At 58.0% G+C, this 57,193-nt stretch carries 52 protein-coding genes and 1 tRNA gene (2 of these 53 cut by a window edge); 8 read left to right on the forward strand and 45 right to left on the reverse strand.

Annotation, left to right across the window (positions count from 1 at the left end):
• Positions 1-891 carry the 3' portion of a delta-9 fatty acid desaturase DesA gene (gene desA / locus CER19_RS10390; protein WP_116666353.1) on the forward strand. 294 nt of this gene lie to the left of the window's left edge, so the window shows 891 of its 1,185 coding nt (coding positions 295-1,185); its start codon lies beyond the left edge, outside the window; the stop codon is at positions 889-891.
• A gap of 188 nt (positions 892-1,079) precedes the next feature.
• Positions 1,080-2,081, forward strand: coding sequence for a sensor domain-containing diguanylate cyclase (locus tag CER19_RS10395; protein WP_116666354.1), 1,002 nt, complete (start codon positions 1,080-1,082; stop codon positions 2,079-2,081).
• Positions 2,082-2,180: 99 nt separating this feature from the next.
• Here the strand turns inward: CER19_RS10395 and CER19_RS10400 are convergent, their stop codons facing one another.
• The 11 genes from CER19_RS10400 to CER19_RS10450 all read right to left on the reverse strand — a co-directional run bounded on the left by CER19_RS10400 (position 2,181) and on the right by CER19_RS10450 (position 11,003).
• Entirely contained in the window at positions 2,181-3,383 is a 1,203-nt protein-coding gene (locus CER19_RS10400; RefSeq protein WP_116666355.1) for an HDOD domain-containing protein, read from the reverse strand.
• A 213-nt stretch (positions 3,384-3,596) separates the two neighbouring features.
• A complete protein-coding gene (gene gabT, locus CER19_RS10405; protein WP_116666356.1) occupies positions 3,597-4,874 on the reverse strand; it encodes a 4-aminobutyrate--2-oxoglutarate transaminase in 1,278 nt (425 codons plus the stop codon).
• A 177-nt stretch (positions 4,875-5,051) separates the two neighbouring features.
• Positions 5,052-6,494 carry an NADP-dependent succinate-semialdehyde dehydrogenase gene (gabD, locus tag CER19_RS10410; protein WP_003187552.1) on the reverse strand — a complete coding sequence of 481 codons (1,443 nt, stop codon included), beginning with the start codon at positions 6,492-6,494 and terminating at the stop codon, positions 5,052-5,054.
• A gap of 419 nt (positions 6,495-6,913) precedes the next feature.
• Positions 6,914-7,228: a RebB family R body protein gene (locus tag CER19_RS10415; RefSeq protein ID WP_003187551.1), complete on the reverse strand. Its 315-nt coding sequence runs from the start codon at positions 7,226-7,228 to the stop codon at positions 6,914-6,916.
• Between the two features lie 50 nt (positions 7,229-7,278).
• Entirely contained in the window at positions 7,279-7,593 is a 315-nt protein-coding gene (locus CER19_RS10420) for a RebB family R body protein (protein WP_003187550.1), read from the reverse strand.
• Positions 7,594-7,673: 80 nt separating this feature from the next.
• Positions 7,674-7,985, reverse strand: a complete 312-nt coding sequence (locus CER19_RS10425; RefSeq protein WP_116666357.1) for a hypothetical protein — start codon at positions 7,983-7,985, stop codon at positions 7,674-7,676.
• Between the two features lie 40 nt (positions 7,986-8,025).
• Positions 8,026-8,652, reverse strand: coding sequence for a hypothetical protein (locus CER19_RS10430; RefSeq protein WP_003187547.1), 627 nt, complete (start codon positions 8,650-8,652; stop codon positions 8,026-8,028).
• An 82-nt stretch (positions 8,653-8,734) separates the two neighbouring features.
• A complete protein-coding gene (locus CER19_RS10435) occupies positions 8,735-9,307 on the reverse strand; it encodes a hypothetical protein (RefSeq protein WP_116666358.1) in 573 nt (190 codons plus the stop codon).
• An 18-nt stretch (positions 9,308-9,325) separates the two neighbouring features.
• Entirely contained in the window at positions 9,326-9,553 is a 228-nt protein-coding gene (locus CER19_RS10440; RefSeq protein WP_003187543.1) for a RebB family R body protein, read from the reverse strand.
• Between the two features lie 103 nt (positions 9,554-9,656).
• Positions 9,657-10,199, reverse strand: coding sequence for an RNA polymerase sigma factor (locus CER19_RS10445; protein ID WP_172415492.1), 543 nt, complete (start codon positions 10,197-10,199; stop codon positions 9,657-9,659).
• An 87-nt stretch (positions 10,200-10,286) separates the two neighbouring features.
• Entirely contained in the window at positions 10,287-11,003 is a 717-nt protein-coding gene (locus CER19_RS10450; RefSeq protein ID WP_116666359.1) for a Crp/Fnr family transcriptional regulator, read from the reverse strand.
• Positions 11,004-11,198: 195 nt separating this feature from the next.
• On the opposite strand from CER19_RS10450, the gene CER19_RS10455 reads away from it, so the two are divergent.
• Both CER19_RS10455 and CER19_RS10460 read left to right on the forward strand, forming a co-directional pair.
• Positions 11,199-11,275 (forward strand) — tRNA-Arg (locus CER19_RS10455).
• 265 nt (positions 11,276-11,540) lie between these two features.
• Positions 11,541-12,920: a HEPN domain-containing protein gene (locus CER19_RS10460; RefSeq protein ID WP_116666360.1), complete on the forward strand. Its 1,380-nt coding sequence runs from the start codon at positions 11,541-11,543 to the stop codon at positions 12,918-12,920.
• Between the two features lie 49 nt (positions 12,921-12,969).
• Here CER19_RS10460 and CER19_RS10465 read toward each other — a convergent pair whose 3' ends face one another.
• Positions 12,970-14,454 carry a hypothetical protein gene (locus CER19_RS10465; protein ID WP_056782558.1) on the reverse strand — a complete coding sequence of 495 codons (1,485 nt, stop codon included), beginning with the start codon at positions 14,452-14,454 and terminating at the stop codon, positions 12,970-12,972.
• A gap of 52 nt (positions 14,455-14,506) precedes the next feature.
• Positions 14,507-15,148, reverse strand: coding sequence for a GIY-YIG nuclease family protein (locus CER19_RS29050; RefSeq protein WP_056782557.1), 642 nt, complete (start codon positions 15,146-15,148; stop codon positions 14,507-14,509).
• A 423-nt stretch (positions 15,149-15,571) separates the two neighbouring features.
• On the opposite strand from CER19_RS29050, the gene CER19_RS10475 reads away from it, so the two are divergent.
• On the forward strand, positions 15,572-15,865 hold the full coding sequence (locus tag CER19_RS10475) for a DUF3077 domain-containing protein (RefSeq protein WP_056782556.1): 294 nt from the start codon (positions 15,572-15,574) through the stop codon (positions 15,863-15,865).
• A gap of 228 nt (positions 15,866-16,093) precedes the next feature.
• Entirely contained in the window at positions 16,094-16,846 is a 753-nt protein-coding gene (locus CER19_RS10480) for a hypothetical protein (protein ID WP_116666361.1), read from the forward strand.
• 236 nt (positions 16,847-17,082) lie between these two features.
• Here CER19_RS10480 and CER19_RS10485 read toward each other — a convergent pair whose 3' ends face one another.
• The gene (locus tag CER19_RS10485; protein WP_116666362.1) at positions 17,083-17,982 is read right to left on the reverse strand and encodes a LysR family transcriptional regulator; all 900 of its coding nucleotides are present in this window, start codon (positions 17,980-17,982) and stop codon (positions 17,083-17,085) included.
• A 116-nt stretch (positions 17,983-18,098) separates the two neighbouring features.
• Here CER19_RS10485 and CER19_RS10490 point away from each other — a divergent pair, with 116 nt between their 5' ends.
• Positions 18,099-19,130, forward strand: coding sequence for an SDR family oxidoreductase (locus CER19_RS10490; RefSeq protein WP_116666363.1), 1,032 nt, complete (start codon positions 18,099-18,101; stop codon positions 19,128-19,130).
• 43 nt (positions 19,131-19,173) lie between these two features.
• On the opposite strand, the gene CER19_RS10495 is transcribed toward CER19_RS10490, so the two are convergent.
• From CER19_RS10495 to CER19_RS10550, 12 genes are all read right to left on the reverse strand, one after another.
• Positions 19,174-19,464 carry a hypothetical protein gene (locus tag CER19_RS10495; RefSeq protein WP_116666364.1) on the reverse strand — a complete coding sequence of 97 codons (291 nt, stop codon included), beginning with the start codon at positions 19,462-19,464 and terminating at the stop codon, positions 19,174-19,176.
• Between the two features lie 9 nt (positions 19,465-19,473).
• A complete protein-coding gene (locus CER19_RS10500; RefSeq protein ID WP_116666365.1) occupies positions 19,474-20,097 on the reverse strand; it encodes a LysE family translocator in 624 nt (207 codons plus the stop codon).
• A 52-nt stretch (positions 20,098-20,149) separates the two neighbouring features.
• A complete protein-coding gene (locus CER19_RS10505) occupies positions 20,150-21,454 on the reverse strand; it encodes a SidA/IucD/PvdA family monooxygenase (RefSeq protein ID WP_116666366.1) in 1,305 nt (434 codons plus the stop codon).
• 10 nt (positions 21,455-21,464) lie between these two features.
• Entirely contained in the window at positions 21,465-21,932 is a 468-nt protein-coding gene (locus CER19_RS10510) for a GNAT family N-acetyltransferase (protein WP_116666367.1), read from the reverse strand.
• Positions 21,929-23,182: a diaminobutyrate--2-oxoglutarate transaminase gene (gene ectB / locus CER19_RS10515; protein ID WP_218568478.1), complete on the reverse strand. Its 1,254-nt coding sequence runs from the start codon at positions 23,180-23,182 to the stop codon at positions 21,929-21,931. Before ectB ends, CER19_RS10510 begins: the two co-directional genes overlap by 4 nt.
• Before the next feature lie 339 nt (positions 23,183-23,521).
• Positions 23,522-24,076, reverse strand: coding sequence for a hypothetical protein (locus CER19_RS10520; protein ID WP_116666369.1), 555 nt, complete (start codon positions 24,074-24,076; stop codon positions 23,522-23,524).
• The gene (locus CER19_RS10525) at positions 24,073-24,645 is read right to left on the reverse strand and encodes an RNA polymerase sigma factor (protein WP_116666370.1); all 573 of its coding nucleotides are present in this window, start codon (positions 24,643-24,645) and stop codon (positions 24,073-24,075) included. Before CER19_RS10525 ends, CER19_RS10520 begins: the two co-directional genes overlap by 4 nt.
• Before the next feature lie 194 nt (positions 24,646-24,839).
• The gene (locus CER19_RS10530) at positions 24,840-26,462 is read right to left on the reverse strand and encodes a VWA domain-containing protein (RefSeq protein ID WP_116666371.1); all 1,623 of its coding nucleotides are present in this window, start codon (positions 26,460-26,462) and stop codon (positions 24,840-24,842) included.
• 201 nt (positions 26,463-26,663) lie between these two features.
• On the reverse strand, positions 26,664-27,314 hold the full coding sequence (locus tag CER19_RS10535) for a DUF799 domain-containing protein (protein ID WP_116666372.1): 651 nt from the start codon (positions 27,312-27,314) through the stop codon (positions 26,664-26,666).
• A complete protein-coding gene (locus tag CER19_RS10540; protein ID WP_073524455.1) occupies positions 27,311-27,673 on the reverse strand; it encodes a DUF4810 domain-containing protein in 363 nt (120 codons plus the stop codon). The genes CER19_RS10535 and CER19_RS10540 overlap by 4 nt, the downstream gene beginning before the upstream one ends.
• Positions 27,674-27,702: 29 nt before the next feature.
• A complete protein-coding gene (locus CER19_RS10545) occupies positions 27,703-28,383 on the reverse strand; it encodes a CsgG/HfaB family protein (RefSeq protein WP_005783620.1) in 681 nt (226 codons plus the stop codon).
• Between the two features lie 503 nt (positions 28,384-28,886).
• Positions 28,887-29,579 (reverse strand): hypothetical protein, encoded by a 693-nt coding sequence (locus CER19_RS10550; RefSeq protein WP_116666373.1) that lies wholly within the window; start codon positions 29,577-29,579, stop codon positions 28,887-28,889.
• Between the two features lie 256 nt (positions 29,580-29,835).
• Between CER19_RS10550 and CER19_RS10555 the strand changes: the two genes are divergently transcribed.
• Positions 29,836-30,093 carry a hypothetical protein gene (locus CER19_RS10555; RefSeq protein ID WP_116666403.1) on the forward strand — a complete coding sequence of 86 codons (258 nt, stop codon included), beginning with the start codon at positions 29,836-29,838 and terminating at the stop codon, positions 30,091-30,093.
• Positions 30,094-30,199: 106 nt separating this feature from the next.
• On the opposite strand, the gene CER19_RS10560 is transcribed toward CER19_RS10555, so the two are convergent.
• From CER19_RS10560 to CER19_RS10650, 19 genes are all read right to left on the reverse strand, one after another.
• The gene (locus CER19_RS10560; RefSeq protein ID WP_256660411.1) at positions 30,200-30,649 is read right to left on the reverse strand and encodes a hypothetical protein; all 450 of its coding nucleotides are present in this window, start codon (positions 30,647-30,649) and stop codon (positions 30,200-30,202) included.
• 634 nt (positions 30,650-31,283) lie between these two features.
• Entirely contained in the window at positions 31,284-31,697 is a 414-nt protein-coding gene (locus CER19_RS10565) for a hypothetical protein (RefSeq protein WP_116666375.1), read from the reverse strand.
• Positions 31,698-32,096: 399 nt separating this feature from the next.
• Entirely contained in the window at positions 32,097-32,630 is a 534-nt protein-coding gene (locus tag CER19_RS10570; protein WP_256660412.1) for a transposase, read from the reverse strand.
• Between the two features lie 177 nt (positions 32,631-32,807).
• Positions 32,808-33,257: an SMI1/KNR4 family protein gene (locus CER19_RS10575; protein WP_116666404.1), complete on the reverse strand. Its 450-nt coding sequence runs from the start codon at positions 33,255-33,257 to the stop codon at positions 32,808-32,810.
• Between the two features lie 212 nt (positions 33,258-33,469).
• Entirely contained in the window at positions 33,470-33,943 is a 474-nt protein-coding gene (comJ, locus tag CER19_RS10580) for a competence protein ComJ (protein ID WP_116666376.1), read from the reverse strand.
• Positions 33,944-34,143: 200 nt separating this feature from the next.
• Entirely contained in the window at positions 34,144-34,809 is a 666-nt protein-coding gene (locus CER19_RS10585) for a hypothetical protein (RefSeq protein ID WP_116666377.1), read from the reverse strand.
• Between the two features lie 69 nt (positions 34,810-34,878).
• A complete protein-coding gene (locus CER19_RS10590) occupies positions 34,879-35,364 on the reverse strand; it encodes a pentapeptide repeat-containing protein (RefSeq protein ID WP_116666378.1) in 486 nt (161 codons plus the stop codon).
• Positions 35,361-43,277, reverse strand: a complete 7,917-nt coding sequence (locus CER19_RS10595; RefSeq protein WP_256660414.1) for a filamentous hemagglutinin N-terminal domain-containing protein — start codon at positions 43,275-43,277, stop codon at positions 35,361-35,363. Before CER19_RS10595 ends, CER19_RS10590 begins: the two co-directional genes overlap by 4 nt.
• 30 nt (positions 43,278-43,307) lie before the next feature.
• The gene (locus tag CER19_RS10600) at positions 43,308-45,029 is read right to left on the reverse strand and encodes a ShlB/FhaC/HecB family hemolysin secretion/activation protein (RefSeq protein WP_116666379.1); all 1,722 of its coding nucleotides are present in this window, start codon (positions 45,027-45,029) and stop codon (positions 43,308-43,310) included.
• 489 nt (positions 45,030-45,518) lie between these two features.
• Entirely contained in the window at positions 45,519-45,995 is a 477-nt protein-coding gene (gene pgaD / locus CER19_RS10605; protein ID WP_116666380.1) for a poly-beta-1,6-N-acetyl-D-glucosamine biosynthesis protein PgaD, read from the reverse strand.
• A 2-nt stretch (positions 45,996-45,997) separates the two neighbouring features.
• Positions 45,998-47,338 (reverse strand): poly-beta-1,6-N-acetyl-D-glucosamine synthase, encoded by a 1,341-nt coding sequence (gene pgaC, locus CER19_RS10610; RefSeq protein WP_116666381.1) that lies wholly within the window; start codon positions 47,336-47,338, stop codon positions 45,998-46,000.
• 2 nt (positions 47,339-47,340) lie between these two features.
• Entirely contained in the window at positions 47,341-49,344 is a 2,004-nt protein-coding gene (gene pgaB / locus CER19_RS10615; protein WP_116666382.1) for a poly-beta-1,6-N-acetyl-D-glucosamine N-deacetylase PgaB, read from the reverse strand.
• A gap of 12 nt (positions 49,345-49,356) precedes the next feature.
• A complete protein-coding gene (gene pgaA, locus CER19_RS10620) occupies positions 49,357-51,837 on the reverse strand; it encodes a poly-beta-1,6 N-acetyl-D-glucosamine export porin PgaA (RefSeq protein ID WP_116666383.1) in 2,481 nt (826 codons plus the stop codon).
• A gap of 320 nt (positions 51,838-52,157) precedes the next feature.
• Positions 52,158-53,654, reverse strand: a complete 1,497-nt coding sequence (locus tag CER19_RS10625) for a YdgA family protein (RefSeq protein ID WP_116666384.1) — start codon at positions 53,652-53,654, stop codon at positions 52,158-52,160.
• Positions 53,655-53,906: 252 nt separating this feature from the next.
• Positions 53,907-54,539 carry an NADH:ubiquinone oxidoreductase subunit N gene (locus tag CER19_RS10630; protein ID WP_116666385.1) on the reverse strand — a complete coding sequence of 211 codons (633 nt, stop codon included), beginning with the start codon at positions 54,537-54,539 and terminating at the stop codon, positions 53,907-53,909.
• Between the two features lie 81 nt (positions 54,540-54,620).
• A complete protein-coding gene (locus tag CER19_RS10635; RefSeq protein ID WP_116666386.1) occupies positions 54,621-56,063 on the reverse strand; it encodes an efflux transporter outer membrane subunit in 1,443 nt (480 codons plus the stop codon).
• Positions 56,060-56,950, reverse strand: coding sequence for an efflux RND transporter periplasmic adaptor subunit (locus tag CER19_RS10640; RefSeq protein WP_032878498.1), 891 nt, complete (start codon positions 56,948-56,950; stop codon positions 56,060-56,062). The genes CER19_RS10635 and CER19_RS10640 overlap by 4 nt, the downstream gene beginning before the upstream one ends.
• Entirely contained in the window at positions 56,947-57,156 is a 210-nt protein-coding gene (locus CER19_RS10645; RefSeq protein WP_003187469.1) for a DUF1656 domain-containing protein, read from the reverse strand. Before CER19_RS10645 ends, CER19_RS10640 begins: the two co-directional genes overlap by 4 nt.
• Positions 57,153-57,193, reverse strand: partial view of an FUSC family protein gene (locus CER19_RS10650; RefSeq protein ID WP_116666387.1) — the end only. 2,038 nt of this gene lie beyond the right edge of the window; the window shows 41 of its 2,079 coding nt (coding positions 2,039-2,079); its start codon lies off the right edge, out of view; it ends in the stop codon at positions 57,153-57,155. The genes CER19_RS10645 and CER19_RS10650 overlap by 4 nt, the downstream gene beginning before the upstream one ends.

Genomic DNA, 57,193 nt, shown 5'->3' on the forward strand with positions numbered 1-57,193 from the left:
GGTGCCGAGCTGTACCGCGCCGAGGCGGAAAACCCCGAGACTCTGCGCATCTACGGCAAGAACTGCCCGGATGACTGGATCGAGCGCAATCTCTACACGCGCTACCCGTTGCTGGGCGTGGCGCTTATGGGCGTGATCGACCTGCTGCTGTTCGGCACCATCGGTATCACCATCTGGGCGATCCAGATGATGTGGATCCCGTTCTGGGCCGCCGGCGTGATCAACGGCCTGGGGCATGCCGTGGGCTATCGCAACTTCGAATGCCGTGACGCCGCCACCAACCTGGTGCCGTGGGGCATCATCGTCGGCGGCGAAGAGCTGCACAACAACCACCACACCTACCCTAACTCGGCCAAGCTGTCGGTGAAGAAGTGGGAATTCGACCTCGGTTGGGCCTGGATCAAAGTGTTCAGCTTCCTGCGCCTGGCCAAGGTGCAGCGTGTAGCGCCCATCGCCCACCGCGTCGAAGGCAAGGGTAGCCTGGACATGGACACCGCCATGGCGATCCTCAACAACCGCTTCCAGATCATGGCCCAATACCGCAAGTTGGTGATTGGCCCACTGGTCAAGCAGGAGCTGGAGAAGGTCGATCATTCGGTGCGCCACCAGTTCCACCGCGCCAAGCGCCTGCTGTCGCGGGAAACCAGCTTGCTGGAAGACCGCCATCACCTGCGCATCCAGAGCATGCTGGAACACAGCCATGCCCTCACGGTGATCTACGAAAAGCGCCTGGCGCTGCAGCAGATCTGGCTCAAGACCAGTTCCAACGGCCACGACATGCTGGCCGCGATCAAGGAATGGGTGCATGAAGCCGAGGCCAGTGGCATCCAATCCCTGCGCGATTTTGCCCACCAGTTGAAGACTTACTCGTTGCGTCCTACAGCGGTGTGAGGGTGCGTTGGGAGGGTTCGCCCTCCCACACACTGGCTTTTTGGCGTCATTTTCCGGGCACCGTCAATCCACGCCGTTCACGGAACTTCACTGCAATTCCCCTCTCTCAAAGAACACTTCGCCATCATGGTGACCCCTTGTAGTGACCGCTTTTGTACCCTGCGGCGCGCCCAGAGAGAGTTGTACCGATGGTTCACGAAAAGCCCAGCCTGCCCGATGTGCCCACCGCAGAGCCGCCGCGCCCGGCCGCGGCGGCGACCCTGTTGGCGCTTATGCATGCTCAAGGTGAAGTCGAGCGGCTGAGTGAGCGTGAGCAACTGCTCAGTTCCCTGCTGGTCAGCGTGAACGCCGTGCTGTGGGCCATCGATTGGGAAACACGCCGCGTGCTGTATGTGAGCCCGGCCTACGAGCGCCTGTTTGGCCGCTCTGCCGGCCTGCTGCTGGCCGACCACCGGGAATGGCGCAACAGCGTTCACCCCGAAGACCTCGACTACGCCGAACACAGCCTGGCCCGCGTGCTGGAACAGGGCGCCGTGGAGGACCGCGAGTACCGCATCATCACCGCTGACGGGCAGATCCGCTGGTTGAGCGACAAGTGCTACATCAACCAGCAGGTGGTGCCCGGTGAAGCGCTGATCGTGGTGGGCATCGCCGAAGACATCACCGAAAAGAAGCAACTTGAGCTGGAACTGCATCGCCTCGCCCCCCCCGACGTGTTGACCCAAAGCAGCAACCGCCGACACTTCTTCGAACTCGCCAACCAGGCCTTCGACAACGCCTGCGTGCAGGGCACCCCGCTGGCGTTCCTGTTGCTGGACATCGATGACTTCAAGGACGTCAACGACACCTACGGCCACCTGGAGGGCGACCAGGTGCTGCGGCGCATCGCTGAGAGCGGTCGCGGGGTATTGCGCCGTGGCGACCTGTTCGGGCGCGTTGGCGGCGAAGAATTTGCTGCTGTGCTGCCGGGTTGCCCACCGGAGATGGCCCTGCAGGTTGCCGAGCGGTTGGGCAAGGAAATCCAGGCGTTGGTGTTCAGCTACGAGGGGCATGAATTCAATGTGACTGTCAGCCAGGGCCTGGCCGGCCTGCGCGAAGACGACTCCACCCTCGACAGCTTGTTTGCGCGAGCGGATGCGGCGATGTACGAGGCAAAACGCCAAGGCAAGAACCGCGTTATAGCCGGTTAATACCGATCAACTGTGGGAGCTGGCTTGCCTGCGATGGCGTCTTGGCTGACCCACCGCTATCGCAGGCAAGCCAGCTCCTACATGCATTCGGTGTGTGTTTCAGGTTTTGCGCACTCGGGTCAGTTCCGGCAAGCCGACCTTGAGCAGCCGCGCGGTCTTGCTGCCCGCAAGTTCTTCCAGCCCTTCGTGCTCAGTCAGCCGCGCCATTTGCACTGCGAGGTTCACCACTAGGGCTTCGCGCGAATACACCCCGCCTTCAAGTGAATAGATCCCCGCGATCAACTGCCGCAACTCCAGCGGCAAGCGCCAACGCGTGCGCAACGCCGAACCGTAGGCCGCGCCAAAGGCGTCGAGGGATTCGCCTATGGCTTCGTCATCCAGTGCGCCGCCGCCCTGGCGCCAGTCCTCCAGGCAGCGCAACAAGGCCAGGTCGCCCAAGCGGTGCAGGATGCAGGCGCTGTAGCAGCGCTGGTGATCGAGCTCCAGCATGCGCGCCAGGCGCCGGGCGTAGTCGGCGCTGTCTTGGGACAGTTGCCAGTGCCGCTCGGCGTAGGCCACCAGCCCAGGGTCGCCCAACACCACGTTGTGCTTGAGCGCCAGGCCCAGGATGAGGTTCATGCTCTGGCCGGGCACCAACTTGTGCAGGGCCTCTGGCAGGGTCTGCACCGGCGTGCCGTGGTAGCCGGCGCTGTTGGCGGCGGCGATCAGTACGGCGGTGATTTGCGGGTCGCTGTGTACCTGATCTTCCAACTGCTTGAGGTCCAGGCCTTCGGGGCCGAGGCTGCGTTGCACGGCGGCTTTCACGTCCACGCGCAAGGGCGCGCCATCGCAGACCTCGCGGCGCCGCTCAAGGAAGGCTGGCAACGTCATGCCCGGCGCCAGCGGTGGGATTTCGCAGTACACGCTTTCGCCTTCGTTGAGCAGCAGGTCTTGCAAGCGCTGGGTCAGGCTTTCCATGTTCAGCGGGCGAGTCAGGTAGGCGGTGGGCGCCAGGGGCAAGGCTTCGCGCACGCTGGCGCTGTCGTTGCGACTGCTCAGCAAGATAAATGGCAGCGAACGGCGCTTCTGGCGCACGCTGCGCAGCAGGCTCAGGCCATCCACGCCCGGCAGCTCCCAATCCGCCAGGATCAGGTCATAGGTTTTTTCGCCCAACAGCGTGGCGGCGTGCTGCCCATCGGCGCACACATCCAGCCGTGCGTCACAGCGCACATTCAACAGCACTTGCTTGAGCAGGTCCCGCGACCAAGGGTCTGCTTCGGCAATTAACACTCGGGGTACAGCGGGTAAATCAACAGCAGTCATCCAGCACGCTCCATCGGCAATGCTTGCACCTTAGACAATGCAGGCGCGTGCGTACAATGACGCAGACACAAAAAAACCGCCGAAGCGGTTTTTTGCTTTTTCTTTTTGTAGGAGCGAGCTTGCTCGCGAAGGTCGTCAACGAAAACGCGGGCACTCATTGAAACGCGGTGCCTGGGAGTTTTTCGCGAGCAAGCTCGCTCCTACAGGGGCGTGTCAGAGTTCGGAGAAGCACTCTTCGATAATCGCCAGGCCTTTGTCCAACTGCTCGTCCGGCGAGGTCAGGGGCACCAGTACGCGCAATACGTTGCCGTAGGTACCACAGGACAGCAGGATCAGGCCCTTGTCACGCGCCTTGGCCACCACGGAGGCAACTGCAGCAGCGTTTGGCTTGTGGGTGTCGCCGTCTTCGAACAGCTCGACCGCGATCATCGCGCCCAGGGCACGCACTTCGCCGATCACCGGGTACTTGGCCTGGATGGCCTTGAGGCCGGTCACCAGGCGCTCGCCCACGGCCTTGCAGCGGTCCAGCAGGTGCTCTTCTTCGAACACTTCCATCACGGCCAGGGCCGCGGCGCAGGCGATCGGGCTACCGGCATAGGTACCGCCCAGGCCGCCTGGGGCGATGGCGTCCATGTACTCGGCCTTGCCGCACACACCGGCCAGCGGGAAGCCGCCCGCGATGGATTTGGCGAAGGTGGTCAGGTCGGCGGCAACGCCCATCTGTTCCATGGCGAAGAAGGTACCGGTACGGCCAGCACCGGTTTGCACTTCGTCGGCGATCAGCAGGATGCCGTGCTTGTCGCACAGTTCGCGCAGGCGCTTCATGAAGGCTTTTGGCGCGACGTAGAAACCGCCTTCGCCCTGCACCGGTTCGATGATGATTGCAGCGATATCACGCGGCTCGGCATCGTTCTTGAAGATGCGCTCGATGCTGGCGATGGAGTCGTCGACGCTCACACCGTGCAGGTCGTTGGGGTACAGCGCACGGAACACGCCGCCCGGCATCAGGCCCATGCCGGCCGAGTAAGGCACGACCTTACCGGTGAGGCCCAGGGTCATCATGGTGCGGCCGTGGTAAGCACCGGTGAAGGCGATCACGCCGGCACGGCCCGTGGCGGCGCGGGCGATTTTCACGGCGTTTTCTACCGCTTCGGAACCGGTGGTGACCAGCAGGGTTTTCTTGGCGAAATCACCTGGCACCTTGGCGGCGACTTTTTCGCACACTTCTACGTAGGGCTCGTAGGCCAATACCTGGAAGCAGGTGTGGGTCAGCTTGTTGAGTTGCGCGGTCACGGCCGCGATGATTTTCGGGTGCACGTGGCCGGTGTTCAGCACAGCGATACCGCCGGCGAAGTCGATGAACTCGCGACCTTCAACGTCGGTCACGGTGGCGTTCTTCGCGGAGTCGGCGAAGATCGGGTGAATCTGGCCAACACCGCGCGGTACAGCGGCTTCGCGGCGTTTCATCAGGGATGCGTTGGTCTTGCTCATAAAGTCCTCATTCGCCGCTCATCGGGCGGCGTAGCTCAAGGATAGGTGGCGGGGAGGCAACTACGGCAGCATGCGATGATCGACTGCCACAGCTTTCCCGGCCACTGCGAATAACCATGTGAAACACGCAAAGGGGCAGCGCTCTCGTGCCCTCTGCGTTTACTGCAAGCCCGTGCCTTAGATACCCAGGCAGAGGTATTTGATTTCCAGGTAGTCCTCGATCCCGTACTTGGAGCCTTCACGGCCCAGGCCCGAGGCCTTGATGCCGCCAAACGGCGCCACTTCGTTGGAGATCAACCCGGTGTTGACGCCGACCATACCGTATTCCAGGGCCTCGGCCACACGGAACACACGGCCCAGGTCGCGGGCGTAGAAGTAGGAGGCCAGGCCGAACTCGGTGTCGTTGGACATGGCGATCACTTCGGCTTCGTCTTTGAAGCGGAACAGCGGCGCCAGCGGGCCGAAGGTTTCTTCCTTGGCGACGGCGGCGTTTTTCGGCACGTCGACCAGGATGGTCGGTTCGAAGAAGTTGCCTTCCATCACCTTGCCACCGGCCAACAGCTTGGCGCCTTTGCTCAGGGCATCAGCGATATGTTCCTGCACCTTGGCCACGGCTTTTTCGTCGATCAGCGGGCCGGTGGTGGTGCCGTCTTCCAGGCCGTTGCCGATCTTCAGTTTGGTCACCGCCACCTTGAGCTTTTCAGCGAACGCGTCATACACCGAATCCTGAATGTACAGGCGGTTGGCGCACACGCAGGTCTGGCCGTTGTTGCGGTACTTGGAGATGATCGCGCCTTCGACGGCCTTATCCAGGTCGGCGTCGTCGAACACGATGAACGGTGCGTTACCGCCCAACTCCAGGGAGACTTTCTTGATGTCCTTGGCGCATTCGGCCATCAGCTGGCGACCGATTTCGGTCGAGCCGGTGAAGGACAATTTACGCACGATGGGGTTGCTGGTCAGCTCGCCGCCGATGTCGCCAGCGCTGCCGGTGACCACACTGAGCACGCCTTTGGGGATACCGGCGCGGTGCGCCAGCTCAACCAGGGCCAGGGCCGAAAACGGGGTTTGCGAGGCCGGCTTGATCACCATGGTGCAACCGGCGGCCAGGGCCGGGCCGGCTTTGCGGGTGATCATCGCAGCAGGGAAGTTCCACGGGGTGATGGCTGCGGTCACGCCGATAGGCTGCTTGATCACGATCAGGCGCTTGTCGGGCTGGTGGCCGGGAATCACGTCACCGTAGATGCGCTTGGCTTCTTCAGCGAACCACTCGATAAAGGAGGCGGCGTAGACGATTTCACCCTTGGCTTCGGCCAGTGGCTTGCCTTGTTCGAGGGTCATCAGGCGGCCGAGGTCGTCCTGGTTTTCGATCAGCAGCTCAAACCAGCGGCGCAGCTTGTTGGCGCGCTCCTTGGCAGTGAGTGCGCGCCAGGCCGGCAGGGCCTTGTCGGCGGCTTCGATGGCGCGGCGGGTTTCCGCGGCGCCCATCTTCGGCACGGTGCCGAGAATCTCGCCCGTGGCCGGGTTGTTGACCTTGATGGTTTGACCATTGTCCGCATCGACCCAAGCGCCATCAATGAAGGCTTGCTGGCGGAACAACTGGGTGTCTTTAAGCTGCATGTCGGCTTTCCTTAACAGCACCGCGCGCACGCGGAGCGAATTAGAGTTGTTGAAAGGCGCCTTGTGGGCAATGTAGTTGTAGGAGCGAGCTTGCTCGCGAAAAATTCAAAGGCGTCGCGTAAAACCAGAAACGCTGCGTCATCGTTAACGATTTTCGCGAGCAAGCTCGCTCCTACATGGCATCAGCCTGGGCTGCCGTCAGGGAAATCAGTCCAGCACGCCAGCATAGGTGAAAAGCGCGCGGGAGACAGAGCGTTTGAAATCTCAAACGAATCCTAGGATCAATGGGGGTACAGGGCAATAGTCTGTTCGAAAAAAAGAACGATTATGGCGCATCTGGTTCATCTTTCGGATCAAACGCACACACGACAACAGCCCCGGAGCCTTGTGGGCGCCGGGGCTGTTGGGGGCCTTGCAGCTTAAGGTTGGAACGACTTGAGCACGGCCAGCAGGCTGGTCAAGTTGTCGGCCACGCCGCCCTGGGCGACTTTTTCGGTGGCGGCGGCACCAGCGGTGGTGTCGACACTGTAGATCTGCATCACGCCCTGGTTGGTGGCCGCCTGAGCCAGGGTGTTTTGTTGCTGTTGGGCTGAGACCGAGTTCTGGAACAGGATCGCCGTGGCCTGGCCCATGGATTGGTAAATGGTGCTCATGGCCATCGCGGGTGATTCGGCAACCACCTTGACGTTGGTCTGGGTAACGGCATCGGTGATTTGCGGGCTGACTGTACTCATGGTTGAAACTCCTGGGTTGAGAAAGAACAACATCCGTTATTGCTCAGTGCTTAAGGCTGGAACGACTTGAGCACGGTCAACAGGCTGGTGAGGTTATCCGACACGCCGCCCTGGGCGACCTTCTCGGTGGCCGCCGCACCTGCGGTGGTATCGACGCTGTAGATCTGCATCACGCCCTGGTTGGTGGCAGCCTGAGCCAGGGTGTTTTGCTGCTGTTGGGCCGACACGGCGTTCTGGAACAGAATCGCCGTGGCCTGCGCCATGGATTGATAAATAGTGCTCATCGCCATCGCTGGCGATTCGGCCACCACTTTGACGTTGGTCTGGGTGACCGCGTCGGTAATTTGCTCGTTGACTAATGGCATGATCAATTTCCTTATTTAGTACACGGTGCATTCCGTGTTCATCAATGAACGTTGCGAAACAGGCGCTGTGAAACGCGGGGTCAAGGTTTTGCAGTGGGGCCCAGCGCCGCTTCAATCTGGGTGATCAACCCTTGGATCAGTGCCTGCACTTCCTTGCGTTGCGCATCCTGGTCGGGCGCTGCGCCGTCCAGCACCTGGCGCAGGGCCGCTTCACGTTGCTGGGCAGCGGTCTTGAGCGCTTGTTCGTTGGCCTTCGATTGCTCAAGCACTTGGGTGGCGCGCTTGAGGGTTTCGTCGACGATGGCCTGGGGCGTTCCGGCGAAAATCTGCGGGTTACGCAGCATCGCTTCGAGCCGTTGGCGGTCATCGGTGGACAGGACCGAGGGTTGCATATCGACCTCCTTAGGGGCTGCCTTGGCGGCGACACGCCCGCTAAAGCCGCACCTCAACGTTGTCCTGCCAGAAACCGGCAAAGTAAAAATGCGGCGAGGAATCACAGAAGGTCGCCAACTCCGCAGGCGTTATGGCGCTGGGCTGGTTGGGGAAAATGGCAGGCGGAGGCGGTAGCAGGTTGGCCTCGTTGTAGAGGTTGCCGACTTCATAGCAGTTGGCCGCGAACTGCGAACAAAAGGACCCGCTGCCAATGTCGATGGACTCGTTGATCCGCGTCACCAGGCTGGTATCGGAAGTCCAGCGCCGAAAGGCTGAGATCATCGCGTTCCACACGCTATAGCGGCCCCGGATATCACCGCCGATCTTGTCGAAATAGAACTGCTTGGCAGCCACCGTCGCCGCCTCGCCCAACTCGGTATCCACGCAGGAAAACACCATCGCCGAGCGCGGCGGTTTTTCCAGGCTCAGGTCGGTCAGGGCCAGGCCGCTGCCGACACTTTCGATCACCATCGTGTCGCTCACCGCAATCGCCGGATGCACCACGTTCAGGTACGTCGTGTCCTGCGAGAACACCTTGGCCTTGACCAGTTGACCGGCTTTGATAAACGCCCGCGTTGCGCTGTCATCATCTTGTTTGACAGAAAAAATAATATCTCCAGGCTGCATGATGTCGCTCCTCACTCAAGAAAAGTTGCTTTCAAGTTGCTGTTGCACCGCCCCAGCAGAACGCCAGAGCGCTGTGCTCGGTTCAGGTCGCTGGCGCGGCCCGGTTGGCCAGGGTGCTCGCGTACTTGGCGATGCTCTGGTCGATCTTGTCGATGGCAACGCTCGCGGCTTCGGCTTCCATCGCCCCGGCAGCGGCGGCCACAGCGGCAGCGGCGCCCACCAGCAGGTCGGTGGCCAAGGCGCCCAAGGCGTCTTCGGCAGCGGCCGGCAGGTTGTCCTTGACGATGTTCTCGGTCATTTGCTGGAGCAGCACGGCCTGGGCCGCCAACGCGATCTTGCTGACCCCGTCGAAGTACCCCGCCGCCGCCTGCGCGACCAGCCCGGCCGCCTGGCTGATCATCATGTCGGCCGGCACCGCGATCTGCGCCGGCGCATAGGCAAAGTTCTGCGAATTGGTGAACTGCACCGCCTGCACGATCTGGCTATTGAGCGCCGCCGTGCTATCGGATGACGGCGCGCTCACCTGGTTGAGCAGGTGCTCGTTCATGCGCGCCATGATCGAGCGCGAGGCCGGTGCGGCGGGGGCCGGCGCAGGTGGATCGGCGGCGGGCGTTGCTTGGGAGGCGGCGGGTTTCTTTCTGCTGAACCACGACATAATCGATCTCCCGAGGGCTCAGCCCTTCTCGCCAATCTGCATGATCAGCGCCACGGCCTTGGAGATCACCGCGTTGGAAATCTGATTCATCGCCTGCTGGCTGTTGACCGCGTTCTGCAACGACAGGCCCGCCGCGCTGCTGGCCACCTGGTACAGCGACGCGATGGCCTGGGCCGGCGCCTCGGCCACCACCTTGACGTTGGTTTGAGTGACCGCGTCGGTGATCTGGCTGTTGACCTCTGTCATACATCTCTCCTTGATGGCATTCACCCAGGTTTGGGTGTGGATAGCGGCGGCGTGCTGCGCTCATACCACTAGAACGCCCCACGCCAACGTCTGTGAATCGCCTTCAGCGCAAGGCACTGCGCAGCAGTTGCACACGCTTGCGCACCAGCGGCAGCTTCACGTGCAACTCGGCGGCGATTTGCGGGTAAGGCAGGTCGTCGACAAAACGCATCTCGAACAAGCGCTGCTGCAACAGCGGTAACCGTGCAACATGCGCCTCGATCTGCTCCAGGCGCTCATAACATTCCACCCGCTCCAGCACCGAAGCGCAGGGCGCGGCGAGCGCGGCCAGGTGATCGTGCTCAAGGTCCACCGAATCATCGAACAGCCGCCCCTCGCGCTTGCTGCGCCGCAAGCTGTCGAGAAACACATGGTCGAGCACCAGAAACAGAAACCCCTCTGGGTCACGAATGCGCTCCGGCGAGCGCCGAAAAAACAACAGGGCCTTGATCGCCGTGGCCGCCAACCACTCCTGGCCCTGATCCAGATTGCCCTTGGCCCGCCGCAACGCCCGGCGCCTGAGCTCGCCGTGCACAGCGCGCCAACTCGCTTCGAACAAACGGTCATCGGCGGCCCATTGATCCTTGAACTGAACAGTCATCCCCATCGCCAGCACTCCTGTGCATCCTTGATGAAGGGCCAGTCTGCGAGGGCTCGACGGGGGTACGCTGTTACCTGGGGAACACTACGGCAACTAATTCAAGGCAAACGCCTTGCGCCGCAAATGCTCAAGATCGTTGATCACCATGCGCTCCAGATTGCCGCTGATCACGCCACTGCGCCGCCACACTTGCAGCTGCACATTAAGCTTGGGGCGGCTGGTATTCAGCATCGACGCCAACACCCCCTGGCTGGCGGGCAGCGACACACTGGGCAAGGCCAACGCCAGGTCGATCTCGCCCAGGTTGGCCAACAAAAACCGCGCCAAGCGCGACTCCAGCCGATGCAGGCACACCAACTCCAGCAACTCGATGGCGTGCAGCAAACGCAGCATCATCAGCATCAACAAACGCCGCAGAAACACCGGTTCCTCAAACAACACAGCAAAATGCCGGCTACCCAACTGCAACAACCGCGTGGGCCCGCTGGCAAAGGTGGAAGACTCGCGCCCATGATCCTTGATCAACGCCGTCTCCCCCACCACCTGCCCGGCCCCGGTACTGCCGATGATCTGCTCTCGACCATCGGGCCCATGCACCACCGAATAAATCCGCCCCTCCACCACCAGCGCAATGAATTCGAGGGTGTCGTCCTTGAAATACAACAGCTCACGATCATCCAGCGTGCGCTCCACCATATGAGTGGCCACGTAGCGCAAGAGATGCTCCGGCATACCTCGAAACAAATCGGAGCGAGCCAGCAGGGTTTGTCTGAGCGGGAGATCGAGCATCACGGTTCCTTTGGAATGCATGCGTTCACCTGAGGAATTGCGGCGTGGAAGCGGGTTAAAGCCACAAGAGCAAAGCAAACAAAGGGACGTGCGGCGCGGGGAGTTGTGAATGAGGGTGGCGATTAGCCATTTTTTGTCGGAAATGGACGACAGGGGGCGGGGGAAATGCCGGAATGGACGCATCAGGTCGACATGGGTATGATGTCGCCCGCACAAGCATCCGTAGCTCAGCTGGATAGAGTACTGCCCTCCGAAGGCAGGGGTCGTGGGTTCGAATCCCGCCGGGTGCACCAGATATGAATGAAAAAGCCCCAGGTCGAGAGATCTGGGGCTTTTTTGGTTTTTGGGGTTGGGGAGTGGTGTTGGGAGGGAGTTGAGCGGGGTTTTGGTTTGGGCTGTCTGGGATTGCCGCCCCCTTTTTCGCCGTGAAAATAAATCTGGCCCTCTTTTTCCTCTTTTTCCTTGTACCCCTAAGTAAGCTGTATCTCATTCTCCTCGCTAGACAAATCGCGACAAATACCGGCAGAGTGCCACTGCTTTGACAAAGGGAAATTGGAAATGTACTTAGCTGCTGACGTAGTGAGAAACGGGTTCTTTTTCAGCCCTGATAACGTTAATAAACGATATCCAGGAATACTAACCGTCTCAAATGGTGGGCGGATATCGCTTGAAATTACAACGGATGAAGACGCGTTTACGACCTTCGATGAGATGGTTATCGGTCGCTTAATTGGTCAGGTCGAGGGTGGATACTTAACACTGGAGGGGTGCGAGTACAGAAATATGAGCTTTTCGTTTCCAGGCACAACTTCGAAGTCGCTAATAGCTGCGCAACTCGCATTTGTCGGTGCAGGCTTATCCGGGCCTACGAAATTTAGATCATTACAATTTTGCGTAGACAATCTCAGCGAATGGCTTGGAAAGTCGGCTTTTAAAATTGCAATTGGCAACTCCACTGAAGATTGGAGCCTTACTTTACAGAGGCCTGAACCCGTCGAATACGAGCTATTCGATGGAACTAAACTTATCATCGGCATGAATGTCAGAGTTCCAGGAGGAACAAAATATCCAAATATGGAGCTTTACCAGCAGGCATATATCCAAGTTACTCCCGTTGAGTCTCAAAACTTTGACTTTTTTCAATCGATTTCACATCGAATCACTCGCTTTCTATCTTTCGTGATCGGCCAACCTGTAGCAATTCATTCTCTAAAAGCGAAGGTAGATGATCCAGAAGTAGACGAGATACATCAGTGGCTGGATATTTACTTCCAAAGCTTAAATAACTCCGCCCAAAAACCTCTCAAATCAAACGAAATGCTCTTAAACTTTTCAAATATCTCGTCACGCCTCGGTAATCTACTGTCTCTGTGGCTAAAGGAATATGATAACTTGAGCCCAGCCCTCCACCATTATTTCTCGGTTCAAGACGATAGCCACGCATATATCGATAGTAAGTTCCTATCAATGGCCCAAGCACTTGAAGCCTTTCATCGTAGAACATCTGACACAAGAAAATGGTCAAAAAAAGACTACAAAGAAAAAATAACATCAATTTTGAAAACATGTCCGATAGAAGAGCGCGAATGGCTAAAGCAGAAGCTTAACTACGGATATGAACTTTCTTTTGGCGAAAGATTACATTTATTAATTGATGACATAGCGGAAGTTTTTGGAGGATCCAAAAATGCGGATGCTATCGTTCAGGGCACTGTGAGAACTAGAAATTATCAAGCTCACTATGATCCTCAAGGAGCAAGAAAAGCAATCAAAGGAGTGCGTCTTGTGTCACTGATTTTTCGTCTTCGGGTCTTGTTCGCATTAAGATTGCTCATTCGCCTTGGACTAACCTCGCAGGAAGCAATAAAGTTGACCAAAGTCCCTCCGCTCGCACTCCTTCTAAGAAACGCCAATTTCATCGAGCAAAATAACGAGTAGCCCCTAAATGGGTCTAGCCTAAACGGGGCCTGACCCATTCCACTCCGGGTTAACTCCACTCCACCATTTTTTTTGCATCCTGCATCCAATGCGTATCATTGAACGATATTTCTGCTCCGTGGCATGTAAACAACAATTGATTTCCAGGCAATACATAGTCAGCGTTTAGAGAACGGTTAAAAAATCTCGTGGTCTCCGCCAATTCAATTACTCCGTCAGGATGCGAGGATGGCTGTATAGCATGGCAAAAAATGCAGGCGACGTCCTTTTCACCAAACTCGTACGACTCTACAAGCTCAAATATTTTTCTATCTCTGACGAACTCAATGTTCGGTCCATGTAGAGTCTCGTACGCAATATGAATAACCGTCCTACCATCTGCAGGCGCCTGCTCAACAGCCTTGTCTAACAAGGTCCTAACGTCTCTCGCTTTCTTATCAATTGATATCTCTGCCGTGCATTCCCATCTCGCACAAAAAACAGCACGAATAATCTCAACAAATCGATTAAGCGCTGAGTCCCCCTTCGGCATGGCTCTAAATTTGGCATCCATTGCCAGCGTGTACGAGGCATGAGCCTGCCACCGGGGATCAATAAGTGCATTTATCTGAGCAGATGGAAATTTCACTGCATGCTTCGAAAAGTGCTCCCACATTTTTGGGTAGTTTATTGGACGAAGAAAAATATCGCACTCAGGAGTATTTATATAACGAACTTTATTCTCAAGTGTCGATCGAAAAAGTTTCGCTACTAAGCCAGGCTCCTGCAAATGGACTTCTGACTTAAAATTCACATCCACAAGAACTGGCACCCCGCATTTAATCATTTCTGGCAGCAATGTATTCCACTGCACTAACCAAGCACTTCGCTCAGCCTCCGAGTAGTCCGTGACTTTCTGAAAACGCTTACACTCAACAAATAAAATCTCGCCGCCTCTAACAACTTTTAAATCAGGAGTCTTCTTACCCCCCTTAATCTCTGGAATAAACTCTACCTGCCAGCCTTGCTCAGCGTAAGCAATAGCAACAATAAGTTCAAACAAAACAGAGTCCGCATTATTATCCTTGCTATACAGCATGTTTTTCACACGCACTTCAACGCCTGCAATATTTTTTACAAGCTCTAAAGACGCTCCAATCTTCATAAAAAAAGGCTTGATGCGCGCCCATTGCGCCTCATCATAACCAAACCCACTTTCAGAACAAACTTCAGCTAAATAAATATACCAGTCGATCCATTTATCAAAAAAGGCCATACGATTATTGTATTCCATCGAATCTTTTGTATTAGATTCAACTATTGATCTTGTGACCCCTAAAAAATATCTCTCGACTTTGGACTTTCTTCGCCCCCAAACCTCTTCCGACATAAAAGACTTAAAATATCCTACCGCAGATTTAATACTTATTACCACAGGATCTTTATGCATATCACTAATTCCAGCGTAAAAGCTACGTAGCTGCTGCTCGCGTTCACGCTTAAACTTTTCTTTCTCACGCTTGAGTTTGATCGCTTTTTTACTTATTTTCGCCATAAAGTACTCCCAGCCATTCAAAGTACGAACTACCAACCCGAGCCAATACTATCTATACCTGTTCAATTTTTTGATGAACAGCAATCAGTTCAGATATGTGTTCCAGGCATCGAGCTGTAAAAAACTCCCGCGCCTGGTTAATTCGATATTTATCAAATAAACAATGTAAAGCTTTTTCAAGTTTAGAGTAGTTTGTGGTTTCAAGCTGGGAGATTACTCGAAAACGAAACGGAACCCCGGTTGTGTAAAGCTGGGCAATCCGTCTCTCCACAGGCCCGGTGGTGATTCCTATTTTGATAATTTCAACACCTTCGGACGTAAATAGATTCGTTCCTAATACGTACAAGGTGCCGACGTCTTCAGCCAACTTCTCCAGGTCTTCACCTTCGATAAAGTCTGGCTCATTTAGCTCCTGAGGCTCGGCACCTGTCTCTAATGACATTAGATGTGGTTTCTGCGACTTATCCGCGAAAATATCGCTCGCACTGCGGCATGCGATATAAATCCTGGCCAGTAAGGCGTGGTCAAGATCCTTGTAATTCCCGCTCTCTACATTGCGTACATGCGACTCGGTTCCGTAAAAGCTCGAGTATTGCGCCTTCACAATCGACCTGATCTCTTGCGGTGTGAGCCCGGCTGGATGCTTCCGAAGGATTTCACGTACCACATCGGTAAAGCTGAGGTTGGGCTGCATCAACGTTCCTTGTTTTCGAGCCAACTGAAGAAGGCATTCTATTTTGCCATCACGCGATTCAGAAGGATCCTACCTGCTTTGCGAGTTGCAGCACATAGGTGGTCGCGTTAATCTCCTTCGCGTCGCTGCTCATCAGCGACCGGGCCTGGAAACCCGTCACCGAGACGCACGTAGCGTCGTCAAACAATCAGCAGGCGCTTTTTTTATGCCTGCCGTTTGTGCTTCATGGCGGCCGTGTGCGGGAGACATTCGTGTCTGCCGAGTAGTCTCTGTCTCGGTTTCCAGCCTGCGCACGGCTGCCACCCATCGCCTGGAAACGATGTGTGGCCGTCTCAGTTGGTCATCAGAGAGGTTTCACACCATGCTTGATTACCGTAGTGCCGTCCGTATCAATACCGCCCCCATGTACGTGGGAGGTCAGTAATGAGTACCCCACCCGCAGAAGCCAAAACGATCGGCGCTCAGACTTTCGCAGATTGTGGCGAGGAAAAAAGCCATCTGAAATTGTTTCGAGTCAACGCCGGGGTTCCTATTCTGGAAGCCCTTGAACACGCAGCACACGTTCTCTACTACGCAAAAATGCTCTCGCTTGAAGCCGCCATGGATCCCAAGGCGGAGAAGTTCGCGTTTGCCTCGCACTACCTGTGTGAAATGGGCAAAGCGATCGTCGATGACCTGCTCCTGGCCATGCAGCCTGGTGGGCCGCACCCGCAGTAAGTAGTTCGCGCCCGGTGCAGTGCATCGGGCGCCTGAAACACTGAGGGTAAATAAACCCACTCCATGCATCCGTCGATACGTTCTCGCCCCCATACGTCGGTCCCGCTCTTAAATAGATCGATCCCCCTGCGGTTAGAATGCTCCAAGGCCCCCAGCGACATATCAGACCTACCCTCTCACCAGATTCGGGGGTATTTTCTCCGGTCACCCACTGGAGTAGGAAACACCATGTTCTGGCGCAGAGACAAACCGCTGAGGGTAGAGCTGCTTACACCCATCCACGTCACTGCTTCCTCAGCCCCTGCACATCACGAGACGTTAGATGACCCAGCTGCCAGGGAGGCAAAAACCAATACAGACCTGGCTTTCAAACTGATTACATTTGGAGCGCTAGCATCGCAAGCGGCACTTGTGATCTATGGCTACTCACTTCTTGTCGGCAGATTCCGGGAGTTCGGCATCGACCCAAACGAGCTATCCCTGAGTACACCCGCTCTACTTCTCCATGGGTATACAAACTCTTTCTCTGGTGTATTGGATGTAGCGGAAAAATTGCCCATTGTCGGCTCCGCTCTGTTGCCGATTACATTTGCGGTAATCGCAGCGATCTACATCACAGCTATTACGAAGAGACCTAAAGCGAACGTAGTGAGTGGCCTTGCGCCATGGATGGGCATCTTCATGTTCATGGCCTTCCTCGCTCCTGCCGCGAGTGTTCGCCAAGGCATGAGTACTGGGCTGGCAGACTTCGAAAAATATACGCAGCAGGAAGCTGCTGGAGAACTTGAAGCGGTGGACGTCGTGGTAACCGACAAAGGTGAACGCTTGGTTGGCCATCTGATTTTGGCGGATAGCAAAAGCACGTTCATACTCGTGGGAAGAACCCTGTTCAAGCTTGACGGTACGACCGGCCGCGTAATCCGTGAGACGGAGTTAAAACGACGTCCTTCCGAGATGAAAAAGCCACCCTCCAAAGCGTAAAAGCACGGACAGCAGTAAGGGCCATGTATGCCCACGTGTATGCCTAACCGACACACGGCCTAAAATACCCAGTAAATACGGGCATCTTACGGCCCAGTTCAAACGACGCCGGGACGCCAGATATGAAATGAAAAAGCCCCAGATCGAGAGAACTGGGGCTTTTTTGTAGGCGAGTTACACGCGCGACTCGATATTGCTACGAGCGGCAAAGCCTCTACATCCCGGTGGTTTGGGCCTTACGCAGGACTCGATGAATTCCTGAAATGCTGTCTATCCAGGCTAGAGATTTCGTCACGCAACACCCCCTCCAACACCCCAAAAAAAACCTGAATATGCCCCTGCTTCAACGCCTGCGGCCGCGTAACCAAATAAACCTCCATCGCCGGCAGTTCTATCTCCTGAAAAAGCTCACTCAACCCCGTCGCCAAAATACGCGGCAACACCGCCACCCCCATCCCCCGCCTCACCGATTCAAGCTGCACCGCAAACGAACTCACCCTGATCGGCGCATGGTCCAGCCCCGCAGCTTTCGCGGCGCGCATTTGCGGCAGCAGATCCAGCGGTGGCAGCAAGGCAATACTGGCGGCAGTGGCTGGCGTTAGCGCAGGAAACCGTTGCAGGTATTCGGCGGGTGCGAACACGCCGTAAGCGAGTTTGCCGAGCCCTCGGTAGATCAGGGAGGGCTCGCCCAGGTGGGCGGTGCGTATGGCGATGTCGGCTACGCCTCGTACGATTTTGTGGAAGTCGGTGGTGACCTGGAGTTCTACGGAGCAGCCTGGGTGCTGCGAGGTGAAGCGGCTGGCGGCCTCAAGTACGCTAGCTGAAAACCCTTCGCCGGCACTCACCAACACGGTGCCGCTGAGGGTTGCAGGCGTGCCGTCGACGGGGGCCTGGCGTCGCAGGCCGGATTCGGCTGCCAGGGCGACGTCTACCAGGGCTTGGCCTCGGGAGGTGAGCCGGCAGCCTTCCACGCCGCGTTCCACCAGCGGCTCGCCCAGGGCGGTTTCCAGTTGGGTGAGGCGGCGGGAGACGGTAGAGGCCGCGATGCCGAGTAACTGGCCTGCCTGTAAAAAGCTGCCGCGCCGTGAGACTGCCAACAGCAGCCGAAGATCATCCCAATTTGCCTGCAATGCCATATATCCGCGCTTCCCTGGTGTGCAGATGTGCAAAGCCATTATGCCGCAGGCGCTGTTTTTACGGCGCGGGCTCACCGGTATATCTACTGGCCTTCTCAACAAATGGAATGGCCTGTATGAACACGAACCCCAATCGCTTGCGCAGCACCTTTGTGACCGGTGCCACCGGCTTGCTGGGCAATAACCTGGTACAAGAGCTGGTCGCACGGGGTTATGCGGTGAAGGCGCTGGTCCGCTCGGCGGCCAAGGGCGCGCAGCAGTTCGGCGATGTGCAGGGTGTGGAGCAAGTGGTGGGGGACATGGCTGATGTGGATGCCTTCGCGGCGGCGTTGCAAGGCTGCGATACGGTGTTTCACTGCGCGGCGTTTTTTCGCGATAACTACAAGGGCGGCAGCCATTGGGAGGAGCTGGAAAAGATCAATGTCGTCGGTACGCGAGCCCTGCTGCACCAGGCGTATGACGCCGGTGTGCGACGGTTTGTGTATACCTCGTCGATTGCCGTGCTCGACGGTGCCCCCGGTACGCCGATCGACGAGACGTGCCTGCGGGCCGAGGCCGATGCGGACGACTACTACCGCAGTAAGATCCTGGCTGAGCGGGAGGTGTTGAGGTTTCTTGAAAGCCATCCGCAGATGCACGCCTGCATGGTCTTGCCCGGTTGGATGTGGGGGCCGGGTGACCGTGGGCCGACGTCTTCGGGGCAGTTGGTCAGGGACGTTATCAACGGCAAGTTGCCGGGGCTGATTCCTGGCACCTTTTCGCTGGTCGATGCTCGCGATGTGGCTTGGGCGCACATTGCTGCCGCCCAGAGCGGGCGACGGGGCGAGCGTTATCTAGCGGCCGGCCGCAACTTGACCATGCGCCAGCTGATGCCGGTGCTGGGGCGTATTGCCGGGGTCAAGGTACCCTCGCGCCAACTGCCGCTGCCCGCGCTGTACCTGTTGGCAGCGGTGCAAGAGGCCTACGCCTACCTGACCGGCAAGCCTATCTTGCTGAGCATGGCGACGTTGCGGCTGTTGATACGCGAGGAGCACCGTACCCGCTTTGACCACCGCAAAAGTGAAGAGGAACTGGGGCTGAGTTTTCGTGTGTTGGAGCAGACCCTCACGGACACGGTGGCCTGGTACAAGGCCCACGGCGAGTTATAAAAAAGCCCCAGGTCGACAGGCCTGGGGCTTTTTGTTTGGGCCTTCAGCACGCCCATTTGAAATCTTGAAAAGCCACCCCTGCCGGCACGGAGTAAGTCCTGCGTCGAGCGGCCTGCAACGACGCCGCATAGCTGATACCCGGCCCAAACCCATCAATCACCCGAAAAACCCCCTCAAGATGACAGTCCAGAATCAACGTCACCCCAAGATAATCCCTCACCAACTCCCCCGACAAATCGCTCAGCACCAACGCCTCCGGCGCCAGGTCAATCAACAACCAACTGCGATGCTTGAAGCGCCCTCCCACATCCTTGAGCAACGCGTTCCATTCCATGGCGAAGCCTCATCGACTGGCGATCAGCACAGGGATGGCGTTGTTCAGTGAAAACGCCACGAGGAATACGGCCAGCCCTACGTCGATCTGCCGGGTGTATTTGAGGAACAGCGCTTTGATCGGGCCCTGGCCGAAGAGCAGGGCCACTACGGAGTACCAGATGACTTCGAGCGTCGAGCACAGCAGCACCACCAGGACTTTTTCGATATCCGTGCGCGGCGATGAAAGAAAGCCGGCGTAGATACTGATCATGAAGGCGATGGTTTTCATGTTGCTGATGTTGGTGATGACGCCCACACGATAGGCCTTGGCGAAGCTGGTCGCGCCCGGGGCGGTGGTGTCGGCGGTGCCGGTGTTTTTGGCCAGTACGCTTTTGATGATGCTGTAGGCGATGTACAGCAGGTACGCCGAGCCGCATAAGGTGGCGACTTTGGAAAACGCCGGGTATTGATGCAGCAACGCCGCCAGGCCGAGCAATGAGAGGGTTGAGAAAAATACGCCGACCGTGCAGATGCCCAGGGTCGCACCGATACCGGTCGAGACCGACCCCAGCGAAGCAAAGCGGCTGACGATGATGAAGTTGGGCCCCGGGCTTATCACCGCCAGGATGTAGATCAATGCTGCTGTAAACATGGGAACTCCTTGTAGGAGGCAGCAGCCGGCGCAGGCTGCTGCCGAGGGTGGGTCAGGCCAATGCGTGCAGCGGGGCTTCGGCCTGTGCGAGTTTTTCTTCCAGGGACGCCAGGATGTGTTCGACCCGCAGAGAAATCAGGCTGAATGAACCGGCGTCTCCCAGGCCGTGGGAGCTTTCGCATAAGCCGTTGAGAAACACCGCGGGCAAGTCCTCCAGCGCTGTCAGGCTGTAATCGCGGTTGACCACCAGCGCGCCGTGGGCGTCCGCTCGAAACCGTGCGTGATAAGACGCCAGCAGTGGCGGATACAGTTCGCCATTTTCCTTGGCGGCAATGTCCTTGAAGCCGGTGGCGAGCACCAGTGCGTCCAGCGCCAGAGTCGAGTGGGTCAGTTGGTTGACCTCCTTGAGCGCTAGCTCCACCTGCCCCGATGCATTGATCTGCGCCTGCTCAATGGCGATGTTGTTAAGAATGTGGATGCGCTGTTTGCCCTGCAGCTTTTCCTCATGGATGCGTACGTAGAGGGCGTTGATCACATCTTCATCGGCCGAGCTGTAATTGGTGCCGCGCAGTTGCTTGTCCACCCGCGCCTTGGCCTCGGGCGGGAGGTTGAAGTAGTAGTCGATAAATTCCGGGAAATACACCTTGTCGCTGAATGGGCTGGTGTCCTTGAGCCGGAAGCTGAAGCTGCGGTGCAGCGAGTAGATGTCTTTGTCTGGGAACCTGGCGGTCAGGTCGAGCACAATCTCCACGGCGCTCTGGCTGGAGCCCACCACACCGATGCGCTGCACGCTGGGAGGCAGCTTATTGAGGCGCTCCAGGTAGTGATTGAGGTGGAACACCTGAGGGCCAGTCAGGCCTTCGAACACCGCCGGGATATTCGCCGTGCGTCCGGTGCCGAGCACCAGGCTGCGCCCGTAAATGACGCGCTGGTCGTTATAGGTGACCTTCCACACCTGCTCGCCTTTGAATAGCACCGGCTCGACCCGCTGCGCGAACGCAGAGGATTCGACACTGCCCAGAAAATGCCCGGCGACCCATTTGATGTACTCGGCATATTCACGCCGCAGCGGATACGTCAGCGGCAGGTTGAGGTAGTCGAACAGGCGACCGGTTTCTTTCAGGTAATTGACGAACCCATAGTGGCTGCGCGGGTTTCGCGGGGTGACCAGGTCGCGCAAAGGGTTGTTCTGGATATCCGAACCGCTGAGCAACATTTCATCCTGCCAGTCCGGCGTTTGCTTGGCGTCCAGGAAGCGATAGGTCAGCGCAGAAGCGGACTCTTCAAGGCCAATAGCCAACGCCAGGTTGGAGGGGCCAAAACCAATACCCACGATATCGAAAACAGTGTCTGACATGGAAAAGCTCCTATCCCTGGATTGGCTTCAATGGAAGATGGTAGTAGTGATATGCCGTGTTTTCGATAAACCCAAAGCGCGTGTATAAATTGCGTGCCTTGGGGTTGTCGTCTGCGCCTTCAATGAATAACTGTTTGGCGCCGGTTGTTTGTGCGAATGCCTTGGCGGCATTCAATAACGCCAGGCCAACTCCCGCTTTTCGCTTTGAGGCTTCAACATATAAGTCATTGAGTATCCACAGGCGTTCTAGCGTGACGCTTGAAAAGCTCGGGAAGAGTTGCGTAAACCCAATAACTTCATTGTTTACTTGCGCGACGATAATAATTGACTCGCCTAAAAAGAAGCGTTGTTGAATAAATGCCAAAGAGCGGGCCAGGTCGGAAGCTTCGCCGTAGAACTCGCGGTATTTATCCAGCAAGGGTGCAATGGCAGCGGCGTCATCGAGGGACGCGTGCCGGGTGATAATGGCATCGCTCATGATGTGATCACCTCGGCAAACGCTTGCTCGAGAATCTGCACGCCTTGGTTGATCTGCGCCGCAGTGATGGTAAGGGCCGGAAGAAATTTCAGCACCTGGTTATCGATGCCGGAGGTTTCAATGATCAGCCCATGTGCATAGGCGCGCGCAGCAACTTTCTGCGCCAGGCTCGCGTCCTCGAACTCGATGCCTTTGAAGAACCCGCGCCCTTTCAGGCGGTTGGGCGCTTTGGCGGCGAAACTTGCGGATAGCCTCTGCAGCGCATCATGCAGCACGCCCGCCTTGGCCTTGAGCGCCTGAGTGAAACCCGCGTCGCTCCAATAGTGGTCGATCACTGCCTTGCCGGTGACGAACGCCAGGTTGTTGCCGCGAAACGTGCCGTTGTGCTCCCCCGGCTCCCACACATCCAGATGGGGTGCTAGCAAGACCAGCGACATGGGCAAGCCGTAGCCGCTGATCGACTTGGACAACGTCACGATGTCCGGCGTGACGCCCAGGGCTTCAAAACTGAAGAAGTCGCCCGTACGCCCGCAGCCGGCCTGGATATCATCGATGATCAGCAGGATGTCATGGGCCTGGGCGATGCGCTGCACGGCGTGTACCCAGGCGGCCGAGGCACTGTTCACACCGCCCTCACCCTGCACGGTTTCCAGCACGATGGCCGCCGGTCTGTCGATGCCACTGCCGCTGCGCAACATCCTGTCCAGGTACAGCGAAGTGTCCACGCTGTCGCCGAAGTAGCCGTCATAGGGCATGAACGTGACATTGCTCAAAGTCACGCCGGCGCCGGCTCGCTTACGCGGGTTGCTGGTCAGGGCCAGGCTGCCCAGGGACATGCCATGGAAAGCATTGGTAAACGCTACGATGTTCTGGCGCCCGGTGTACTTGCGTGCCAGCTTGATCGCCGCCTCTACCGCATTGGTGCCGGTGGGGCCGGGGAACTGCACTTTGTAACGCAGGTTGCGTGGGGCCAGCACCTGCTCTTCAAACGCGGTGAGGAAGGCTTTCTTGGCGGTCGTCTTGAAATCCAGGCCGTGGGTGATGCCATTTTGCGCAATGTAGTCGAGCAGCGCGGCCTTTAGAACCGGGTTGTTATGCCCGTAGTTCAAGGCACCGGCACCGCTGAAAAAGTCAATGAACAGCTGACCTTGCTCACTGGTCAGCGTCGAACCCTCAGCGGTGTGGAACGTGTCGGTAAAGTCCCGGCAATAAGAGCGGACGTTGGACTCTTTAAGCTCGAATATATCCAGGGGTTGTTGCAGTTCAGGCACTGCCTGTGCCAATGAGTAATTCAGCGTAGCCGTCATGTCAGGTACCGTTTATCAATCCAATTGAATGGACTTCCAACAGGTAGAGCTATTTCCCAGTGGCCATGTAGCGAATGCTGAGAAGACTTTAATCCTTGAAGTCCGCATGCAACTTTTCATCCAATGAAACATGACCCGCTCTGTTGGCCAGCAGGAACAATGACGTCTTTCGCCTATTAAACTAGCAGCAATTACTCCCCGAGCAACTGAATATAAATTCATATGCTTATGACGCATTTCAAGCGGTCGGCGATGGTATCGCTGGATACCATCGCCATGGGGTCAGTGAGGCTGCAATGCCTTGAGCCGTTCCTCGAGGTTCTGTGCAGGAAAGCGTTTTTGCAACTCGGCGAGTTTTGCCGCCGCCGCCGCGTCATCGCCTGCCTTGCGCAGGCGCAATACGTCCTGCAAACCCTGCTCGAGCGGTTCCGGCACTGCGCGCTTGGCCATGTTGGCTTGGGGCAAGGCATCGCTGCTCATTTCGGCACTGAACGATTCGACGCGTGGCGGCGCGCTCATAGGCGCAGGTGCGGGCGCAGAAAACGCAGCCGGGGCAGCCAGGCGCGTGTTCGGCGCATGCTCGAACTCGCTGGTGCGCGTGACCACACCCACCAACAACGCCACACCGGCAACGCTGGCGAAAGCCATTTGCCAACGCGGTTGCTGGCACGCGCGCAACCAGCGCTGCCACAGGTTGGGCGAAGGTTTTGGTGCCTCGCGGTGGGCAGTGGCCAAAATGAACGCGTCCAGTGACGCCGGTGGCTCGCCGCTGCTGTGTTGACGAAAGTGCTGGATCAGCCCGTCGTCGGTGTCCGGAGCATGTTTGGAGTCGTTCATACGGGTACCTCCTCGGCCAGCAGGCGCCGCAATTTTTGCAGGGCGTAGCGCAGGCGGCTTTTTACGGTTTCCAGCGGGGCGCCGGTGAGGGCGGCGATTTGCGGCACTTCGAGGTCGCCATGCAGGCGTAACAAAAACACTTCGCGCTGATCTTCGGGCAGTTCTTGCAGGGCCGCGTCGAGGCGCGCCTGGTCGCGGCTGAGGGTCAGTTGCTGCTCGGGACCGTCGCTGTCGTCGGCCTGGGCGTGCAGCTGTTCATCGTAGCTGTCATGCAATGGGTTGTGGATGCCGTGCTTGCGCCAGTGGTCGATCAGGCGGTTGCGGGCGATCTGGAACAACCAGGTACGAAAACTCGCCCGGCCTTGTGGCTGGGTGGTGCTGCGGATCAGGCTGAGCCAGGTGTCCTGGTAGATTTCTTCGGCCAGTTCGGCTTTGTTGCACAGGGACACGAGGAAGCGGTACAGGCCCTGGCGGTGGCGCGTGTACAAGGCTTCGAAGGCGGCAGTGTCACCGGTTCGATAGCGGGCCAGCAGCGATTCGTCGCTGGGTGAGTCATCTGGAACGGCCATGGGGTGGGCGAACTCCTTTTGGTCAGCCGAAGCAGGGTTACTGTAGGAGCGAGCTTGCTCGCGAAGAACGTCAACGATAACGCGTGCTTCCTGGATAAACGCGGTGCCTGTGAGTTTTTCGCGAGCAAGCTCGCTCCTACAAAAAGCTTTAGCAGCAAGCCCTCTCCCACATTTGATCTCGGTTGTGAGCGAGATCAGGGTTTGAGGCTTTGGGCCAACTCCACCAATTGCACGAATTCGTTGCGCAGCCCGAAGGGGTCATCGCCGCGGGCCGAGCGTGCCAATTTGGCGGTGTCTTGCAAACTCATGGTGCCAGTGTAGCGGCCATCGCCCTTGAGCTGTTGGGCGAAGGCGGCCACGGCAGACGCGAAGCGCAGGTCGTCGCTGGCCGGGGTAGCCTGGTTGGCGATGGGGCGTTCGATCAACTGGCTGTTACCGCCCGCAGCGGGCTTGTAGCGCACCCGTAGCATCGCCAGCTCATCGGATTGGCCTTCGGTCGCAGGCGCGGCGGCGTAACGCAGAGGCTCCAACCAGCCCTTCTCGCCCTTGGGCACGATTTCATACAGCGCGGTCACCGTGTGCCCTGCGCCAATCTCACCGGCATCGACCTTGTCGTTGTTGAAATCCTCACGCTTCAAGGCGCGGTTTTCATAGCCCAGCAGGCGGTACTCGCTGACCTGGGCCGGGTTGAATTCCACCTGCAGTTTCACATCCCGCGCCACCACCGCCAGGGTCGAGCTGAGTTGCTCCACCAGCACCTTGCGCGCTTCGCGCAGGTTGTCGATGTAGGCGTAGTTACCGTCGCCCGCGTCGGCCAGTTGTTCCATCAGGTGTTCGTTGTAGTTGTCCACGCCAAAGCCGAGGGTGGTCAGCGATACGCCGCTTTTGCGCTGGTCCACGGCCATTTGCTTGAGGCTGTCGAAGTCGCTGATACCCACGTTGAAGTCGCCGTCGGTGGCCAGCAGGATGCGGTTGATGCCTTGGTCGATAAACCCTTCGCGGGCCATCTGGTAGGCCAGTTCGATGCCGGACGCGCCTGCGGTGGAACCGCCGGCGGTGAGTTGGTCGATGGCGTTGCGGATCTTGGCTTTTTCATGCCCGGAGGTGGGTTTGAGCACCACGCGGGATTCACCGGCGTAGACCACCAGTGACACACGGTCCTGATTACGCAGTTGATCCACCAGTAACTTCAGCGTGCTCTTGACCAGCGGCAAGCCTTCGCGGCGGTCCATGGAGCCGGACACGTCCACCAGGAACACCAGGTTGGCGGGTGCCAGTTCTGCCACGGTTTTATCGGAAGCCTTGATGCCAATGCGCAGCAGTTTTGTGCGCGGGTTCCACGGCGTGGCGGCGACTTCGGTGGTGACGCCAAAAGGTGAGCCATCGGTGGGCAGTGCGTAATTGTAGGGGAAGTAGTTGACCATTTCCTCCAACCGCACCGCGCCTTCGGGCGGCAGGCGGCCTTGGTTGAGGAAGCGCCGTACGTTGGCGTAGCTGCCCGTGTCGACATCCACACTGAAGGTGGAGACCGGGGTTTCGGCGACGCGATGCACGGGGTTGTCGGGCAGGTTGGCGTATTGCTCGCGGGGTTCGCTGTGGTCATTCATCATCGCCATTTCTCGCACCGTCATCGGTGCCGGCATGGCCATGCGTTTGGCCATCGCGCCCTCAACCGGCGCGCTGTACAGCTCGGCGACGGGCGGTGCCGGTTTGGCCACCTCGGGCGAGGAAGACAGCCCACACCCGGCCAGCGCTACCAGCAGGGTAACGGTGAAGCCTTGGGCAGCGGGACGCAGGTAAAGCAGAGGGCGGGACATGGGGCTGAACCTCGTGAATGAATGAGCCGTTCACAAGGTCAGACGCGAGGTAGGTTGGGTTCGGGTTAAACCCTCGAAATTCACCCCGATCAATGTGGGAGCTGGCTTGCCTGCGATAGCGGTGTGTCAGCCAGCCTTTCCAGCACTGGCCGACCGCTATCGCAGGCAAGCCAGCTCCCACATTTGTATGGCGGTGTTCTCTTAGTCCGTGCCGTATTTCGGGTTACGCGGGCCGTACAAGATGCCGGTGCGTTGCCCTGCCGACAGCAACCGCGCACTGGTGATACCGGCAATCGGGTGCGCCGCATCGGTAGAGCTATTGATCACCTGCTTGACCGCCGCCGTGATCAACATGCCCACCAGGCCGCCACCGTTGTTGTTGCCCTCCTCGCTCGACGCCCGCGCCGAACCGGTCCACAAGGTGGTGCCGGTGCGCAGGTCCACCAGTTTGGCCGAGGCCGTCACCGAGGTGTCGCTGGAGATCAGCATGTACTGGGTGCCGTACTCGCTGATGGTGATGTACAGCGCCGCGTCCGCACCAAAGATGTCATGCAGCTTGGCCGGCTGTACGGCCTGGATATCGTTGGCGGTGGTCAGGCCGTTCTGGCGGAAGGTCTCGTCCACCAGGGCAATTGGCAACACGTAGTAGCCGGCTTCGGCCAGCGGATAGGTGACTTGCGACACCAGGCTGTAGGACGCCTGCACTTCCGGCGATTCATTGATCGGCGGCAGTACCAGGATCGACTTGGGCCGCGCCTGTTTGTACGCCGAATAATCAACCGTCTTGGGTGCGGCGCAACCGCCGAGCAACACCAGGGCCAGCAAGGCGCCGGTGAGTTTTAACAGGCTCATTTGGTGGCGACTCCGGCTTTGGCGTTTTTCAACAGAAAGTCCATGTACGCAGCGGACTCGGGGAACAGCGCCTTCTCGGTGCGAAACTCCTGCACCATCTGGTCATCCTTGCCCATGTTCATGTACAGCATGCCCAGGTGCGCGTGGTAACCCGGCGGCGCCTTGCGGCCACTGGCGTTGATCTTCTGCAGATCGCGCTCCAATGCTTCCACCTGCGCTTCCTTGGGCTCGCCCTTGAAGTACTCGTAAACCTGCGGCTGGTAGCTCTCCCATTGATACAGGGGCTGGGGCGCCGTCTGGCACCCGGTGACCGCCGCGATTGCTGCCAGCGTCAGCGCTAACTTCACTGCCTTGCTCATCCGTGTACTGCTCCTTGTGGTGTGGCTGATCAGTTACGCGGGTTCCAGGCGCCGGCGTTGATGCCGTCGACCAGGCGGTTGATCGCTTCGCGCATGGCCAGGTCCAGCACCTTGCCATTGAGGGTGGAGTCATAGCTGGCGGTGCCGCCGAAGCCGATCACTTCACGGTTGGACAGCGCGTACTCACCGGCGCCCTGGGTGGAATACACCACTTCGGAGGTGTTGATGTTGACGATATTCAACGCGACTTTGGCGTAGGCCACTTGGGTCTTGCCACGGCCGAGGATGCCGAACAGCTGGCGGTCGCCGGTTTCCTTGCGGCCGAATTCGGTCACATCGCCAGTCACCACATAGTCAGCGCCCTTGAGCTTCTGCACGGTGCCTTTGATTTTGGCTTCCTGGGAGATCTCGCCCATGTTGTCGCGGTCCAGCACGCTGAAGCGGTTGGTCTGCTGCAAGTGGGTGATGAGGATGGTCTTGGCCTGGCCGCCGAGACGGTCGACGCCATCGGAGAAGATGCCGCGCATGTAGCTGGAGCGGTTGTCGAACTTGCCCACGGCAATCGGCACACGCACGCCGGAATAGGCCACGTGGGCGCTGGCGACTTGCTCCACCGGCATCGCGCGGTTGCTCTCGGTGGCGCAACCGGCCACGGTCAACAGCGCCGCGGCGGTGAGGCCCGACAGCAGGATTTTGGACAGTGTCTTCACAGGGTGCTCCTTGGGTGAGGAAATCAGCGTTGCCGGGTTTTCCAAGGAGATAGGCAGCCTGAAAACGCGCTGGCCTGGATTCTTCCCTGAAAGACGGTGATGCAACGGCTGCGGCATTTTACGGGGTTGAGAGCGGTTCTCAAGGTGTTTCGGCCATAGGTGGGGGGCTTACCCTACTGCCGACCGCAATACTCAAAGCAACGAAGATCAAATGTGGGAGCTGGCTTGCCTGCGAAAGCGGCAGTGCAGCAACAGATGCAGCGACTGACCCACCGCCTTCGCGGGCAAGCCCAATGCCGATCAATTAAACGAACGCAATGCCCAAAGCAACGAAGATCAAATGTGGGAGCGGGCTTGCTCGCGAAAGCGGTAGTGCAGCAACAGATGCAGCGACTGACACACCGCCTTCGCGAGCAAGCCCGCTCCCACAGGGGAACTGCGTTTAACCCTGACTGGTATTAGTCCAAGCCCGCCCACCAACAGCCGCCAGCCTTCGCACAGACCTACTTGAGCTCCTTCACCAGATACTGCGCAGAAATCTGCGTAATCCCTGTCAACGCCCGCCGCAAGGCTTCAGGGTCAGTGCGGTAGGTCAACGGGGTATAGCCGTAGACGTTCTGGCCATTGAACGGCGTAACCGCTTCAAAGGTGCGCCAGACCATTTCATCGCCGCGATCCATCTGCGCCATCACGTTAAGGGTGGGGTAAATCACACTGCTGAAACCCTGGGTCAGGCGAAAACCCCACTCGGACACGGTCAGCTGGATCTGCGCATCGGCGGGCTCCTCCTCGCCGACCACCTTGAGCGTCGAAGTCTTGCCCAACTCATCGACAAAGCCCTGCTTGAGCAACACGCCTACGTCGATTTTTTCCGCCTCCATCACCGTCAGAATAGCCACCGGCGTCGGCATCTCGGCCAACTGCCCGAGCTTCATGCCCGCGGCAAACCCGGCGCCACTCAACGCCGCAGTACCCAGCTTGGACGCCCCGCTGGCCATACCAACACCCGCGCCAACCCCGGCACCCAGGGCCGCGCCCCAGGCCTGTTCACGGCCGAAGTACACCATGTTCTTTTCCCACTTCACCGGCAGGACTTTAACGGTCTTGATCTGCGCGCGGTTTTCGGGAGTGAGGGGGTGGCTGACGCAACCGCCGAGGATGAGGGTGGCGAAGAGAATGAGGAGGAGGTTTTTCACATTGGTCCTTTAATGTTTGGGGTGAGGCTTTCAGATTTGCATAGTCGTAGTGCGTTTGTTCGTGAGCAGTATGTCGGCAATGGGTGGCAAGACGTTAGTAGCTGCGTACACGCTCCGAAGCGGCGGCATTTTGATGCCTTGCGCGGGCTTGGTGGTGCGGCTTATAGTCCGGCCGTCGCTCAAAAAGCGACCGGGTTTGGCGACCCGAAGAACGAGCCCTCAATAATCAATAGAGAGCTTAATGATGAATCGATACATCCCCCTCACCGGCCACGACTGCACCGTCCCAGCCCTGATCATCGACACCCACGCACCTCTCGACGTCCTTCACGACGCCGCCGTGCACCGCATTCGGGCCGTCACCCAACTGCTGGAAAACCTGGCCTTCCGCGAACAACTCAGCAGCGATGCCGTAGTGCTTTCAGACTTTGCCCACTTGCTGGCCATTCCGCTGCGCGATGGGTGTGATTTGCTGGATGTCATCAGTCGCAGGCTGAATGCCGATCCGTCTTGAGTGAAAATCGGGCGGCCTTCGTGTCGCCCGCTTTGGCCTCGTGCGGGGAGGGTAAAGGCTAAATAAACCTGCCCTTTCGCACTGCTCCGCCTCGATGACCAAGCGTTTACAAAGAACCTTCACAATTCTTTTTGTTAAATTCAAATCGGCCAATTTCTTTTACATTTTTGCTACCAAAAACATAAACGTAAGTCCCGCCCAGTGAAAAAATGGATTGTTTTTCAAAATTTTTGGGATCACAAAAAATATTTACAACTGCTGACTTGGTAGCTTCCAAGTTAAAACTAGAAACATCAGAATCATAATTCAATAAAGAATAATAAACCGTTATAGTATGACTATTAGTCGCCTCCATACGAACAAGCTCTGTATTTTCGTCAACCTTCCGATTACGCGCGTGCGTTCGCGCGGTGACGATTATCAAGTCACTAAGGAAAGTTGGTTTGCTAGGCTCAGGCGTTTCTTCTGTTGCTTGTTTTATCAAGACCGCTGCTATACCAACAAGCAACAGCACAAAACCCCAGCGCCAAAATCCTTTTTTTGTTTCATCAGTCATTATGTATGGCTCCCTTCAACCATTAATTGGTTTTTCTGCGATCTCGAATCAAAATAAATCTATGCCCTTTTCTCGCTTTTTTCCCTTAAAACAGCAGTTAAAAGACATAACATCCTTTTACGTTAGAAGTTTCGTATCTCCATGACTTTATTAGCCGATCCGCAGCGACAAAAACCGAATATCGGCAATCTCTAATCCAAGTTATGTAATACCGCCTGCCTCCGTTTTCATCAACAACCTTATCAAAGGTCTTATTTTTATTTACAGGCGACCAATATGAGTCGCCACATCCTCGAGTGCAGTCTTTGTAAAGGTGGGAATCGAAATGAGTACCTACCCATAGATTCATTCCATTTTCCCAATTGGAATGGGAAGGTGCGCAGCCAGCCAAGGCCGACAATAATACTACCAAAAGCCATTTATTAATTTTCACGCTTTTTCTCCGACTCAATTGCTGGGCGGTACTTATCGTACAGTGCTCCATAATTTGCAAGCAGAGCAGGCGGCACGAACAAAAGGGGACAGATTTGTTTAATAGATTTTTCAACCCTAATTCAAATAAATCTGCTCCCTTTTTTCCCGCTCCCTTTTTTCACTTCTCTAGCAAGATTAAACAAACCGCCTCCTTTTGTTCTCAATTATTTTTTGGCAAATTTATCGAAAAAGCCGAAAGGAAAGTCTCAATAATTTTTAGATCTGCATCATTCTTTGCAAAACGCTTAAGCACTGGGACAAGATGATAAAACAATAACTCGAGCCTGCCAGGATCTTTGGGCAATGCATCGTTAATGCATGCAACCATTAACTTAACTGGCATAATTGACGCGAACGCTTCATATCCTCTAGCGCTAGAGAACGGAATTTTCTTAAAATAATAATCCGCTAACCGTTTCTGCTCTGGTTTTTTCCAAGATCTATGAGGAAGGAGTAATAAAGCTTCACCCCAATTATCTGAAGCAAGCGGATACCGGCTCAATATCCAAGTTGCCGCCTGATCAGAAGTCATTTTCGCCAACTCTTTACAGAGTGACATCAATCTTGAATCCATACCAAACTATTTCCTTGGATTAAATGAGTTTTCCGGTAACCCAGAGTTAGCCTTTAGGGTAGCAGGTGGCTGATAATGACCGGAGCTATTATCCCATCTTGTTATTTTTCCTCGCTCTGGACCGTCATTATTACCAAAGCGTATAGAGCCGGCATATTTAACTCCCCCCCCCCCGCTAAGCCCCAGATGGGTTGAAAATTGCTCATTCACATTTGGGCGGCTTACCTTGATAGTCCCATCCGGCAATGTGACAAAATCGTAAGAACCTGAGGGGGTAATTTTCCCCCCACCTTGCCCTTGCAGCCAATACCGGCCTGATTCGTCCTGAACAAGAGTTCTCACGGGCCGTTGCGAACAAAAGGGAACAGATTTATTTAATACGCTTATCCCAGTACAAATTTAAATAAATCTGTCCCCTTTTCTGCTTTGCGCTGTGCCGCTACCTAACTCGCTATAAACCGCATGCGGACTTATAAAGCCTGATAGCTCGCCCTGTGCGTTTGCCCTATAGCTGGTCCAGCGATAGTCGCCCGGATGAGTAACCATACCCGCTCTGACCGGATTCATTTCGATATATCGATAGCAAGCTAAAACATAGTTGTCTTGTTGAACCAAACAGGAGCGGAAACGGCCTTCCCACAATGTGCCCGTTCGTTGATATGTTCGATTGATATATTGAACATAGCGCTGCCCCAGCCCCTGCATAAGTAGGCCAGCCCCTGCGCAGCAGGTTGGAGTCAACAACAAATGAACGTGATTTGTCATCAAGCACAATGCGTGAATTTTACAGCCATGCAATTGAGCATGCACGGCTAATATATCCATGTAAAAAATGTAGTCTTCATCTGAACAAAAACACGCAGACCGATTGTTTCCCCGCTGTATAATATGCAATGGGATACCCGGTAGTAAAACCCTAGGACGGCGAGCCATATAAACCCCTAACTGGATAAGAGTTTACAGCTTAGCCGCCCATCAACAGACCAACTAAATAGAATAATTAAAAAAAATAAATCATATTTTTAAAGAGCAACTCTGCTGAACTCTAAAAAACGCAAAAACGTGGCCTATTCCCCTTGACCCCTATTCCCCTCTATTCCCCCTAGCCGATTAACTTTCCGCACGCCGATCGACAAGAGTTTTAACGTACTTCAGCCGCTCCAAAATAAAATCAGAAAAGTTTGATGCCAACACATCAACATCATCCAACTCGGAACTAATTTCTACAACACGCCAATTATGCTTTGTATCAAAGGCATATAGTACATCACTCGAATTACCACCAAATACGTACATCCCCTCATAGCGTTCAATTTCCTGACCGCATATAGCAGAGTATTTCTCTGGGCCATCATCAAGATGAAATGCCGCGTCTAGCTCCCCAAAACCAAATTCCTTGAGAAACTCCAGGTAGTCACTTGGAGCTTGCTGACGATCTGCTTCATCAACGCTGCTTAAAACTGCTTGCGAGTCTGTTATCCGGTATCCATAGTTACCCTCATAATCCTTTGAAGACTTTAAACTTTCAACCAACAACTTTATCTCTTCTTTATTTTTCATAATCATTTACCAAATATTTTCTCTGCTGGCCCTTGAGCCCTGTGAATGCCACCTTGGTGTTCCACGCCTCTCATAGCAGGTGTGATATCCCACCACTCCGCCTTACCGCCAAACTTATTTTCAATCAAGAACAAAAGGGGACAGATTTATTTAATAGGCTTTATTACCGCTATCTCGAATTAAAATAAATCCGCCCCCATTTCTCCGAAATTTTATCCCGCAGGAACCGCATCGATATCAAACTCACCTTGCTCGTCAATTTCGACGTCTGCTCTCAACACCTCAAAATCGCAGCCCCCTAAATTCAAATGGACATTTATTTCATACACTGCACTTGAGGAGGGTCTTATAAATTCGACCTGAAGAGAATAATCTCCTTCAGGCAGTTCTAGAGGAACCGTACTCGAAATACTACCAACCTCAATATTTCTATCTATTACCGAGAAGGGAACTTTAAAGGCCCGAACCACGTCTGCGCTTATAGCGGGCACTTGTTCGTTAATGAAAAAGCTAATTATATGATCCCCTTCGTCAATCAAAGCTCTAAAAGAGACACTCCCTAACCTCCACGCAAATCCTTGCGCATAACTACGATCACTCCAATCATTATACGGCTGATCAAGCGAACTCAAAAACACGCAAAATTGCGAATAAGACAAATATATACTTTCTCTAAACCTAGCCATTAGTCCACCACCTTAATTCTGACTTTCTCGCCATCGGGCAGTCCGAAGAAAAAAGGAAGAAAAAAGGGGACAGATTTATTTAGTGCGCCTTTAAACTCTAATTTAAATAAATCTGCCCCCTTTTCGTTTGAACCTTTACATCAACTCAACCGAACCCAATCAAAACTGCAATACACCAACCAATTTGACTAGACAAAAAATCAAACCACTAAGCTCTTTAGTCGATCACCCGCCCTGAGTAGTTCGTCGGCAGAAAGCGGAGTATAACTAATTACAATCAAAACCCCCTCTTCAAACTCACACACTTCTTCTACATAACCATTCAACAAATCAGCAAGTTCACGAGGCCCTTTTTCAAAGGCGCGAAAACACAATTCCTTATCGAAATGATTCGCTGCATTTATACGAAAAACGCCATCCCTACCGTTAACGTCTTTTTTTGTAGCATCACAAGCTTCCAACACTAAAGGCCAATCGCTCCTCGTAACACTCCAATCATGTAAAGCTGAGCGATAGGAGCCAAACGCCTTTATATAAACAGGAAAAACAACCTTCAACAAATACGAATAGTCAACTTTGGAGTCTGTAAATTCAATAAATAGCGTATCATCAAACTGCGCATCATCTTGGAGATACTTCTGATCTCGCAGAGCATATGAAATTCGACCTTTAACGCCGACTGGAAGTAGCTTATCCAATGACACCGAGGTCACCAACTCGCTTCCAATAGGGGGAACTTCAAAGGCATCGTTCAAACTCCACGGAACGCCCAAATCGCCTATAGCTCTCAAAAAATCTTTATGCCTCTCTTCGATAGACTCTGAAACACTAGGTCTATGCCGAAACTCAAGCTTATATTTAGTCATTACCGTGCCACCCTTACAGAAATATTTCGAACAAAAGGGGACAGATTTATTTAATATGCTTTTCAACTCTCATTTAAGCACTTTAATCGCACCATAATTCTCTGGTCGAAACCCACTTGGCCAGACAGTAGCATCATTATACGTAGCGCCCAAAAAAACCGCTTCTTCGATTCTATTTGCACAAAGGTCAGCGCCACATAAATTTGATTTAATAAAGCTAGCACCACCAATATCAGCACCCTCAAAACTTGCACATGAAAGATTTGCACCGTCAAAATCAGCAAACGCTGCCATTGCGCCTGCGAAAGAAGTATTACTCATAACTGAATTCATAAAATTTGAATTCATGAGAGCTGCTCGGTCAAATATAGCTCGATCTATAAACGCGTTAACAAATGAGGCATTTCTCAGATTCGAACCAGAAAAGTCGGCACTTCCAATATTAAGCTCATCAAATATAGCGCGATGCAACTGCAACCCTTTCAAACTTGCACCAACAAAACTATTTAAAGGTAGAGTTAATATCTCGCCCGTCTCAAAATTAATATTAATCATTTATTCCCCCAATCCACCGGATCCACCTTCACCTCAGACATTGGTTTAGTTAAGCCAGCTTTATTCGGCGGTAATGTTCCAGGATTCACATCCGGAGTCCGGCCTAAGATTTTCGCAGCAATGTAGCGATGATTACCCTCAACGATGACCTTCCCATCCATTGAAATCGGTGGAGCAACATCGCCCTTTAGAAGACGATCAACATATCTTTGAATAGCAGGTAATGAAACCGCTCGCTGAGCGCTGGCAGCAGAGTCCCCCTTCAGCGCTTTTTCAATTATTTCTGGAGTTACTTCAGCCCCCGACGAGACCAACGGTTTCCCTGAAGTATTTTTGCTCGCGACGCTACTGCCTGCCCGACCGGCAATCAAAATCATCGCAGCGGCGGTACCCAGCTCTGTGAGTATATAGGCCTTTTCCTTGGGCTCTAATCTATAGCCGTAAGCGCGATCTACCCACCTCGTGGATTCATTCCAGCGATCAATGTCCGCTGTTTCTTCCGGAGTCAGCCATCCTTCTTTGAGATTCTTAGCAAAAGCCACCTGCTTATCCGCAGCAAACATATCGCCCCATCCACTTGGGTTAGGCGATTGTGAAACCACGTCACTAGGGTTCCCTTGAAGCAATCCAGGCGTGTCATACGTCGTCTGTCGCAGCAGGCTAAGCAGTTCCTGTGCAACAGGACTGTCCATTCGAACCGAACTATTCAGGATATCGTCGACACATTTTCGCGTCGGGCAGTCCTTGATGGGGCTGGAGTTGTCCGCAGAAATATCTTCATATTTATTCAATATTTCTTTTATTTTGGCTTCACCGCAGGTCTTGGTTGCGCGGCAGTCCTTAATTTCTTTAAGTAGATTCTCAGCCTCAACGTGATTCAGATTGTTATAGACCGTAGCTTGCTGAGCCACCCATGCCGCTTTTTCCTGAGCCTTTGCATCTCCACCTGCTGCTGCGGCAACCGTCATCCCGACTAACTGGGAGGTCATTGCCAGAACTCGTTCGTGCGCCTCACCCGGAAAGATTTTTTCACCGACCAGGCTGATCAACGCTTCGTTAGCTCCGGCGGCTAAGGCCGCAGTTCGGAAGTCGCCCCCCGCGGCCTCGCCAATCAACCCACCCACAATCGCATGTACAGCGATTTTCTTAGGAAGGCCACTGCCCAATAGTGAATCACCCACTCGGTCGAAAATCGCGCCACTTAGGCCGTCTGCAGCCATGCTGATCGCGGCTTGCACAACGTTATCCTTGAACTTCCCACCGTTAGTGAGCGTGTTCAGGGCTGATCGAACGGCAAGCTGAGCACCGAGGCTGCTAGGCATAAAGCCGCCGCTAATGCCGGCAACCGCATAGCCTTTCAGGCTATCGCTGGAGGTGACATCTTTAGCCACTGCGCCAAGATTGCCACGATTATTGATGGTGCTTGTCGTGGCATTTACGGCAGCTGCGGACACTACTGAGCTTGCGGCAATGCCCGTTGCGCTAGTGGAGGCTGCGCCGACAAGACCCGCACCGGCGCCCCACGTAAAGTAGGTGACAATAATTGCAATGACTAAAGATGCGCCGCCACCTAAGCCAGAGTTATCGTATTTAAAGCTATCGTGAACCTCCTGAACCCTGCGCCAGTCCACGTCCCCACGTTTCTCAGCCTCTTTCAGCCAAGCCAACTGCGGATCTGCCTTCACCATCGCATCAATGGCCTGACTAACCGTTTGCTGATCAACATGCGTGACGTCAATCTTCAAGCCATCTACGGCTTTAATAACCACTTGTCCCTGCGCAATCAGCTGGCTCTGGCGCAACGTTTCGTCAGTATTTCCTTTGCCTTTGGCGCTGGTCCAAACCAGGCTGTTCTTGCTTTTTTCATGGCTTTCTTGATGTAGATCCTTGACCGCCTCAAAGGTAATCGCGCCACCGCTATCCAAAGTGATGTCCCGGCCGCTCTGAAGCTTGGCAAGTTGATAGGTCTGGTCGCCTCCACTTTTGAGTACCAGATCACCACCAGTCTTGATCTCAGTCCCCACATTCGTGACGTGGGTCACCTCATCACGCTTGGTCTTCTTCGCGCCCCAGCCACCCTTCTCCTTCATGTCGTAAAGGCTGTAAGTGCTGTTCTGCGCCGCCAGCAGGTTCAACTTATCCCCGCTATACAGATAAGCCTCATTCCCCGCGCTGATCCTGCTCGCCACGATCGTGGTGTCACGCCCAGCCTGGCTGACAAAATCCCCACCCGCCGTCAGTACGCTCGCCACTTGACTGGTCTGGTCGTCCGAGGTCTTGATGCGTTTCTTGCCGTCCTTTTCCTTGCCCTCGACGTTGTGCATGTCGCTGACCGAGGCGACGTTGAGGTCGCGCCCGGCGTCGATCGCGAGGTTTTCGCGGGCGACGATGGTGCCGGCGCTGGTGTTGACGTCTTGCCCGGCCTGCATGTTGAGGTTGCCGCCCGCCGTGACGCTGGCGGCGAGGTTTTTGACGTCGGTGGTGATGCTGGATTTCTCGCCGCCGTCGCGGGTCTCGTGTTTGACGCTGGTGTCGCTGGCGGCGATGAGGTTGAGGTCGCGGCCAGCGGTGAGGTTGGCGTCGTTGCCCGTTACCAGTGCGCCTCGATTGGTGAGGTCGCGCCCGGCGTCGATCGCGAGGTTTTCGCGGGCGACGATGGTGCCGGCGCTGGTGTCGGTGAGGGTGCGCATGCCGGCGCCGTCACGCACCTGGATGGCGGTGGTTTCGTTGGTGATATCACCTTTGAGCGCCGTGAGGCTGACTTGCTTGCCGCGGATTTCGCCGGCCATGGCGTTGCGGATGCTGTCCTGGGCCAGCAGGCTGAGGTTGTTGCCGGCTTCGACCAGGCCACCGGTGTAGATACTGCCGCTGCTGATGGCGGAGAGGTTGTTGCTGGCGCGCAGGGTGCCGACGTTGATCAGGTCGCCGCCGGTGACCAGGTTGAGGTCACGGCCCTGGATGAGGCTGTTGCCGCGCACGTTGCGCGAGTCGGCCTGGGCCAGGTACAGCACCGGTACGAGCACGGTCTGGCCGTCGATGACGCGGTTTTCCATCCACACGATGTCGTGGGTCAGGGCGCCGACTTGCTGGTCGGTGAGGGCCACGCCCAGGCTCAGGCGCAGGGCGTCTTTGCTGGCAAGGCCGTTGTCCATCAGGTAGCGGAACTGGTCGGCGTCGCTGTACAGGCCGCCGGCGAGGAAGCGTTGGCCGGTTTGCGCGAGGACGGCGTCGCGGATCAGGCGGGTTTCGTACTGGCCGTCACCGAGGCGGCGCCAGGCGTTGTCGGCGGTGAAACCGAGTTTGCCCAGCATGTAATCGGAGCTGAAGAAGCCCGACGCCGAGGTGAATTCGGGGTTGGTCTCGATCAGGTAGTGGCTGGTGGGGTCGGCGTTTTTGACGAACAGGCCGTACTCGCCCTTGGGCAGTTGGAAGGTCGGCGAGCTGGTGGGGTCAACCGGCGCGAAGGCGGTGCCGGTGTAGTCCACGGGCACGAAGCCGCCGCCAGGGGCCACGCCCACCACGGGCAATACGCTGCCGGGCGCCTGGGCGCTCGGGTCGTTGGCGTGTTTGCTCAGGTTGATGTTGATGCCGCCGACGGGGATGCCGGTCTGGTCGTCGCCGAGGGTGCCGGTCAACTGGGCCAGGGTGTTGTTGTGCAGCGTGCCGTTTTGCAGGGTGCGGGCGACGTTGAGGTTGACCGTGCCGCCCGCTTGCAGGGTGGCGTCGTAGCCGGGGCCGCTGTTGTTGGTCCAGGTGGTGACGTCACTTGCGTAGGCGAACGGCAGGCTATTGGGTGAGCGGCTTTTGAGTTCTTCGAAGCGCGCCTTGTCGAAATTCCCAGCCGCCGTGGCCGCATTGAACGCGGGCACGTCGACATATTGCATGCGTTCAAACAAATCGTCGGAGACGTGACCTGGCGTGCCGATGACAAGCTTGCGCTGGCCCGTGCGCGTGGCGGCGCCCTGGTTGAGCAGGTCACCGGCAGTGATGCTCAGGTCGCCATTGGCGGCCATCAGGCTGTAGCGGTTCTGCACAGTGTCGCCTTGCAGCAGCATGTTTTTGCCCGCCACCAGGCGCGCCGCTACCGAGTCCTTGGTCGCCGCCTCAAGGTACGTCTCGTAGATGGTGATCTCGCCACGTTCCCAGTTGTCGCTTTCGCCGCAGTGCTGGCCACAGATCCAACTCAAGCTGCCGGTGGTCAGCGTTTGCCCGAGTTCGAATTCGTCTTTGGCGTTTTCGATAAAGCCTGCATTGATAGCGATGGAGCCTTCGCTTTCCACGGTGCCGGAGCGGTTGCTGAACAGCACGGCACGCCCGCCATCGCGGGCGGCGAAGCTCAGGTTGCCTTTGCTGTAGACATCGCCATAGCTGTTGCTGAAGCCATTGCTGCGCAGGGTCATGTCACCGCCGCTGAACAGCAGCGTGTCGGCGGCATTGGTGATGCCGTTGACTGCGGTGAGGCTCACTGCGCCCTGGGCACCGAGGGTGCCACGGTTGTTGATTTGCGCGGCGGCGATATCCAGCTGCTGACGGGCCGTGAGGAACCCGAGGTTGTCCAGGGTGCCGCCCAGGGTCAGGCGCGTATTGGTGGCCGCCAGGCGGCCGCCGTTCTGGCTGAGGTTGTTGGCGGCGACGGTGAGTGTTTGCAGGGCCGAGACGCGGCCGCTGTTGGTGATATCGCCGGTGGTGATGCTGATGTCACCGTCGCTGAGCAGTTCGCCGCCGTTGTCCAGGCTGGCCACGTTGAGGATCAAGCCCTTGGCGCTGGCCAAGCGGTCGCCGGCCTTGAGGGCCAGCCCCTGGTCGCTCTTGTAGGTGAGCACGTCGTTGAGTTGCACGCGGCCCAGGCCGTCGACCTTGCCGAATGCCCAGTCGGCGCTGCCCATGCCCTGGATATTGCCCTGGCTGCCGGAGAGGATGGCGGTGTTGAGGTGGAACAGGCCAGTGCCGGCGTGTTGCAGCATCCCGTTCTGGTTGTTGAAGCTGGCCGCGTCAAGGCTGAAGGCCTGGCTACCGAATTCGAGGGTGCCGTTCTGGTTGTTCAACGCACCGCTGAGGTTGACGCGGCTGCTGGCGCCGCCCAGGGCACGCAGTTGGCCGTTGGCGCTGTTATCGAGGTTGCCGCCAGTGAGGGTCAGGCCCTGGTTGGCTTCAACCAAACCGCCCTGGTTGGTGAGCGTGTCGCGTGAGGTCAGGTTGATCTGATTGCCGCTGATCTGGCCCGCGCTGTTATCGAGGGTGGCGCCGCTGACGGTCACTTGTTCTTTGCCGAACAGCTTGCCGCCACGGTTGGCCAGGGCTTCGACAGTGAGCTGCAGGTTGCCGAACAGGCTTGCCATCAGGCCGCCGCTCGCGTTGTCGACGCTGTTGGCGGTGACGCTCAGGCTGTCGCCCTGAACGGTGCCGCCCTGGTTATCCAGGCGGGGGGTGTTCAGTTCGGGGAGGGCGCCGCCGCTGAGGATCAGGCCCTTGCGGTTGCTCACATCCTGGCCGCTGTAGCTCAGGCCTTCGGCGCCGGCCAGCAGTTGGCCGTTGTCGTTGTTCAGGTGCTGGGCGGCGATCTCCAGGCGCTTGCCGCGCAGGGTGCCGCCGTCGTTGTTGAGGGTGGTGAGTTGCTTGACCAGCACGCTGCGTTCGCCCGCGTCGATCTGGCCGCCGACGTTGGTGAGCAGGTCGCCGACCTTGAGCACCACGTCACCGCCATCGCTGACCAGCGCGCCTTTGTTGCTGTTGTTGAAGGTTTGCGCGGTGACGTCGATGGTCTGCCCCAGCAGGATGCCGGCGCTGTTGTCGAAGCGCTCGCCTCGCAATTGCAGCAGGCCCTCGCTCTGGATGCGGCCCTGGGCGTTGAGCAACTGACCCGGGCCCTTGAGCAGCAGGCTTACGCCCTGGGCGCCACCGGCCAGCAGGCCGGCGTTGCGGTTGTCGAGGCCGGAAGCGCGTACGTCGAGGTGGTCGCCCAACACGCGCCCGGCGCGGTTGTCGATATCGCCGCCAGCCACGTCGAGCAGCAGTTGCTTGCCGACGATTGTGCCGCTCTGGTTATCCAGGTTGGCGGCGTGCAGTTCGATATCGCCCTGCCCTGCCTGCAAGCGGCCCTGGGCGTTGTTGAGCTGTTGCGCGGCGGTGAGGGTGAGCTTGCCGGTGTCGGCGCTCAGTACGCCGCCTGCGTTGCTGCTGAGGGTGCCGGCGGTGACGTTCAGATCGGTGCTGGCCTGGGCGAAACCCTGGTTGTTGTTGAAGGTGTTGGAAATGGCGAGGTTGAGCGCGCCACCGTCGGCCTGGATCAAGCCCTTGAGGCTGTTGTCGAGGTTGCTGGCAGTGACGGTCGCGGTTTTGGCCACCAACACGCCGTTCTGGTTGTTCAGGTTGCCGGCGTTGACGGTCAGGTCGTTGGCGATGACTTGCCCACCGCTGTTGTTCAGGTCGGCGCTGGTGAGCACGAGGCTGCCGCCGGCCATTTCGATACGGCCTTGGCGGTTGTCCAAAGAGGCGCTGTTGAGCGTGGCGGCCTGGCCTTCGCCGAAGCGGATCAGCCCGCCAAGGTTGACGATGGCCGGCGAGTTGATCGCCAGGCTCTGCTCGCCAAACAGGCGAGCGCTGGCGCCCTGGTTGGTGAGTTTGGCGCTGCTGACCTCGACGGTCTTGGCCTGGATGATCGCGCCTTGGTTGGTCAGCGCTTGCGCGGCGGTGATCGCCAGTGCACGGCTGGCCAGCAGGTTGCCGCTGGTGGTGACGGTTTGCGCGTTCACCACCAGATCGCCCGTGGTGTTGCGGCTGTTATCGGCGGCGACGCCGGCTTCGATGATGCCCGGGTTGTTCACGCTGGCCGCGTTGATCTCGATACGCTGGCCTGCGGCGATGCTCTTGCGGTTGACCAGGGCCTGGGCACTGGTGACCTGCACATTGCCGTTGGCGTAGACCTTGTCGGTGAGGTCGATGTTTTGCGCGGTGACTTTGACGTTACCGGTGGCCGCCGCCTGCGCCATGCTCAGGCGCCCGTTGGCGTCGAGCTGAATATCGCCACCACTGGCGGCCAGGGTGCCGTCAAGCTTCACGCCCACACCGGCCTCGGTGCCCACCAGTTTGATCGCGCCGGCATACATGCCGCCCAGGGCCGAGGAGTCGATCGCCAGCTCCGGCTTGGGGCTGCCGTCATCGGCGCGGGCGGTGGTTTTCAGGCTTTGCGCATCGACGTCGTTGCGCCCGGCGATCACGTTGAGTTCGCGGGCGTTGATTTGTGCGTTGATCTTGGCCGAGCGGGTGATGATGTCGAAGCGTTCGACGTTGCTGGCGTTCAAGCCTTCGCCGTCGATGGTCACGGCGCCGCCATCCACTTCATAGCGCTGCAACTGGCCGCTTGCGTCGAGTACCGGTTTGCCGGTGGTGAGGGTGACGTTGGGGGTGTTGATAAAGCCGCAACCGCTGCACGTCACACCGTACGGGTTGGCCACGATGACCTTGGCCGACTCCCCCGCCACTTCGGTATAACCGCGCAACTGGCTGGGGCTGCCGCCGTTGACTTCGTTGAGGATGACGTTCGCCGCGCCGCCCTTGAGATTGGGGTTGCCGACAATGATCCCGCCCAGTTGGGTGTTGACCATGGCGCCGTTGCCATTGTTGAGGATCACGCCGTTGGGGCCGACGTTGTAGTCCTTGAACTGGTTATGGGACAAGCCCGCGCCATTGGGGGTGGCGATGTTCACCACCGGCACGCCATTGCCCGCCGCGCCCACGGTGGTGCCCGGCGCACTGACCACGATGCCCTCGGCCTGGGCCAGCAGCGGCTGCCAGAACAATGCGTTGGCGAGGATCAACGCCAGCCCGCGCTTGGGCAGGCCGAAGAACGCGTCCCGGCGCTTCAGGGCGGCAGAAGGTTGGCGGGCCAGGAAGGCGAATTGGCGAACATCCATTGTCAGGCTCTCATGCAGCGGGGCGTTGAATTACAGGAAAAAATCCATGCGGAAGTAGATCGGCGCTTCGCGCTCGGTAACCACACCGGGTCGTTCTAACGAATGAGCAAAGGTCACGCTGGTACTGACGTGTTTGCCACGGGCGAACAGCTCCAGGGAGTTGCTGGACACCCGGCCATGAACGTTGTCGTTGTAGCGGTCGTTGCGGATCACGCCCTGGTCGTAACCGACGCTGGCGCCGTATTCGAAGAAGGCCGGGCGCATCCAGTCGAGGGTCACCGGGCGCGCCCAGCGCACTTCGTTGCGCCAGTAGCCGCCGCTGTCGCCGGTCAGCAATTGGTCCTTGAAACCGCGCACCGAGGCCGAGCCGCCAAGGCTCATGCGCTGCGGCGAAAACAGCGGGTCTTCACTGCGTTGCCCGGTGGCCAAACTGCTGAAGCTGAACGACTCGCCCCACAGGCTGAACGGTTGCAGGTAGCTGACGGTGGCGGTGTATTTGCGGTAGCGCGAGTTCGGCTGGCGACGGCCTGCTGGGTCACGCTCGTCTTGGGCCTGGGCGTCGAGCAGGCCGATGCCGCTTTGCATGCCCAGGTCCAGGTTGACGAAGGCACTGCCGATGCGCCGCCCGTGGTTGACGCCCAGTTGCAGTTCACTGAGGCGGTTGCTGCTGGGCGCGGTGCGCACGTCGAGGATGTAGTTGTTGGTGCGCAGGTGCGCCAGGCCGACGTTGACCGAGGTCTTGCTGACGTCATCACGGTGGATCACCCGCTCGGCGCGCAGTTGGTGGTTCTGGTTGTCGCCGTCCTGCTTGTATTTGAAGCCGTCGGCGATGCCGTAGGTGCGGTAGTCGCTCTCGCTGTAGGTGTAGCTGAAGTTCCACCAGCCCCAGGGCACGTTGTAGTAGAGCATGGTGTTTTTCGAGGTTTTCTGGTGGTCGCTGATGGCATCGTGGCCGCCGCGCAGCATCAGTTGGTCGCCCAGGCCCAGCGGGCTGTCCCACTCAAGGCCAGCGCCCCATTGCTGCTCACCGGTGCTTTTCTGCCCGTCGTTATTGCGCGACAGGCTGGCGCGCCAGGGCTTTTGCGCAGTGTTCTTGACCACCACGTCGCTGCCGCCGATTTGCTTGCCGGGGGTGAGCTCCATCTGCGCTTGTTTGGACGGCAGGCGGTTGAGCTGGTCCACCAGTTGCTCGATTTCACGCAGGTTCAGCGCTTCGCCGACTTTGCCGGGAAAGGCCATGGCCAGCTCACGGTCGGTCACTGTGCTGCCATCGGCGCTGCGCAGGGCTTCGAGCTTGCCTTCCACCACCAGCACTTGCAGATGGCCGGTGGAGAGGTCTTGCTGCGGCAGGTAGGCACGGCTGGGAACCCGGCCCTTGCCGAGGTAGTAGTCGGTGATGGTTTTGAGCAGGTCGTTAAGCTGGGACACGCCCAGGCACTGGCCAATGTAGGGCTTGAGCAAGCGCTCGCGGTCGGGCACCGGCAGGCTGTCGGCGCCCTTGAGTTCGATGGTTTTGATCGGGAAGCAACGGGTGTCGGCAGGGGTTGCCGGGGCTTGGGGCTTGTCCGCTTTGCCGGGCAAATCCTGAAGCTCCTGGAGGCGCCGCTGCTGCTCTTCGAGCAGGCGATTCTGCCGGTCGCGGATCAAGTCCTGATCGCCAGGCGTGGGGGCGGCGGATGCACTGTTCAGGCTCAGGCAGGTGAGCAGGAACGTGCAGAGAAGAAACCGAGTCCGTGGCAATAACGAAGACATGTTCGATCCATCGAAAATCAAGGGCCGCGAAACTAACATCGAACTTCCAGCTCGCCTAGAAACGGGCGACGTTGGGCCGTTCGCTGAAATAGTCTTCAACCTATTGATTAATAAAGATAAATTTTCATCAAAAGGGCTAAGCCTATTCACCGGAAGTGATTATTCCGACAAGTGGCAGCGATTTTGATGGCAATTCGACGAAGGGTTTTTGATTGCCATTATTTAGCCATCAAGTTTCGTCGAGTTAGGTTAGTACCGAGGAAAGGGGAAAAGTTCGCGGGAGTTTTGTGAATTGGATCCCATTTATCGGAATTCCAACAAGAGGAGTGAACCACTGCAAGCTATAGGTGGAAATACTACCTGTGGGAGCGGGCTTGCCCGCGAAGGCGGTGTGTCAGTCACTGCAACTCTTACTGCACTACCGCTTTCGCAGGCAAGCCAGCTCCCACATTGGATCTTCATTGCTTTGAGCATTGCATTCGCTTAACTCTAGCCAATGCCCTTGTCTTTGTCGGGCACCAGGGTCAGGCCGGGGCGTTCGACGTCGCGGGAGACGTGGGATTTCACTTCTTCGACGCCGCCCTCTTCATCGTTGTGAATCACCAGCACGCCGGGGCGGCGCAGTTGCTCGAGGTCTCCATCACCCAAGTTGAAACTTTCACTCAGGTGCTGGTCGCTCAGCGCATTGGCCTCGGCACGGCGCTGGGCGAATTTGCGCCCGCGATGCTGCTGATAGCGCGCCCAGCTGATCAGGATCAGCGCATTGAACAGCGCAATCCACAGGTAAACCTGCAAGGTGTTGAGCGCAGCAAAGATAGGCGCCTCAATGCGTGGGCCCCCGTGGGTTTCAAGCATGGCGCTGATGCCTCGCGCCAGCAGCCAAATCAACCCACCCCAGGCCAGCAGGGTCAGCAGCACATCGACGATCCACATCAGTGTGTTTTGGCGAGTTCTGACCAGTTTCATGCTCACGCCTCCTCTTGGGCAGGTTTGATACCACGGTCCGGGCTGACCCAGCGTGCGCGTTTTTGATGCTGGTTGAACAACACCTTGGGAAAGCTGACCAGGGTGGTGAACAGGCTCACCAGCCAGAACACCATCGGGTACCACACGGTCCAGAACAGGGTTTTCCACAGGTCTTTTTCGTAGCGCCGGTCGATCAGGATGCTGACCGCAAACTGCAGCAGGCACACCATCGCCAGCACCAGGCCGGTAAACGCGGGTGGCACCAACGAGTCCACGGTAATCGCCGCCGGCAGCGTGACGAATTTACCCACGGCCCAGAAGATCACCGACAGCAAGAAGGTGAAGGCCCAACCGGTGGACAGGCAGTATTCGAACAACAGCGGCCACAGGTAGCGATGACGCCATTGCCAGATGCCGCGAATATTCTTGAACAGCACTTCGGCGCCGCCCTGGGCCCAGCGCAGGCGCTGTTTCCACAGGCCGCCGACGGTCTCGGGCATGAGGATCCAGCACAGGGCGCGCGGCTCGTAGAAGATCGACCAATGATCCAGTTGCAGCTTCCAACTGACATCGATGTCCTCGGTGATCATGTCGGTGCTCCAGTAGTCGATGCGGTCCAGGGCTTTCTTGCGAAACGCCACCACCACACCGGAGACCGTGAAGATCCGGCCGAACACCCGCTGGGTACGCTTGATCAAACCGATGATCGAGGAGAACTCGCCCACCTGCACCCGGCCGATCAGGGTCGAGCGGGTACGAATGCGTGGGTTACCGGTGACGGCGCCCAAGCGTGGGTTGTCGAGCATCGGCGCGACCATGTAGGCGGCCGCGTTTTTGTCCAGCAAGGCATCGCCGTCGATGCACACCAGGTATTCGCTGCGGGCGGCCACGGCGCCCATGCGCAGGGCCACGGCTTTGCCCTGGTTCTGCGCCAGGTGCAGCACGCGCAAGCGCGGGTGTTGCAGTGCCAGGGCATCGAGTACTGCGGCGGTGTTGTCGCTGGAGCCGTCGTTGACCGCGATCACTTCGATGTTCGGGTACAACTGGCCGAGGGCCGCATCAATGGTGTCGGCGACGTTATCGCCCTCGTTGTAGCAAGGGATGATGATCGAGATCAGCGGCTCGCCGGCCAGAGTCGGCGCCGGCGTGTCTTCTTCCCACGGCCAGTGGCGTTCCCAGTGCAGCCAGAAATACAGGCCACCGGCGATCCACAGCGCCGACATGAACAACGGGTAGAAGAACACGAAGTCCATCAGGAACTGCCCGGTCACCAGGAAGATCAGGCCCAGGGGCAAGCCCAGTACCAGTGCCAACACGAATATAGCCAGGATTCTGTCGAACATGATCAAGGGTTCCACTGGTTGGAAAGGGCCGGACGTATGGTCTTCAAGTCCGGGGAGTTTTCCAGGAAGTTGTCCGGGTAGTAGCCGAAACTGGTGACGCCCTGGCGTTTGAGTACACCCATCCATTGCGCCAGTTGTTCAGCGCTGATATCCGGCGCGGCTGGGGTGCGCCAATCTTTGGCTTGCAATTCGAAGACGGTTTTTTCCAATGCGCCGGGGCGTGCCTTGACCGTGGCCACCAGTTTTTCCAGCCAGGCATTGGAGTTTTTCAACGACTCACCTTCCATCAGCGGCATGGCCATGGGCGCCGTCCAGTCGTAGGTCTTAAGGAAGTCATCGAGGTTCTGCGCGAACCAGGCTTCGCTGCCGGGATTGAGCATCGGCTCGGCGAAGATATTGCGAGCAGTGAGTATCTGCGGGCCGCGAATAGCGCGGACCTTGCCGGTCAACTCGTTGGTGAAATCGATCAGGTAGCGGCTCTTGAAGCGAGTCCAACGCTGCATCACTGCAGGGTCGGCACGCAGCGCAGCGATATTGTCCGGCAAGCCCTGGGCAGCATAGGCCTTGAGTGCGGCGGGGCTGGCGTCTTCAAAGTCGCTCAGCAGCGCATCGTCGTGATACAGCACGCCGTCGATAGCACTGTTGCTGGTACGCGCCAGGTCTTCGTAGATCTCACCGATGAGCTGCCGCACTTTCGGATCAAAGGGCGACAGGCGCTTGTATTGATCCGGATCGGTAGCAACCTTGCCGGTCTGCGGGTCCCAACGGGTCACGCGTGGCAGCTTGGGGTCGAGGGCAAAGCTGAGCACCGGCATCCACGCAAACACGCTGGCGTGGGCACGGGTATGCAACTGCCAGGAAACGCGGTTGAACAGGTCGGCGCGCATTGGCAGGTGGCGGTTGGGGAAGTACACCGAATGCACCAGGCCATCACCCTTGGGGTCGGCGTAGGCTTGCAGGAACACCGTGACGGCGCCCATGTCCACCACGCGCTGCACCAGCACATCGAGGTTGTGCGCTTGTTGGACCGGGTCGGGGTCATAAACGTGATCCAGGTCCACATGCAAGACGCGCAACGGTGCCTTGGCCTGAACCGAAACCATGCTGCTGGCGAAGTGTTCACCATCCGGGTCGGAGGCCACCAAAAAGCGCGGGCTGTTCATCAACTTGTTGGAATCATCCAAACCGTCATCCAGCGTAAGCGCCATCTCATAGCCGTGTTCACCCACCACGGCCAGGGTGGTGCCATCGGCCGCGCCATACGGCCATACCCACACCCGTGGAGCCTTGCCAGTGACGGTACGGATTTTATTGGAGATGGCTGCTACGTCAGTACGCATCCGCGCCTGGAACTGCGCCTCGGTTTCATAGCGACCGGTCGCCGGATCATAGCGGCGCGTGGTGGCCGCCGGTTCGAGGTTGCCCTGGGGATTGGCGAGTATGCCTTTGTGATTGGCGTCGGTATGGGCGGCGATTTCCACCAGGCCCGATCGGGACACTTCACGAATCTGCTGCCAGGTCAGGAAGTCGCCCCGTGGGCGCGGGGTACCGGCGAAGTCCACCGGCTGGTTCAGCGGCGTGTCGATCCAACTGCCCACCGGCGCCAGCACGGCCGGCCAATTGTAGGCCCGCAGGATCGGCATCACGCGGGTGTAGAAGCTGGAATAACCGTCATCGAAGCTGAGCATCACGGCCTTGGGCGGCAGTGTCGGCCCGCCCCGGCGCGCAGCAAGGACTTGATCCACGCTGACCGCCTGGTAACCGTTCTCGCGCAGCCAGGCCAATTGCTCGATCAAGCGCTCGGTACGCACCGCCACCACGGCCTGGTCAGGGTCGTTGTCCGAGACGTCGTGGTAGGCAATGCCCAGGAAATGGTTCTTCGGCCACGGCGCTTCGCTGGCCAGTGTCGGCCGCTCGGCAGGTGGAACGAATGGCGCGGGTTGCTGGGCGCATGCGGCGGCCAGCATTACACCCAGGACCAGGAAAAAACGGCTGAGGAGGGTCATGGTCAGGCTCTTCTAGAAACGGTAAGTGAGGTCCAGGAGCAGGCGCAAATCGCGTTCGCGCTCGCCGTCGTAAGGTCGGCTGACCAGGCTCAGGTTGGCGCCGGCTTCCAGCACGTCATTCCAGCGAAAGCGTTGGCCATACCCGATCAAGCCGACGCCGCCGGTGGAGTAATCCTTTTGGCTATAGGTACCCGCACCGAGCTGGAACTGCTGACTCCACTGGGTTTCGTAGCGGTGATAAAGCACATGGTTGACGTTGACGGTGGGCAACACGCTGAAGTCGGACTTGGGGTTGAAGTAGATCGTGTCTTCCTTGCTGTTGCGGCTGGCTCCAACTTCCAGGCCCAGCTCTACTTGCACTTTGGGCGAGCTGTAGATGCCTTCGCGGCCGGTGAGCAAGGCTTCGACGCGGTCGTTGCCATCGCTGAAATGCGACGGGCTGACGGCCAGTTTCCACTCGCGGCTTTCGTTGGCGCGCCGGCGGATAAACCCGCTGCCGCCGTTGGCCGTGACACCCTCATTCAACGCCCGCAACGGTGTGGTGTTGAGCAGGTAGCCAAGGCTGCCGCCGTACTGCCAGTGGTCGTTGATGTCGCGGGCAATCGACACGCTCGCGCCTTGTTTGGCGCCATCGCCATAGGAGTGGTTGGACACTTCGGCTTCGATGGTCATGTCGCGGGTGCGCCGCTCCACACCCACACGCTGCCAGCGGTGATGGCTGGTGCCTTCGGCAAAATCGGCAGTGCCATAACCGACACCGGCAAACAGGCGCCAGTCCTCGTCGATGGGCGGGGTGTAGATCACGCTTTCTATGCCCCAGTCACGGCTACCCGACACCGCGCCGGCCTCTTGGTTGTTACCGCCACCGAAGCTTTTACCGGTGTAGGCTTCCACCCGCACTTCGGCCATGTCGTGGACGTCGCGCAAGCGTTTGAGGCGCTGTACCTGGCGGTTGTCCGGGGCGCGGGCAACGACGTCATCGGTAAGCAGGTCCAGTTGCCGCCATTCCTGCAGGTCCAACGCGGTGAAGCCTTGGGACATTTCCACCCCGATGTCACGGGGGCTCTGGTTTTCGGTCTCCTTGAGCGAGTCTTCAGCGCGTCTGGGCCATTCACGGGCACGGTACATTTCTGCCTGTGCCAAACGTACACCGATGCTGCCGGGAGCTTTGCTCCCCAGGTCTTCCAGTGCTTGCTCGCTGGCATTCAGATCGGCGCCATAGGTACCGGCCTGGGCCGCCAATTGCTGGGCGTCCATCCATTCGTCGTTAGGGTTGCCGATAGGCAAACCCTTGAGTTCAACCCGAGGTTTTTCGGTGCTGGCCAACTGCGTGGCGACCGCACGCGCCTCATCCACCTGGTCGTTTTCCAACAAGGCGTAGAACAGGGCGGTGCTGTCTTTGACATGATCACCGACGTCGGCATCCGCTGCAGTCAGCGCCTGGCGATACAGCGGCGCGGCTTTTTCCGGCAGGCGCTGGTCGAGGTAGGATGCGGCGACCCAGCGCACGGCGTAGGTCGGCAACTGCACGCCTTGGGCGGTGAGCACTTCGTATTCGCGAATCACCTCAGCGGTGCGCGCACGGGCCTTGAGTGCCCCAAGCCGGTCGATACGCCAGCGCACGACGTCGTCGTGGGCAGTGGCGTCCGGGGCCCAGCGGCTGATCAGCTTGTCGTAATCCTGCAAGGCGCGATCGGCGATGACGTAGCGTTCTTTTTCGGTACGCGTAGCGAACTCGGCCATGCGCACGCGCTCGGCGGCAAGGTCGCCTTCCAGGCGGCGCTGGGTGACCGCGTCCACCAGGCCCGGGCGCTTGGCCGACAGGCGCAGGGCAGCTTCGGGCAAGCGAGCCTTTTGCAGGGCGACGATGTATTCACGGGCCACTTCCGGCTTGTCGCCGGCACGGATAAAGGCTTGGTCGAACTCGAACAAGGCGTCGTAATTCAAGCCGGCGCGTGTCAGCGCATAACCCAGGGCCATGCGGCGGTCCGGATCATTGGGTTGCGCTGCCACCATCGTGCGCAAGCGTTGCACCGCCTCGTTGGCTTTGCCGCCATCGGCCTGGGTGAGGGCATGGCCTAATTGCAGATTGATATTATTCGGCTCACGCAAAAGCGCCTGGCGATAGACCGCTTCGGCCTGAGCCCACTGCTTTTGATTGCGATAAGTGCGCGCCACCGTGGCGAGTGCCTGGGTGGTGAGGTTGCGATGCTTTCCTTGCGCCTCGTAAACCTTGAGCACTTCAGCGTCTTGCCCGGCCCAGCCGGCGATCACCAGGTGGTCACTGACCTGGCCTGGGGTCTGGCGTTCGGCGGGCAGTTGGCGCAGTTGGGTCAGCGCCGGCGTGAAGTTACCGTTGCGGGCCTGGATGATCAGGGCGTCGTAGGCTGGGTCGGCAAACGCAAGGCCTGGAACCAGCAATTGGCTGCAAAGGGCGGCCCCGATAAGCAGACGCAACCGGCCTGAGGCACTGTAGGGGTGGTTTCGCAGCATATCGTGAGCTTCCTTACACACGGAAAGCCCTAACGATAGATGGTCCTGAGCAAAACGCATCAGGGTGTCGGCGTCTCGGGACCCGACCTAGCTTTCCTGGAGGAACTATCTCTTAGGGAAGTAGGGGGAAGCACAATTTCGAACAATTGTTCAGAATTGTACGATCGGTTTTTTTGCCCTGCACAGAAGCAAATGTGGGAGCTGGCTTGTGTGGGAGCCGGGCTTGCCCGCGATGCAGGCACCGCGGTCGTTCAGCCAGACCGGGGCGATGCTATCGCAGGCAAGCCAGCTCCCACATTTTTTTACCGCATTTTCAACGCTTATTGGGCGCCGCTGACCGCACCGGCTTTGGACATCACAAAGCTGAGGAACTGCTCGACGGTCATCTTCTGGCCGTTGAAAGTCACTTCGTTGTTGGCGTAGTGCAGTTTGGAAACCACGTCGGTGCCCACCAGGGTCGCCAGTTGAGTGCCGACCGCCATGCTGCTGACCATCTCGGCCGCCATCTGCGATTGCTGTTCGATGGCTTGCGGGTCGGTCACCCCGCCCACCTGGGCTTGCAGGGCTGCCACGTCGCTGATCATCGGCTTGGACAGGGTCAGGTTGGCATCCAGCAGCGAGACCATTTGCTTGCCCAGCTCAACCGGTGGCAGTTCCATGGACGTTGGCTTGGTCAGGTCCACCACCAGGTTGAACTTGCTTTCGCCACGGGTGGTTTTGAGCGACAGGTTTTCCACGGCCAGTTGCGGCTTGGCGGCCAGCACCTGGTTGACGTTGGCTTCGGCCAGGGCTTGCTCGGCTTCGGTCATTTGCAGCTCCGGCACCGGTTGACCGGCAGCGGCGGCGGCTTGCACCGGTTGCATCTTGTCCTGGTAGAGCTTGGTCAGCACCAGCATCGCCGGGATGTCGACGTTCTTCATGCTCACGGCCATGGCGGCCGAGCCTACCGCTTTGCCCTGGTAGCCGATCTCGTCGATCTTGTAGTCGACGCGGCCAGCCAGGTTGTTGTCCTTGGTTTCGCTGGAGTCTTTCTGCTCGAAACCCTTGAGGGTCAGCACGGCTTTCTGCGGGCCGAAGGTGACCTTGGTGTCGGTCAGCTCCACGGTGTTCTGGCCGGTGTAGAAACCGAAGCTGGTTTTTTCCAGGTTGCTGGCCACGGTCAGGCCGGCCAGTTCCGCTTCGAACGGTGCGCCTTCGGCGTCCACTGCGGCAACTTTGAGGCTGTTCATAAAGCCTTCGGCCTTGACCTTCTGGCCTTCGGCGCTGCTGTCGAAGTTCAGGTTGGCGCCGGAGAAGCTCACCGAGGAGGTGGCGTCCTTGAATTCCAGGGGCAGCAATTCGACGTTGCCACTGACCGAGCGGCTATAGCCGATATTCGCCACGCCTTTGAGCGGCGACACGTCTTTGCTGGCGGCGAACCATTTTTCGGTGGTGGGGTTCTTTTCCAGTTCGTAGTGACTGGTGGCCATGACCGGCAGCCACTTGAGCGTCACCAGGCGCGAGAACGGCAGCGGGCCGTGTTCGATATGGTCGACGAACAGCAATTCGGGGTTCGGGTTGTCTTCGCCGAACACGCTGCCTTGGCCTTTGAGGCGATAGTGCGCCGTGCTGCTGAACACGCCACGGTCCAGGGACACCAGCTCCAGGGTCACGCGGCCGTCGACGCCGGCCATGGAGGTCTGCAGTTCTTTATTGGCACTCTGGATAGCGGTTTGCAGGACCGGCTCCAGTTGTTTACCGGTGTACCAGGCACCGCCCGCACTGACGGCGCCGACGGCGACAACAAAACCCAAGAAAACAACGGCTGGCTTATTCATGAAGTGACCTGATCAAATCCTGTGAGAAGTGGGCTGTCTTCCTTGAACCCCGAAGGGGTTCCTGTAGGAGCGAGCTTGCTCGCGAAGAACGCATAGGCACCGCGTTTATCCAGAATGCACGCGTTATCGTTGGCATCTTTCGCGAGCAAGCTCGCCCCTACAGTCGTGGCCCGTGTGGCCAAAGGCTGGGGAAGATTAGCACTGGCGGGCGTAAACGGCCCAGCCTTTCAGAGGGATCAGTTCAGCAGGAGTTCAGGAGTACTCCTGTTCGACTTCATCCAATTGGTGATCAAAACTCTTCAAGCGTGCGGTCCAGGTGTACACCAACACCTCGAACTCGCGGTGTATCACGGCATTGCCGGGGGTGTCGGTCTTGGGGTCGCAAAAATCCAGTTGGTAGCGCTCGCGGGCCATTTGCGTGGCGACATCGGACAATTCCCGCGCGTTATCGAGCCAGTGCCTACCGTCTGCGACCTGTCGATCCAGCAGCACGCATTGTTTTTTCAGGACTTCGAGGCTTTTTTCCAGCGGCGTGCCGGTGAGGTCGCCCATGACTTCCTGGAATGTGCGCCCCGGCTGCCAGTAACTGCCCCAGAAATAACGGTCGAATACGGTTTCGACGCGGCGCAGGGCAACCTTGGTATCCCAGATCGCCACGCGGGTCTTGCCCTGTTCGAGGAGTTTTTTCTTCACCCGCTGGTTTTGATACGACGCCCAGGCCACCACGCCGATGGACAGGGTGCCGATCACCAGGCAGGCGCTGTCCAGGAACACCATGGCCTTGTCGAGTTGATGGGCGAGCATGACACCGTAGAAATACGCGGCCGATAACAATACCAGTGCGAAGAGCACGCACCAGAAAGCGGGAGCATAAGGGTTTTTCATTATTGGAATCCCCATGAGCAAACGCGAGCTTTGTCGGGTGAGACGTCACGGCGCCTCACCTGACAAAGCATAGCAATCACCTCACGGTTTGCCGGGTTTTACCCCTTGCGTTCGTCCGCTTTCCCAGCCGCCGCCCAGGGCCAGGAACAGATCGATCTGGCTCATGGCAACCTGGGTGTTGGCCGCCGCCAATTGGGCGCGCATATCGGTGTAGGTGCGCGTGGCTTGCAGGTCGGCCAGGAACGATTCGCGACCGGCCTGGAAGAAGCGGTGGGTCTGGCCTGCCGCCTCTTTCGCCGACTGTTCGGCTTCGGCCAGGGCGTCGCGGCGCTGCAACACCGCGGTGTATTGCGCCAGGCCGGTCTGGGTTTCGCGGATGGCGTTGAGTACCACGCCGTCGAAGTGGGCCAGGGCGCCCCGGGTCGCGGCTTCAGCTTCATGCACGCGGGCGCGGGCACCGTTGGTCGGTACCGTCCAGCTGATCATCGGGCCAAAGCCCCAGCGGTTGGTGGCAGGCGTGCCGAGGTTTTCCAGCAAGCCGACGGTGCCGATCGTGGCGCCGATGCTGATATCCGGGTACAGCGCGCCGGGGGCCACGCCGATACGTGCGGTCGCGGCAGCCAACTGGCGCTCAGCCTGGCGCACATCAGGCCGGCGTTTGAGCAGCGTGGCGCCGTCGCCTACCGGCAGCAGTTGAGCGATATGCGGCAGCTCGGCGCAGGTGCCCGTGCCGGCTGGCAGTTGGTCGACAGGTTTGGCCAGCAACATCGACAGCCGGAACAGCGCCGCCTGACGCGAGGCTTCATAGCGCGGAATGTCGGCGCGCAGGGATTTGTATTGGGTTTGCGAGCGGGTCACCTGGGTTTCGTCGCCGCGCCCGGCATCCCGCAGGCGCTGGGTCAGCTTGGTGCTCTGCGCTTGCAGGTCGAGGGATTCGTTGGCAATCGCCAGCTCTTCGTTGGCCGCGCACACCTGGGTATAGGAACGCACCACATCGGCCACCAGGGTGATGCGAGCGATGTCGGCCGCCGCCTGGGTTGCATCGGCGCTGGCCTTGGCGCTTTCGATGCCGCGCTGCAAGGTGCCAAACAGGTCGAACTGATAGGACGTGGTGATGCCGACGCTGCCGATGTTGCCGACCGGGACTTTGTCCGGCAGCAAAAATGCTTCTCCCGATTCCTGCAAGCGCTGGGCCTCGGCCTTGGCACCGGCACTCCAGCCACCCGCGGATTCAGCCTGCTGCACCTGGTAACGCGAACGCTGCAAGTTGGCGGCGGCCACGCGCAGGTCAGTGTTGGAGGCCATGGCCTGGCGCACCAGTTCGTCCAGGCGCGGGTCTTTGTACAGCTTCCACCAATCGGCCGGCACCGGCGCCGAGACCACATTGCTGCCCTCGCCCATGATCGGCCCTTGCAGGTCGCCACGGTTGACTGCGGCCTGTTCCGGCAGTTTGTAATCCGGGCCTACGACTTGGCAGGCCGACAGCAACAACCCCAGGGAAGCGGTTGCCAGAAGCCGCTTCATGGTTTGTCCCCGTCTTTAACTTTATCGTCAATGATCGACACCGTCGCCGTGCGCCCGGCGATCATGCGAAAGTCCGCCGGCACGTCATCAAAGGCAATGCGCACGGGGATCCGCTGGGCCAGGCGCACCCAGCTGAACGCCGGGTTGACGTTGGGCAACAGGTTGGAGCCGCTGCTGCGGTCGCGGTCTTCGATACCGGCGACGATGCTCTGCACGTGGCCATGCAGGCGCGCGTTGTCGCCGATCACACGGATGTCCACGCCCATGCCGACGTGGATGCCGTCGAGTTTGGTCTCTTCGAAATAACCGTCGATGTGGAAGGAATTGCTGTCCACCACCGACAGCACCGGGCGCCCGGCGGTGACGAATTCCTGGGTACGCGGTGCGCGGTCGTTGACGTAACCGTCCACAGGGCTGCGGATCACCGAGCGGTCGAGGTTGAGTTGGGCGGAGTCGACCGTCACTTGCGCTTCGGCCAGGGCCGATTGGGCGCGAGCGACGCGGGACTGGCTCTCTTCCAGTTGCTCGCTGGGCACCAGGTTGCCAAGGCCACGGTTACGCTTGTACTCGCGCTGGGCCTGGGCCAGGGTTTCCTGGCGGTCGGCCACGGCGGCCTGGGCTTGGCGCAGGGCCAGCTTGAAGCGGTCCTGGTCGACGGCGAAGAGCACCTGGCCCTTGGTCACCAACTGGTTGTCGCGCACGTCCACGCGTTGGATCAGCCCGGACACGTCGGGGGCGATCTGCACGATGTCGGCACGGATGTGGCCGTCACGGGTCCAGGGCGCAAACATGTAGTACATGACCATGCGCCACACAACGACGACCGCGAAACTCACGATCAACAACGTCAGGACGACACGGCCGATAGTCAAAAAAGGTTTTTTCATGTCATCAGATATCGACTGAGTGAGTCCACCGCGCCCAGCAACAGCGCGTACAGCCCCACATTGAACAATGCCCGGTGCCAGACCAGGCGATAGAAGTGCATGCGCGTCAACAGCCCGTGCACCACCAGAAACAACACATAGGTAATGCCCATCAGCACCAGCAGCGTGGGCAGGAACACCCCGCTGATATCCAGATCACCGATCATAAAGGCGCTCCATCGGGTAGCGGCGCTTCCATTTCCG

Source organism: Pseudomonas sp. GL93, from assembly GCF_003408955.1.
In the GTDB taxonomy this organism is placed as follows: Bacteria; Pseudomonadota; Gammaproteobacteria; order Pseudomonadales; family Pseudomonadaceae; genus Aquipseudomonas; species Aquipseudomonas paracarnis.

Excerpts from the sequence above, each read along its gene's own strand:
- CER19_RS10395 (WP_116666354.1), top strand. The coding sequence starts at position 1,080 with ATGGTTCACGAAAAGCCCAGCCTGCCCGATGTGCCCACCGCAGAGCCG.
- CER19_RS10400 (WP_116666355.1), bottom strand. The coding sequence starts at position 3,383 with ATGACTGCTGTTGATTTACCCGCTGTACCCCGAGTGTTAATTGCCGAA.
- gabT (WP_116666356.1), bottom strand. The coding sequence starts at position 4,874 with ATGAGCAAGACCAACGCATCCCTGATGAAACGCCGCGAAGCCGCTGTA.
- gabD (WP_003187552.1), bottom strand. The coding sequence starts at position 6,494 with ATGCAGCTTAAAGACACCCAGTTGTTCCGCCAGCAAGCCTTCATTGAT.
- CER19_RS10415 (WP_003187551.1), bottom strand. The coding sequence starts at position 7,228 with ATGAGTACAGTCAGCCCGCAAATCACCGATGCCGTTACCCAGACCAAC.
- CER19_RS10420 (WP_003187550.1), bottom strand. The coding sequence starts at position 7,593 with ATGCCATTAGTCAACGAGCAAATTACCGACGCGGTCACCCAGACCAAC.
- CER19_RS10425 (WP_116666357.1), bottom strand. The coding sequence starts at position 7,985 with ATGCAACCCTCGGTCCTGTCCACCGATGACCGCCAACGGCTCGAAGCG.
- CER19_RS10430 (WP_003187547.1), bottom strand. The coding sequence starts at position 8,652 with ATGCAGCCTGGAGATATTATTTTTTCTGTCAAACAAGATGATGACAGC.
- CER19_RS10435 (WP_116666358.1), bottom strand. The coding sequence starts at position 9,307 with ATGTCGTGGTTCAGCAGAAAGAAACCCGCCGCCTCCCAAGCAACGCCC.
- CER19_RS10440 (WP_003187543.1), bottom strand. The coding sequence starts at position 9,553 with ATGACAGAGGTCAACAGCCAGATCACCGACGCGGTCACTCAAACCAAC.
- CER19_RS10445 (WP_172415492.1), bottom strand. The coding sequence starts at position 10,199 with ATGGGGATGACTGTTCAGTTCAAGGATCAATGGGCCGCCGATGACCGT.
- CER19_RS10450 (WP_116666359.1), bottom strand. The coding sequence starts at position 11,003 with ATGCATTCCAAAGGAACCGTGATGCTCGATCTCCCGCTCAGACAAACC.
- CER19_RS10460 (WP_116666360.1), top strand. The coding sequence starts at position 11,541 with ATGTACTTAGCTGCTGACGTAGTGAGAAACGGGTTCTTTTTCAGCCCT.
- CER19_RS10465 (WP_056782558.1), bottom strand. The coding sequence starts at position 14,454 with ATGGCGAAAATAAGTAAAAAAGCGATCAAACTCAAGCGTGAGAAAGAA.
- CER19_RS29050 (WP_056782557.1), bottom strand. The coding sequence starts at position 15,148 with ATGCAGCCCAACCTCAGCTTTACCGATGTGGTACGTGAAATCCTTCGG.
- CER19_RS10475 (WP_056782556.1), top strand. The coding sequence starts at position 15,572 with ATGAGTACCCCACCCGCAGAAGCCAAAACGATCGGCGCTCAGACTTTC.
- CER19_RS10480 (WP_116666361.1), top strand. The coding sequence starts at position 16,094 with ATGTTCTGGCGCAGAGACAAACCGCTGAGGGTAGAGCTGCTTACACCC.
- CER19_RS10485 (WP_116666362.1), bottom strand. The coding sequence starts at position 17,982 with ATGGCATTGCAGGCAAATTGGGATGATCTTCGGCTGCTGTTGGCAGTC.
- CER19_RS10490 (WP_116666363.1), top strand. The coding sequence starts at position 18,099 with ATGAACACGAACCCCAATCGCTTGCGCAGCACCTTTGTGACCGGTGCC.
- CER19_RS10495 (WP_116666364.1), bottom strand. The coding sequence starts at position 19,464 with ATGGAATGGAACGCGTTGCTCAAGGATGTGGGAGGGCGCTTCAAGCAT.
- CER19_RS10500 (WP_116666365.1), bottom strand. The coding sequence starts at position 20,097 with ATGTTTACAGCAGCATTGATCTACATCCTGGCGGTGATAAGCCCGGGG.
- CER19_RS10505 (WP_116666366.1), bottom strand. The coding sequence starts at position 21,454 with ATGTCAGACACTGTTTTCGATATCGTGGGTATTGGTTTTGGCCCCTCC.
- CER19_RS10510 (WP_116666367.1), bottom strand. The coding sequence starts at position 21,932 with ATGAGCGATGCCATTATCACCCGGCACGCGTCCCTCGATGACGCCGCT.
- CER19_RS10520 (WP_116666369.1), bottom strand. The coding sequence starts at position 24,076 with ATGAACGACTCCAAACATGCTCCGGACACCGACGACGGGCTGATCCAG.
- CER19_RS10525 (WP_116666370.1), bottom strand. The coding sequence starts at position 24,645 with ATGGCCGTTCCAGATGACTCACCCAGCGACGAATCGCTGCTGGCCCGC.
- CER19_RS10530 (WP_116666371.1), bottom strand. The coding sequence starts at position 26,462 with ATGTCCCGCCCTCTGCTTTACCTGCGTCCCGCTGCCCAAGGCTTCACC.
- CER19_RS10535 (WP_116666372.1), bottom strand. The coding sequence starts at position 27,314 with ATGAGCCTGTTAAAACTCACCGGCGCCTTGCTGGCCCTGGTGTTGCTC.
- CER19_RS10540 (WP_073524455.1), bottom strand. The coding sequence starts at position 27,673 with ATGAGCAAGGCAGTGAAGTTAGCGCTGACGCTGGCAGCAATCGCGGCG.
- CER19_RS10560 (WP_256660411.1), bottom strand. The coding sequence starts at position 30,649 with ATGACTGATGAAACAAAAAAAGGATTTTGGCGCTGGGGTTTTGTGCTG.
- CER19_RS10565 (WP_116666375.1), bottom strand. The coding sequence starts at position 31,697 with ATGGATTCAAGATTGATGTCACTCTGTAAAGAGTTGGCGAAAATGACT.
- CER19_RS10570 (WP_256660412.1), bottom strand. The coding sequence starts at position 32,630 with ATGGCTCGCCGTCCTAGGGTTTTACTACCGGGTATCCCATTGCATATT.
- CER19_RS10575 (WP_116666404.1), bottom strand. The coding sequence starts at position 33,257 with ATGAAAAATAAAGAAGAGATAAAGTTGTTGGTTGAAAGTTTAAAGTCT.
- comJ (WP_116666376.1), bottom strand. The coding sequence starts at position 33,943 with ATGGCTAGGTTTAGAGAAAGTATATATTTGTCTTATTCGCAATTTTGC.
- CER19_RS10585 (WP_116666377.1), bottom strand. The coding sequence starts at position 34,809 with ATGACTAAATATAAGCTTGAGTTTCGGCATAGACCTAGTGTTTCAGAG.
- CER19_RS10590 (WP_116666378.1), bottom strand. The coding sequence starts at position 35,364 with ATGATTAATATTAATTTTGAGACGGGCGAGATATTAACTCTACCTTTA.
- CER19_RS10595 (WP_256660414.1), bottom strand. The coding sequence starts at position 43,277 with ATGGATGTTCGCCAATTCGCCTTCCTGGCCCGCCAACCTTCTGCCGCC.
- CER19_RS10600 (WP_116666379.1), bottom strand. The coding sequence starts at position 45,029 with ATGTCTTCGTTATTGCCACGGACTCGGTTTCTTCTCTGCACGTTCCTG.
- pgaD (WP_116666380.1), bottom strand. The coding sequence starts at position 45,995 with ATGAAACTGGTCAGAACTCGCCAAAACACACTGATGTGGATCGTCGAT.
- pgaC (WP_116666381.1), bottom strand. The coding sequence starts at position 47,338 with ATGTTCGACAGAATCCTGGCTATATTCGTGTTGGCACTGGTACTGGGC.
- pgaB (WP_116666382.1), bottom strand. The coding sequence starts at position 49,344 with ATGACCCTCCTCAGCCGTTTTTTCCTGGTCCTGGGTGTAATGCTGGCC.
- pgaA (WP_116666383.1), bottom strand. The coding sequence starts at position 51,837 with ATGCTGCGAAACCACCCCTACAGTGCCTCAGGCCGGTTGCGTCTGCTT.
- CER19_RS10625 (WP_116666384.1), bottom strand. The coding sequence starts at position 53,654 with ATGAATAAGCCAGCCGTTGTTTTCTTGGGTTTTGTTGTCGCCGTCGGC.
- CER19_RS10630 (WP_116666385.1), bottom strand. The coding sequence starts at position 54,539 with ATGAAAAACCCTTATGCTCCCGCTTTCTGGTGCGTGCTCTTCGCACTG.
- CER19_RS10635 (WP_116666386.1), bottom strand. The coding sequence starts at position 56,063 with ATGAAGCGGCTTCTGGCAACCGCTTCCCTGGGGTTGTTGCTGTCGGCC.
- CER19_RS10640 (WP_032878498.1), bottom strand. The coding sequence starts at position 56,950 with ATGAAAAAACCTTTTTTGACTATCGGCCGTGTCGTCCTGACGTTGTTG.
- CER19_RS10645 (WP_003187469.1), bottom strand. The coding sequence starts at position 57,156 with ATGATCGGTGATCTGGATATCAGCGGGGTGTTCCTGCCCACGCTGCTG.